Origin of the sequence: Saccharospirillum alexandrii, from assembly GCF_043641555.1 — a bacterium.
Taxonomy (GTDB): domain Bacteria; phylum Pseudomonadota; class Gammaproteobacteria; order Pseudomonadales; family Natronospirillaceae; genus Saccharospirillum; species Saccharospirillum alexandrii_A.
Genome location: NZ_JBHZRJ010000002.1, coordinates 606,046 through 663,448 on the forward strand (window position 1 = coordinate 606,046; position 57,403 = coordinate 663,448).

General features: G+C 56.1%; 54 protein-coding genes (2 of these 54 running past the window's edge). 23 read left to right on the top strand and 31 right to left on the bottom strand.

Features of this window, described 5'->3' with window-relative positions; all coding sequences use genetic code 11:
* The 9 genes from prfB to ffh all read right to left on the bottom strand — a co-directional run.
* A protein-coding gene (gene prfB / locus ACHUE7_RS08670; RefSeq protein WP_394169616.1) for a peptide chain release factor 2 occupies positions 1-501 on the bottom strand; the annotation gives its coding sequence in 2 pieces (ribosomal slippage) (positions 1-428 and positions 430-501; 1,095 coding nt in all); it reaches 595 nt to the left of the window's first position.
* Between the two features lie 447 nt (positions 502-948).
* On the bottom strand, positions 949-2,673 hold the full coding sequence (gene recJ / locus ACHUE7_RS08675; RefSeq protein ID WP_394169617.1) for a single-stranded-DNA-specific exonuclease RecJ: 1,725 nt from the start codon (positions 2,671-2,673) through the stop codon (positions 949-951).
* Between the two features lie 5 nt (positions 2,674-2,678).
* Positions 2,679-4,082 carry a threonine synthase gene (gene thrC / locus ACHUE7_RS08680; RefSeq protein ID WP_394169618.1) on the bottom strand — a complete coding sequence of 468 codons (1,404 nt, stop codon included), beginning with the start codon at positions 4,080-4,082 and terminating at the stop codon, positions 2,679-2,681.
* A gap of 323 nt (positions 4,083-4,405) precedes the next feature.
* On the bottom strand, positions 4,406-5,704 hold the full coding sequence (locus tag ACHUE7_RS08685) for a homoserine dehydrogenase (protein WP_394169619.1): 1,299 nt from the start codon (positions 5,702-5,704) through the stop codon (positions 4,406-4,408).
* A 257-nt stretch (positions 5,705-5,961) separates the two neighbouring features.
* Positions 5,962-6,327, bottom strand: coding sequence for a 50S ribosomal protein L19 (gene rplS / locus ACHUE7_RS08690; protein ID WP_348475580.1), 366 nt, complete (start codon positions 6,325-6,327; stop codon positions 5,962-5,964).
* A complete protein-coding gene (trmD, locus tag ACHUE7_RS08695) occupies positions 6,327-7,112 on the bottom strand; it encodes a tRNA (guanosine(37)-N1)-methyltransferase TrmD (protein ID WP_394169620.1) in 786 nt (261 codons plus the stop codon). Before trmD ends, rplS begins: the two co-directional genes overlap by 1 nt.
* A 29-nt stretch (positions 7,113-7,141) precedes the next feature.
* Entirely contained in the window at positions 7,142-7,678 is a 537-nt protein-coding gene (gene rimM / locus ACHUE7_RS08700; protein WP_127555078.1) for a ribosome maturation factor RimM, read from the bottom strand.
* A gap of 23 nt (positions 7,679-7,701) precedes the next feature.
* Positions 7,702-7,953, bottom strand: a complete 252-nt coding sequence (gene rpsP / locus ACHUE7_RS08705) for a 30S ribosomal protein S16 (RefSeq protein ID WP_394169621.1) — start codon at positions 7,951-7,953, stop codon at positions 7,702-7,704.
* 417 nt (positions 7,954-8,370) lie between these two features.
* Complete coding sequence (ffh, locus tag ACHUE7_RS08710) at positions 8,371-9,780, bottom strand: signal recognition particle protein (protein WP_394169887.1); 1,410 nt, start codon at positions 9,778-9,780, stop codon at positions 8,371-8,373.
* A gap of 175 nt (positions 9,781-9,955) precedes the next feature.
* Here ffh and ACHUE7_RS08715 point away from each other — a divergent pair, with 175 nt between their 5' ends.
* From ACHUE7_RS08715 to ACHUE7_RS08730, 4 genes are all read left to right on the top strand, one after another.
* Positions 9,956-10,750: a cytochrome C assembly family protein gene (locus tag ACHUE7_RS08715; protein ID WP_394169622.1), complete on the top strand. Its 795-nt coding sequence runs from the start codon at positions 9,956-9,958 to the stop codon at positions 10,748-10,750.
* A 126-nt stretch (positions 10,751-10,876) separates the two neighbouring features.
* Positions 10,877-12,121, top strand: a complete 1,245-nt coding sequence (locus tag ACHUE7_RS08720; protein WP_220432509.1) for an HlyC/CorC family transporter — start codon at positions 10,877-10,879, stop codon at positions 12,119-12,121.
* Between the two features lie 332 nt (positions 12,122-12,453).
* Positions 12,454-12,870 carry a DUF4864 domain-containing protein gene (locus ACHUE7_RS08725; protein ID WP_394169623.1) on the top strand — a complete coding sequence of 139 codons (417 nt, stop codon included), beginning with the start codon at positions 12,454-12,456 and terminating at the stop codon, positions 12,868-12,870.
* Between the two features lie 76 nt (positions 12,871-12,946).
* Positions 12,947-13,666: an RNA methyltransferase gene (locus ACHUE7_RS08730; protein WP_394169624.1), complete on the top strand. Its 720-nt coding sequence runs from the start codon at positions 12,947-12,949 to the stop codon at positions 13,664-13,666.
* A gap of 78 nt (positions 13,667-13,744) precedes the next feature.
* Here ACHUE7_RS08730 and hppD read toward each other — a convergent pair whose 3' ends face one another.
* From hppD to ACHUE7_RS08765, 7 genes are all read right to left on the bottom strand, one after another.
* Positions 13,745-14,833, bottom strand: coding sequence for a 4-hydroxyphenylpyruvate dioxygenase (gene hppD / locus ACHUE7_RS08735; protein WP_394169625.1), 1,089 nt, complete (start codon positions 14,831-14,833; stop codon positions 13,745-13,747).
* A 521-nt stretch (positions 14,834-15,354) separates the two neighbouring features.
* Positions 15,355-16,914, bottom strand: coding sequence for a transcriptional regulator TyrR (gene tyrR / locus ACHUE7_RS08740; RefSeq protein WP_394169626.1), 1,560 nt, complete (start codon positions 16,912-16,914; stop codon positions 15,355-15,357).
* Positions 16,915-17,052: 138 nt separating this feature from the next.
* Positions 17,053-17,394, bottom strand: a complete 342-nt coding sequence (locus tag ACHUE7_RS08745; protein WP_394169627.1) for a 4a-hydroxytetrahydrobiopterin dehydratase — start codon at positions 17,392-17,394, stop codon at positions 17,053-17,055.
* 139 nt (positions 17,395-17,533) lie between these two features.
* Positions 17,534-18,328, bottom strand: a complete 795-nt coding sequence (gene phhA / locus ACHUE7_RS08750; RefSeq protein ID WP_394169628.1) for a phenylalanine 4-monooxygenase — start codon at positions 18,326-18,328, stop codon at positions 17,534-17,536.
* 238 nt (positions 18,329-18,566) lie between these two features.
* Positions 18,567-19,619 carry an MJ1255/VC2487 family glycosyltransferase gene (locus ACHUE7_RS08755; RefSeq protein WP_394169629.1) on the bottom strand — a complete coding sequence of 351 codons (1,053 nt, stop codon included), beginning with the start codon at positions 19,617-19,619 and terminating at the stop codon, positions 18,567-18,569.
* A complete protein-coding gene (locus ACHUE7_RS08760) occupies positions 19,619-20,158 on the bottom strand; it encodes a phosphatase PAP2 family protein (protein WP_394169630.1) in 540 nt (179 codons plus the stop codon). The genes ACHUE7_RS08755 and ACHUE7_RS08760 overlap by 1 nt, the downstream gene beginning before the upstream one ends.
* 90 nt (positions 20,159-20,248) lie before the next feature.
* Positions 20,249-20,686, bottom strand: a complete 438-nt coding sequence (locus ACHUE7_RS08765; RefSeq protein WP_348475589.1) for an HIT family protein — start codon at positions 20,684-20,686, stop codon at positions 20,249-20,251.
* Between the two features lie 112 nt (positions 20,687-20,798).
* On the opposite strand from ACHUE7_RS08765, the gene ACHUE7_RS08770 reads away from it, so the two are divergent.
* From ACHUE7_RS08770 to ACHUE7_RS08795, 6 genes are all read left to right on the top strand, one after another.
* Positions 20,799-21,920: a GNAT family N-acetyltransferase gene (locus tag ACHUE7_RS08770; protein ID WP_394169631.1), complete on the top strand. Its 1,122-nt coding sequence runs from the start codon at positions 20,799-20,801 to the stop codon at positions 21,918-21,920.
* Positions 21,917-22,336, top strand: a complete 420-nt coding sequence (locus tag ACHUE7_RS08775; protein ID WP_394169632.1) for a VOC family protein — start codon at positions 21,917-21,919, stop codon at positions 22,334-22,336. The genes ACHUE7_RS08770 and ACHUE7_RS08775 overlap by 4 nt, the downstream gene beginning before the upstream one ends.
* A 548-nt stretch (positions 22,337-22,884) precedes the next feature.
* Positions 22,885-24,609 (top strand): proline--tRNA ligase, encoded by a 1,725-nt coding sequence (locus ACHUE7_RS08780; RefSeq protein ID WP_394169633.1) that lies wholly within the window; start codon positions 22,885-22,887, stop codon positions 24,607-24,609.
* A 123-nt stretch (positions 24,610-24,732) separates the two neighbouring features.
* On the top strand, positions 24,733-25,152 hold the full coding sequence (locus tag ACHUE7_RS08785) for a CBS domain-containing protein (RefSeq protein ID WP_394169634.1): 420 nt from the start codon (positions 24,733-24,735) through the stop codon (positions 25,150-25,152).
* Between the two features lie 360 nt (positions 25,153-25,512).
* Positions 25,513-28,566, top strand: a complete 3,054-nt coding sequence (ydiJ, locus tag ACHUE7_RS08790; protein ID WP_394169635.1) for a D-2-hydroxyglutarate dehydrogenase YdiJ — start codon at positions 25,513-25,515, stop codon at positions 28,564-28,566.
* 182 nt (positions 28,567-28,748) lie between these two features.
* Positions 28,749-30,101, top strand: coding sequence for a class II 3-deoxy-7-phosphoheptulonate synthase (locus tag ACHUE7_RS08795; RefSeq protein WP_394169636.1), 1,353 nt, complete (start codon positions 28,749-28,751; stop codon positions 30,099-30,101).
* A gap of 256 nt (positions 30,102-30,357) precedes the next feature.
* Here the strand turns inward: ACHUE7_RS08795 and ACHUE7_RS08800 are convergent, their stop codons facing one another.
* A complete protein-coding gene (locus ACHUE7_RS08800; protein ID WP_394169637.1) occupies positions 30,358-31,554 on the bottom strand; it encodes a D-alanyl-D-alanine carboxypeptidase family protein in 1,197 nt (398 codons plus the stop codon).
* A gap of 208 nt (positions 31,555-31,762) precedes the next feature.
* On the bottom strand, positions 31,763-32,200 hold the full coding sequence (locus tag ACHUE7_RS08805; protein ID WP_394169638.1) for a tellurite resistance TerB family protein: 438 nt from the start codon (positions 32,198-32,200) through the stop codon (positions 31,763-31,765).
* Between the two features lie 87 nt (positions 32,201-32,287).
* Here ACHUE7_RS08805 and ACHUE7_RS08810 point away from each other — a divergent pair, with 87 nt between their 5' ends.
* Positions 32,288-32,713: a DUF2721 domain-containing protein gene (locus tag ACHUE7_RS08810; RefSeq protein ID WP_127555058.1), complete on the top strand. Its 426-nt coding sequence runs from the start codon at positions 32,288-32,290 to the stop codon at positions 32,711-32,713.
* Here the strand turns inward: ACHUE7_RS08810 and dapE are convergent.
* Positions 32,676-33,821 (bottom strand): succinyl-diaminopimelate desuccinylase, encoded by a 1,146-nt coding sequence (gene dapE, locus ACHUE7_RS08815; RefSeq protein ID WP_394169639.1) that lies wholly within the window; start codon positions 33,819-33,821, stop codon positions 32,676-32,678. The genes ACHUE7_RS08810 and dapE overlap by 38 nt on opposite strands.
* Positions 33,822-33,961: 140 nt before the next feature.
* On the opposite strand from dapE, the gene ACHUE7_RS08820 reads away from it, so the two are divergent.
* Both ACHUE7_RS08820 and ACHUE7_RS08825 read left to right on the top strand, forming a co-directional pair.
* Complete coding sequence (locus tag ACHUE7_RS08820; RefSeq protein ID WP_394169640.1) at positions 33,962-34,225, top strand: hypothetical protein; 264 nt, start codon at positions 33,962-33,964, stop codon at positions 34,223-34,225.
* Entirely contained in the window at positions 34,203-34,601 is a 399-nt protein-coding gene (locus ACHUE7_RS08825) for a hypothetical protein (RefSeq protein ID WP_394169641.1), read from the top strand. Before ACHUE7_RS08820 ends, ACHUE7_RS08825 begins: the two co-directional genes overlap by 23 nt.
* 56 nt (positions 34,602-34,657) lie before the next feature.
* Here ACHUE7_RS08825 and ACHUE7_RS08830 read toward each other — a convergent pair whose 3' ends face one another.
* On the bottom strand, positions 34,658-35,119 hold the full coding sequence (locus tag ACHUE7_RS08830; protein ID WP_394169642.1) for a cold-shock protein: 462 nt from the start codon (positions 35,117-35,119) through the stop codon (positions 34,658-34,660).
* 273 nt (positions 35,120-35,392) lie between these two features.
* Between ACHUE7_RS08830 and ACHUE7_RS08835 the strand changes: the two genes are divergently transcribed.
* Both ACHUE7_RS08835 and plsB read left to right on the top strand, forming a co-directional pair.
* Entirely contained in the window at positions 35,393-35,599 is a 207-nt protein-coding gene (locus tag ACHUE7_RS08835; RefSeq protein ID WP_394169643.1) for a SlyX family protein, read from the top strand.
* Positions 35,600-35,684: 85 nt separating this feature from the next.
* The gene (plsB, locus tag ACHUE7_RS08840) at positions 35,685-38,153 is read left to right on the top strand and encodes a glycerol-3-phosphate 1-O-acyltransferase PlsB (RefSeq protein ID WP_394169644.1); all 2,469 of its coding nucleotides are present in this window, start codon (positions 35,685-35,687) and stop codon (positions 38,151-38,153) included.
* Here plsB and ACHUE7_RS08845 read toward each other — a convergent pair.
* The 4 genes from ACHUE7_RS08845 to ACHUE7_RS08860 all read right to left on the bottom strand — a co-directional run bounded on the left by ACHUE7_RS08845 (position 38,150) and on the right by ACHUE7_RS08860 (position 41,469).
* Positions 38,150-38,941: a class I SAM-dependent methyltransferase gene (locus ACHUE7_RS08845; RefSeq protein WP_394169645.1), complete on the bottom strand. Its 792-nt coding sequence runs from the start codon at positions 38,939-38,941 to the stop codon at positions 38,150-38,152. The genes plsB and ACHUE7_RS08845 overlap by 4 nt on opposite strands.
* 32 nt (positions 38,942-38,973) lie before the next feature.
* Entirely contained in the window at positions 38,974-39,783 is an 810-nt protein-coding gene (locus ACHUE7_RS08850; RefSeq protein ID WP_394169646.1) for an undecaprenyl-diphosphate phosphatase, read from the bottom strand.
* A 68-nt stretch (positions 39,784-39,851) separates the two neighbouring features.
* Positions 39,852-40,568 carry a tRNA (adenosine(37)-N6)-threonylcarbamoyltransferase complex dimerization subunit type 1 TsaB gene (gene tsaB / locus ACHUE7_RS08855; protein ID WP_394169647.1) on the bottom strand — a complete coding sequence of 239 codons (717 nt, stop codon included), beginning with the start codon at positions 40,566-40,568 and terminating at the stop codon, positions 39,852-39,854.
* 118 nt (positions 40,569-40,686) lie between these two features.
* Positions 40,687-41,469, bottom strand: a complete 783-nt coding sequence (locus ACHUE7_RS08860) for a hypothetical protein (RefSeq protein WP_394169648.1) — start codon at positions 41,467-41,469, stop codon at positions 40,687-40,689.
* Positions 41,470-42,204: 735 nt separating this feature from the next.
* Between ACHUE7_RS08860 and ACHUE7_RS08865 the strand changes: the two genes are divergently transcribed.
* Positions 42,205-42,534, top strand: coding sequence for a hypothetical protein (locus ACHUE7_RS08865; RefSeq protein WP_127555048.1), 330 nt, complete (start codon positions 42,205-42,207; stop codon positions 42,532-42,534).
* Here ACHUE7_RS08865 and ACHUE7_RS08870 read toward each other — a convergent pair.
* Complete coding sequence (locus ACHUE7_RS08870) at positions 42,528-43,163, bottom strand: hypothetical protein (RefSeq protein WP_394169649.1); 636 nt, start codon at positions 43,161-43,163, stop codon at positions 42,528-42,530. The two genes, ACHUE7_RS08865 and ACHUE7_RS08870, sit on opposite strands and share 7 nt — an antisense overlap.
* Before the next feature lie 350 nt (positions 43,164-43,513).
* Between ACHUE7_RS08870 and ACHUE7_RS08875 the strand changes: the two genes are divergently transcribed.
* Positions 43,514-44,500 carry a methyltransferase gene (locus tag ACHUE7_RS08875; RefSeq protein ID WP_394169650.1) on the top strand — a complete coding sequence of 329 codons (987 nt, stop codon included), beginning with the start codon at positions 43,514-43,516 and terminating at the stop codon, positions 44,498-44,500.
* Positions 44,501-44,512: 12 nt separating this feature from the next.
* Here ACHUE7_RS08875 and ACHUE7_RS08880 read toward each other — a convergent pair whose 3' ends face one another.
* The 5 genes from ACHUE7_RS08880 to ACHUE7_RS08900 form a co-directional block, all read right to left on the bottom strand.
* Positions 44,513-45,226 (bottom strand): winged helix-turn-helix domain-containing protein, encoded by a 714-nt coding sequence (locus ACHUE7_RS08880; protein WP_394169651.1) that lies wholly within the window; start codon positions 45,224-45,226, stop codon positions 44,513-44,515.
* Between the two features lie 176 nt (positions 45,227-45,402).
* Positions 45,403-46,032: a uracil phosphoribosyltransferase gene (upp, locus tag ACHUE7_RS08885; RefSeq protein WP_348475611.1), complete on the bottom strand. Its 630-nt coding sequence runs from the start codon at positions 46,030-46,032 to the stop codon at positions 45,403-45,405.
* A gap of 556 nt (positions 46,033-46,588) precedes the next feature.
* On the bottom strand, positions 46,589-50,218 hold the full coding sequence (locus tag ACHUE7_RS08890; protein ID WP_394169652.1) for an ATP-binding protein: 3,630 nt from the start codon (positions 50,216-50,218) through the stop codon (positions 46,589-46,591).
* 2 nt (positions 50,219-50,220) lie between these two features.
* The gene (locus tag ACHUE7_RS08895; protein ID WP_394169653.1) at positions 50,221-50,979 is read right to left on the bottom strand and encodes a DUF4194 domain-containing protein; all 759 of its coding nucleotides are present in this window, start codon (positions 50,977-50,979) and stop codon (positions 50,221-50,223) included.
* Positions 50,972-52,447 (bottom strand): Wadjet anti-phage system protein JetA family protein, encoded by a 1,476-nt coding sequence (locus tag ACHUE7_RS08900; RefSeq protein WP_394169654.1) that lies wholly within the window; start codon positions 52,445-52,447, stop codon positions 50,972-50,974. Before ACHUE7_RS08900 ends, ACHUE7_RS08895 begins: the two co-directional genes overlap by 8 nt.
* Positions 52,448-52,935: 488 nt before the next feature.
* Here ACHUE7_RS08900 and bcp point away from each other — a divergent pair, with 488 nt between their 5' ends.
* The 4 genes from bcp (at position 52,936) to ACHUE7_RS08920 (ending at position 55,509) form a co-directional block, all read left to right on the top strand.
* Positions 52,936-53,412, top strand: a complete 477-nt coding sequence (gene bcp, locus ACHUE7_RS08905; protein WP_394169655.1) for a thioredoxin-dependent thiol peroxidase — start codon at positions 52,936-52,938, stop codon at positions 53,410-53,412.
* Between the two features lie 85 nt (positions 53,413-53,497).
* On the top strand, positions 53,498-54,055 hold the full coding sequence (folE, locus tag ACHUE7_RS08910) for a GTP cyclohydrolase I FolE (protein ID WP_127555039.1): 558 nt from the start codon (positions 53,498-53,500) through the stop codon (positions 54,053-54,055).
* The gene (folX, locus tag ACHUE7_RS08915) at positions 54,052-54,432 is read left to right on the top strand and encodes a dihydroneopterin triphosphate 2'-epimerase (protein WP_127555038.1); all 381 of its coding nucleotides are present in this window, start codon (positions 54,052-54,054) and stop codon (positions 54,430-54,432) included. Before folE ends, folX begins: the two co-directional genes overlap by 4 nt.
* 108 nt (positions 54,433-54,540) lie before the next feature.
* Positions 54,541-55,509, top strand: a complete 969-nt coding sequence (locus ACHUE7_RS08920) for an asparaginase (protein ID WP_394169656.1) — start codon at positions 54,541-54,543, stop codon at positions 55,507-55,509.
* On the opposite strand, the gene ACHUE7_RS08925 is transcribed toward ACHUE7_RS08920, so the two are convergent.
* Positions 55,472-55,882, bottom strand: coding sequence for an SEL1-like repeat protein (locus ACHUE7_RS08925; protein WP_394169657.1), 411 nt, complete (start codon positions 55,880-55,882; stop codon positions 55,472-55,474). The two genes, ACHUE7_RS08920 and ACHUE7_RS08925, sit on opposite strands and share 38 nt — an antisense overlap.
* Before the next feature lie 106 nt (positions 55,883-55,988).
* Between ACHUE7_RS08925 and ACHUE7_RS08930 the strand changes: the two genes are divergently transcribed.
* Both ACHUE7_RS08930 and ACHUE7_RS08935 read left to right on the top strand, forming a co-directional pair.
* A complete protein-coding gene (locus ACHUE7_RS08930) occupies positions 55,989-56,387 on the top strand; it encodes a hypothetical protein (RefSeq protein ID WP_394169658.1) in 399 nt (132 codons plus the stop codon).
* Positions 56,384-57,403, top strand: the 5' portion of a protein-coding gene (locus ACHUE7_RS08935) for an ATP-dependent helicase C-terminal domain-containing protein (RefSeq protein ID WP_394169659.1). 1,353 nt of this gene lie beyond the right edge of the window; 1,020 of the gene's 2,373 nt are visible here — the first part of the coding sequence; it begins with the start codon at positions 56,384-56,386; its stop codon lies off the right edge, out of view. The genes ACHUE7_RS08930 and ACHUE7_RS08935 overlap by 4 nt, the downstream gene beginning before the upstream one ends.

The following is a 57,403-nucleotide window of genomic DNA, read 5'->3' on the forward strand; positions in this document are numbered from 1 at the left end:
GCTTCCATCAGTTCGGTTTTGAAGCCTTTCTCTTCGCCCCAGCGCAAGTACATACGCAGCAACATTTCAGCCCAGTCCTGGGCTTCGGTGCCGCCGGAACCGGCCTGAATATCAACATAGGCATTGGCCGGGTCCATTTCGCCGCTGAACATGCGGCGGAATTCAAGCTTGGCCAATTGGGCGTCGAGGTCGTCCAGGTCGGCGACAACCTCATTAACGGTACCTTCGTCCTCTTCTGCGGCGGCCATTTCCAGCAAGTCGCTCGCATCGCGGACACCGTCGATGAGGTTGGTCAGTGTTTTAACGATGGTTTCCAGGGAGCTGCGCTCCTGACCCAGTGCCTGCGCCCGTTCCGGGTCGTTCCAGACATTCGGTTCAGCCAGTTCCCGTTCAACTTCAGCCAGTTGTTCTATCTTCTGGTCGAAGTCAAAGATACCCCCTAAGCACGTCGGTGCGCGCTTTGAGGTCTTTTATCTGTTCTTTAATCGGATTAATTTCCACGTACCGCTCCTGTTCGTGTCTTGATAGTACAAACCCATGAAATTTAGCGGGGCGCGCATTTTAACGAAATTGATATGCCGGGGGTAGTGATATCCCAATAACCTTTTAAAAAACAATGCTTAAGTGGCTTTGGCCGATTTTGTGGCGCGGCTTTGGAGGCTGGGTTTGCTGTATTGCCTAGGGTTCGTGCTGGCCGCCAGGTAGGCTTGTGCGGGGTCGGCGTTAACCCGTCCATGGGGCCTAGACCGCAGGATATGAATCCCATCCATGGGATTCACACTATGGGCTCGCTGCGCTCATGCTAAAACGCTCCCGGCGTTTTAGTCCATGCTGCGGACTCCCCCGCACAAGCCTACCCGTCAACCACCACTTGCTAAGGTGGTAACGCCTGTCTCAGTGAATTCAATGTTGGAATACTGTCAGGTTTTAATGGCTGTTTATAACAGCCTATATCGTCTCAAGAGGTTTTATTGCATCAAATATTAGCTGCACGGTTTCCCGGCCCCTGAATCGATTACAGGATAATTGATAAATACCAGATAAAGCCCTGTTTTGCGTTGGCCAGACATCAATATCAATATTAAAAGCGATGGCCTCAATGCTTTGGCCTTCCTTATCCGACAAACTCAGTTTTAAATGCCGTTCACCGACGATTTTTTGCTGCTCAATCCAGAAATCACCCTGAAAAACCGGGGCCGGAAAGCCCTGTCCAAACGGACCGGCCTGTTCCAGAGCCAGGGCCGTACCCAAATCGCGTTCTTTGGCGCTGAGCTCGCCATCCGTCATAACCATTGGCTGCAGGGCTTCGGGCTCGCACAGTGCCTGAACCGCCTGTTCGAACCAGTGCTGCAATCGTCCCTCATTGCCCTCGGAAAGCGTCAGACCGGCAGCCATGGCGTGGCCGCCGAAGGTAATCAGCAGTTCAGGGTCTTGTTTGGCGATCCAATCGAGGGCGTCGCGCAGGTGAAAGCCGGGAATGGAGCGCGCCGAGCCTTTCAGGCGCCCGTTATCTGAACCGGCCAGTGCGATGACGGGTCGGTGGGTTTGTTCTTTGATGCGGGAAGCCAGAATACCGATCACCCCTTCATGCCAGTCGGCCTGGTATAGAACATGGCCGTTGCGGGGCGGTAAATCGCTGATCTGTTCCAGTGTTCGCTGAGCTTCGACTACCATGGAGCGTTCTATGGCACGACGCTCGCGGTTCAGATCTTCCAGTTGTGCCGCCAGCTGGCGTGCTTCTCCCGGGTTATCGGTCAGCAGGCAGCGGACGCCAATGGCCATATCATCGAGGCGGCCAGCTGCGTTGAGACGGGGACCGACAACAAAGCCAAAGTCGGACGCCTGAGCTCTTTGCCATTCTCGCCCGGCGACTTCAAACAGAGCCTGAATGCCAGGCCGGGATTGCCCGGCGCGAATGCGACCCAGGCCCTGGTTGACCAGGCGGCGGTTGTTGGCATCCAATGGCACGACATCGGCGACCGTTGCCAGGGCAACCAGATCCAGCCAATGGGCCAGGTTGGGCGGCTGCACAGACTGTTGCTCGAACCAGCCGCGGTCGCGCAGTTCAGCTCGCAACGCAATCATCAGATAAAACGCCACGGTACAGCCGCAGGCGGCTTTACTGGCAAATTCGCAGCCTGGCTGGTTGGGGTTAACAATGGCTTCGGCGGGTGGCAGGTCGGTGCCTGGTAAGTGGTGGTCCGTAATGAGGACGGCAACCCCAGCAGCCTGCGCTGCTGCGACACCATCCAGGCTGGCGATGCCGTTATCGACGGTGATGATCAGGTCCGGAGAGCGCGTCAGCGCCTGTTCTACAATGGCAGCCGAAAGGCCGTAACCGTATTCGAAACGATTGGGCAGCAGGTAATCTACCTGGGCACCCAGGGCTCGCAGTATCTGAACCACCAAGGCGGTGCTGGTAGCGCCGTCGACGTCGTAGTCGCCGATAACCAGAATGCGCTGATGGTGATCCAGCGCTTTGATTAACAGCTCAACCGCCGACTCAATGCCTTTCATCGTCTGCCACGGCAACAAATGTTGCAGGGACGTATCCAGTTCTAATGATAAGCGCACGCCGCGAGACCGGTAGATCCGGTCCAGCAGCGGTTGCTCAGCGACGGCGGCTCCGTCAGGAACGGGTCGGGTCTGGAGGTTGGGAAACGGAGCGGCCACGCCGCTCAGCTACCCTCGCCGAAGACGGCGTCGGCGACATAGGCCTGAACCCGGCCGAGCTCGTTGGGCAGTACGTCATACCGCTCCGGCCGGTCGAACAAGTCAGTCAGGTGGTGCGGTAATTCCGGAGATTGCAAACCAGCCTGTTTAACCGCGTCGGCAAATTTCACCGGATGGGCGGTGCCCAGGGTGATCATCGGGTCGATGGCACTGCGCCGGGTTTCCCGGGCGGCTTTTACGCCGATGGCGGTGTGCGGATCAAGCAGATAGCCGGTTTCTTCGAAGACCTGTTTGATGGTGCTCACTGTGACAGCATCGTCGACGCCGTAGCTGTCGAAGACTTCCCGGGCCTTGGCCAGACGGGCTTCGTCCAGGGTGACGGTCTCAGTGTTCATTTTGTTCATCAGGTCGGCCAACACAGCGCCATCCCGATCGTACAGGTCGAACAACAGGCGTTCGAAGTTACTCGATACCACGATGTCCATCGACGGCGAGAGGGTGTGGGCCAGCGGGTGTTTTTCGTAAACGTTGTTGCTCATCACCCGATGCAGAATATCGTTCTGGTTAGTGGCGACGATCAACTGGCTGATCGGCAGGCCCATCTTACGCGCCAGGTAACCGGCAAATATGTCGCCGAAGTTTCCGGTCGGAACCGAAAACGCCATTGAGCGGTCCGGCCCACCCAGGTTCAATGAGGCGTAAAAATAGTAAACGATCTGGGCCATAATCCGCGCCCAGTTGATCGAGTTCACCGCGACCAGGCGGCGCTCGCCGCGCAGAAAGGATTGATCACCAAAGCTGGCTTTCACCATGCTCTGGCAATCGTCAAAATTGCCTTCAACAGCCAGGTTGTAAATATTGTCGCCGGTAATGGTGGTCATCTGGCGGCGCTGCACGTCTGAGACGCGGTTGTGCGGATGCAGGATAAAAATATCGATGTTACTGCAGCGCTTGCAGCCTTCGATAGCTGCCGAGCCGGTATCGCCAGACGTTGCACCCATGATAACGACTTTCTCGCCGCGCTTTTCCAACACATGATCAAGCATGCGCCCGAGCAATTGCAGAGCGAAGTCCTTGAACGCCAGGGTCGGCCCCTGAAACAGCTCCAGCACGAATTCGTTGTGGTCCAGCTGGGTCAGCGGTGCAATGGCCTTGTGGCCAAATACGCTGTAGGTGTCTTTCAACATGGCCGCCAGTTCATCGTCGGCGATGGCGCCATCAACAAAGGGCTTGATGATGTGAAAGGCCAGCTCGTGATAAGGCAAGCCGCGCCACTGGCGAATCTCATCCAGCGAATACTCGGGCAAGACTTCCGGCACATAAAGGCCACCGTCTGAAGCCAGACCGGTTAACAAAACATCTTCAAAACCCAGGGTTGGGGCCTGGCCCCGCGTGCTGATGTATTTCACGAATCAAGTCTCGTTAGAAAGGGTTCGGCCGGGTACAGGCCCGACGGGTGTTCAACTCAAGTTTCACAGTTGGCAACCAATTGAGTGTCAGGTGCCGGGGGTACCTATCCGGGGTAGTCTGCAGCAGGGACTAAAATGCAAGGAGCATTTTAGCACGAGCGCAGCGAGCCCGAAGGGTGAATCCCATGGATGGGATTCATATCCTGCAGTCTAGGCCCCATGGATGGGTTTACGCAGACCCCGGATAGGTACCCCCGGTGCCTGACACGGACTCATGGCACCAATGGACAACCAAACTCCGAAACTTGGGCTATAAAACCAATTTAGCCATCCAACTGTTCAACACGAATGCGAACGATCGGCTTGGTGACTGACTCCAGTGCCTGCATGGCACTGATGGCATCGTCCATCCTATGTTCACGTACCGGGTGCGTCAGCAGAATAAGCGGCACGACGGCCGAGTCATCTTCCGGCTCTTTCTGGATGATGGCTTCGATGTTGATGCCCTTCTCGCTCATGATGCGCGCGATGTTGGCCATCTGGCCGATCTCGTCTTTCACGGTAATGCGCAAGTAATAAGCGGTGACGATCTCACTGACCGGCAATACCGGCATGTTCTCGGTTTCCGAGCTGTAACCCAGATGTGGAACGTTACCGGCATTGTCGATTTCACGGGCGATATCGACGATATCCGCAATGACGGAAGATGCCGTCGCCTCAGAACCGGCGCCAGGGCCATAGTACATGGTCGGGCCTACGGCATCGCCTTCCACCAACACAGCATTTAAAACGCCATTCACATTGGCCAGCAGACGCTTGGACGGCACCAGAGTTGGGTGCACTCGCAGTTCGACGCCTTCGTTGGTTTTGCGGGTGAAGCCCAGGTGCTTGATGCGGTACCCCAACTCTTCGGCGTATTTGACGTCCTCGCGGGTAATCTGGCTGATGCCTTCGGTGTAGACCTTGTCGAACTGGAGTGGAATACCGAACGCGATAGACGCAAGAATCGTCAATTTGTGTGCAGCATCGATGCCTTCCACATCGAAGGTCGGATCGGCTTCGGCATAGCCCAGTTCCTGAGCCTCCTGCAATACATCTGCAAAAGCACGGCCTTTTTCCTGCATTTCAGTCAGGATAAAGTTACCGGTGCCGTTGATGATGCCGGCCAACCACTTGATGTCGTTGGCGACCAGACCTTCGCGGATGCCCTTGATGATCGGGATACCGCCGGCGACGGCCGCTTCATAGGTGACTACCACGCCCTGGGCTTCGGCGGCCTTGAAAATCTCGTTGCCGTGGATCGCTATCATCGATTTGTTGGCGGTCACCACATGCTTGCCATGTTTGATGGCTTCGAGCACCAGTTCTTTGGCGACGTCGTTGCCGCCGATCAGTTCCACCAGGATATGAATATCCGGGTCCCGTGCAACATCGAAGATATCGCGCGATACCTTGACGCTGCCCAGGTGGCAGGCCGGGTTATCCCGACGGGCACCAACGTGGGTAATTCGCACAGGCTTTCCGGCACGGCGCGCAATGTCTTCCAGGTTGCGCTGCATGACGTTGAAAGTACCACTGCCTACGGTGCCAAGACCGCATAATCCCACATTGACTGATTTCAAAACTGACCTCATTAACTGACTGGAATCCAACATCGGCCGGGCATACGCCGACCGAACGGTAGGGAGTTCAAAACATACTGAGCGCGCCGCTGGGTGTCAACGCGAAACCCGCGCCAAAAGCGGACTTTGGCCCCAACGACCGTGATATTTTCGCAACAGGCTGTTTCACGCGCCCAGACGCCTCTGGAACGCCAATAAAAAAAGGCAGCCGAGGCTGCCTTTTCAAGATCGTCACAGAGCGATAATCGCTCAGCGTATTAACGCTTGTGATCGATTTTTTCCTTGATGCGTGCAGACTTACCTGAACGCTCACGCAAGTAGTACAGCTTGGCCTGACGCACGTCACCACGACGTTTGACTTCCACACTGTCTACAACCGGTGAGAAGGACTGGAAGGTCCGCTCAACACCAACGCCGCTGGAGATTTTACGAACCGTGAAAGCTGAGTTCAGGCCGCGGTTACGCTTGCCAATCACGACGCCTTCAAAGGCCTGCAAACGCTCACGCTCGCCTTCTTTAACTTTAACCTGAACAACCACGGTATCACCCGGGCCGAAAGCAGGGATTTCTTTGTTCATCTGTTCAGCTTCAAGTTGCTGAATAATCAAATTGCTATTGCTCATCAAATCGCTCCTGATCCATTGCGCGAGTTCTGCTCATTGAGATACTCGTCCAAAAGCGCCTGCTGTTCTGCGGTCATTTCCCGGTCAGCCAACAGGTCTGATCTACGTTGCCAAGTGCGCCCCAGTGCCTGCTTAAGCCGCCACCGACGAATGTTATCGTGGTGACCACTGAGCAGTACCTCCGGCACACTCATTCCATCCAGTACTTCAGGTCGTGTGTAATGTGGACAGTCCAGCAATCCATCGGCGAATGAATCTTCAACCGCTGATGCCTCATGCCCCAGTACGCCGGGAACCTGCCGGCCAATGGCATCGATAAACGCCATGGCGGCCAACTCGCCACCGCTGAGCACAAAGTCACCCAACGACCATTCTTCATCCACTTCGGTCTCGATCACACGTTCGTCGATGCCTTCATAACGGCCGCAAACGAATATCATGTGCCGATACCGCGCCAAGCTCTGTACGCCGGCCTGATCCAGTCGTCTGCCCTGAGGCGACAAATAGATCACCCTGGCCTGGTTGCCGCTGGCGGCTTTCGCTGCCTGAATTGCATCCCGCAGGGGTTGCACCTTCATCAGCATGCCAGGCCCGCCCCCGAAGGGTCGGTCGTCCACGGTACGGTGCTTGTCGTGGGTGTAATCGCGCGGATTCCAGAACCCGACGTCAATCAACCCTTGTTTGGCCGCCCGGCCGATCACGCCCTGATCCAAAAAGGATTCGAACATGTCCGGAAACAGACTCACCACACCGAACCATTGCTTGTGCTCAGGCTGAACAGCCATCTTGGCCCGCTCATCCTCTGACGGTATTGTCAAAACTCCGGATCCCAATCAACTCGAATCTGACCCGCTTCAAGGTCCACGTCTTTGATATAGATATCCGGTACGTACGGAATCAGGCGTTGCTGACGGTCGATACTGTCGGCACTGCCGCTGACCACCAACACATCGTTGCTGGCCCCCGCACTCATCATATGATCCACCTTACCCAGTACGACACCCTGCTCATTCACAACGCGCAAGCCTTCCAGTTGATACCAGTAGAACTCGTCGTCAGGTAGCGTCGGCAGTTGATCACTTGTTACCCCGATATCGGCACCGCAGTACTGCTTGGCCTGGTCACGGTCATCACACCCTTCAAAGTGTGCCACCATGCCCTTGCCGTGACTGCGCCCCTTATCAACGGTAATCGGTGTCCAGCGGCCGTTCATATTGAGCAACCAGTGACCGTAATCCAGAATCCGGTCCATCGGTTCGGTATAGGAGTAGATTTTCACCCAGCCCTGAATACCGTATACCGAGGAAACCCGGCCCAGTACGATCATTTCTTCCGGTTTTTCCGGCGTCATACATCAACCCTTGACTGGACGGATCAGCCTTGGGCTTTCCGGTACTCTTTAAGCAGCTGGGCGACACGGTCAGAAGTCTGCGCACCCTTGCTGGCCCAGTATTCGACGCGATCCAGAGAAACGCGCATGCGCTCTTCCTGACCACGGGCGACCGGGTTAAAGAAACCAACACGCTCGATAAAACGCCCGTCACGGGCATTACGGCTGTCGGCTACGGAAATATGATAAAACGGGCGCTTCTTAGAACCGCCACGTGAGAGTCTAATGACTACCATCGCGTCCTCCTGTCTGGGCAAGCTTTGAAATCACCTGCCGTTTTGGATCTTCAGAGGGGTTACCCCTGATCATGAACCGGCTTCAGCACGCTGAAACACGGGTTCATTAACCCAAAGTTATACCGAAAACCGGGCCCACCCCGGTTTTCAAGGCCGCGAAAGTATACGTATTGAGGGCTGTAAATCAAGTCGTAAGGGCTATGTCGGGCCCGGCTGCTCAAGTTTCGGAGTTCGGATTGGCTGGGTGGCATTGGCCCGCAGCGGGTACCGGGTGTACCTCTGTGGGGTCGGCGTAGATCCATCCATGGAGCCTAGACCGCAGCATCCATGCTGCGGACTCCCCCACAGAGGTACACCCGGCACCCGCTACTAGTCTATTGGGCGAACTCCGAAACTTGAACTAAATGAACGTCCCTATCAACCGAAGGGGCCGCGTCCGCCGCCACCCGGGAAACCGCCCGGTGGAAGGCCACCGCCGCCGCCCATCATGCCGCCCATACCGCGCATCATCTTGGACATGCCACCTTTCTTGCCGACTTTCTTCATCATTTTGGACATCTGCTTGTGCTGTTTCAGCAGACGATTGATGTCCTGAATCTGAGTGCCGGAGCCCATGGCGATGCGCCGCTTGCGCGAGCCGTTGATCTTGTCGGGGAAGTGGCGTTCGGCTGGGGTCATCGAATCGATAATGGCACCCATCTGCTTGAACTGCTTCTCGGCGCCCTGCATCTGGTTAGCCGCCTGCCCCATCTGACCCATGCCAGGCAGTTTGTCGACCATGCCCATCAGGCCGCCCATGCTGTCCATCTGGCGCAGCTGGTCGCGAAAATCGGCCAGATCAAAGCCTTTGCCTTTTTTCAGCTTGGCTGCCAGCTGTTCGGCCTTGCCTTTATCGACCTTACGCTCAACTTCTTCGATCAGCGATAGCACATCGCCCATGTCGAGAATGCGCGAAGCAACCCGATCGGGGTGAAAGGCTTCCAGGGCATCGGTCTTTTCGCCCATGCCCATGAATTTGATCGGCTTGCCGGTGATGTGCCGCACAGACAGCGCCGCACCACCCCGGGCATCACCGTCGGCTTTGGACAGCACTACCCCGGTCAGCGGCAGGGCCTCGTTGAAAGCCTTGGCGGTATTGGCCGCATCCTGACCGGTCATGGCGTCGACCACGAACAGGGTTTCAATCGGGTTGATGGCCTTATGCAGCGCCTGAATCTCGGCCATCATGGCTTCATCGATCGCCAGTCGACCCGCGGTATCCACAAGAACGACATCTATATATTGTTTACGCGCCGCTGCGATGGCTGCTTCAGCGATGGCCACCGGTTTCTGAGACGCATCACTCGGGAAAAACACGGCGCCGACTTCACCGGCCAGGGTTTCTAACTGTTTAATAGCGGCGGGACGGTAGACGTCGGCCGAAACCACCATGACCTTTTTCTTATCGCGCTCGATCAGGTAACGCGCCAGCTTGGCGACGGTGGTGGTTTTACCCGCCCCCTGCAGACCGGCCATTAGAATCACCGCCGGCGGCTGGGTGCTTAAATCCAGCGGTTCGCCCTGGGCGCCCATCACCTCGACCAGTTCAGACTGGACGACTTTCAGGAACTGCTGCCCCGGGTTCAGAGCGTTGCTGACTTCCTGACCGACGGCGCGATCACGCACCCGGTCTATGAAAGCTTTGACGACTGGCAAGGCGACATCGGCTTCCAGCAAGGCCATGCGCACTTCGCGCAACGTGGCCTTGATGTTGTCTTCCGTCAGTTTGGACTGACCGGAGATCTGTTTCAGCGTCTGGGACAGACGTTCGGACAGGCTTTTAAACATCATGACTTCCGTGCAAGTGAGAATCGGGGCAGTATAACAGTGCGACGCGCTGGTCTCTATGATGGCTTTTCGACCACCGCGAGCGTGCAGTCCGGTTGGGAATCGCTATCATTTATGCGACACTCAGCCACCCGACCCCGGTCGAACACCAAACCACCCGATTCAAGGAACCTGAATGCTGATCTGGCTTGCCGTCTTGGGATACATCTTCAGTGGCGCCATCGCCCTGCGTGGCCTTTACCGGGTGGAGCTGCCACCCCGGGCCTGGGTATTCTGGCCTGCCGCTGTGGCGGTTCTTGCTCATCTGTCGACTCTGGCCTCCGAAGTCATTGTGCTCGGTGCACTGCAAATCAGCCTGACCAACGCGGCCTCGGTTATCACGTTTTTCATTGTGACGGTTCTACTGATCAGTGGCTGGTCCAAACCGTTGCACAGCTTCTTTGCCTTTGTGCTACCGGCCGCTGCCCTGATCATGATCGTTGTTGCGGTAACGCCGCAGGAGTTTGCGCCCAGGCTTTATCAACCGGGCGTGGTGTTGCATGTCTTTCTGTCCATGCTGGCTTACAGCGTCATCACCATTGCCACCCTGATCGCCCTCTTGCTGGGCATTCAAAACCGCCAGTTACACGAGCACCACCTGAGTGGCCGGCTGAACCGGTTTCTACCGCCCTTGCAGACCATGGAACGCCTGCTGTTTGAATGGCTGATGATCGGTTTTATCCTGCTGACCGCAGCGATGATCTCGGGCGGGCTCTTTGTTGATAATCTGCTGACCCAGGATCTGGTGCATAAAACCGTGCTCACCTTTGTGGCCTGGCTGTTTTTTGCCGTGCTGCTGTTTGGTCATTTTTACCTAGGCTGGCGTGGTGCGCTGGCCAGCCGGCTGACGGTGTTTGGTTTCATCTTTCTGATGCTGGCCTTTTTCGGCTCCAAATTCGTGCTGGAATACCTGCTGCACCGCTATGGGTAGGGTTAAAATGTGCGCCAATTCCGGTTATTCCTTGACACTGAACCCCTCGCACCGCTAAAAAGCACACTTATTCGGTAATTTAGGTTCCCCACCTTGAACGATCTACCCATAGGCCTGCTGTTTCTTATGCTGGGCCTGCTGCTGCTATTCTCTGCTTTTTTTTCCAGTTCAGAGACCAGTATGCTGTCTCTGAACCGTTATCGCCTCAAACACCTTGCCAATGAAGGCCATCGCGGCGCCACCCAGGCCCGTCGACTTCTCGATACGCCCGACCGGCTGATCAGTGCCATACTGATCGGCAATAATCTGGTCAATATCGCGGCAGCTTCGCTGGCGACCCTCATTGCGATTCGACTGATGCCCGAACACCCGGACCTGGCTTTGGGCGTATCCACGGTCACGCTAACCCTTGTTGTACTGATCTTTTCCGAAGTCACCCCGAAAACCCTGGCCCAGCGCTACCCTGAAAAAATCGCCTTTCCAGCTTCCTATGTCTTGCGTCCGCTTCTTGTTTTTCTGAAGCCGGCCATTTGGCTGGTTAACCTGATTGTGAAGGCCATTTTCTGGCTGATGCGCGTTGGTCACTCGCATGCAGGCCAGGAAGCTTTGTCGGCAGAAGAATTAAAGACCATTGTGAACGAGTCTGGCGATAGCCTGCCAGCGCAGCGCCAGAACATGCTGCTGGGCATTCTGGAGCTCGAAAACGTCAGTGTGAACGACATCATGGTGCCCCGTAACGAGGTGTCGGGCATCGATATGGAAAACGACATCGACACCATTGCCGATCAGATCCGTCGTACCGAATACACCCGTTTCCCGCTCTACAAGGGCGATCTGGATAAAGTCATCGGCATTATGCACATTCGCGATGCTGCTGAATTCCTCTATGCCGATGAGCCGAGTAAGGTCATGCTGACCAAGGCGGCGAAAGACCCCTATTTCGTACCGGAAAACACCCCGCTGCACACCCAGCTGCTGAATTTCCAGGCGCAACAGTTGCGCATGGGCCTGGTCGTCGATGAATACGGCGATATTCAGGGCCTGGTAACGCTGGAAGACTTGCTCGAAGAGATTGTCGGTGAATTCACCACAGATTTTGCCAACAGCAGCAAGGAGATTCACCCTCAGCGGGATGGCTCCTACGTGATTGACGGCACCGCCAACATCCGGGAAATCAACCGTGCGCTGGGCTGGGAGCTGCCCATCGATGGCCCCAAAACCCTGAATGGCCTGATTCTCGAGCACATTGAAGACATCCCCGATGCCAACCTGAGCATCAAGATCGACCGTTACCTGATCGAAATCCTCCAGATCCGGGACAACGCGGTCATCGCCGCCAGAACCCGCGAGTTGCCTGCCAAGCGCAAGTAAATCTTTATTCGGTGGCTGGATGTCGTGCCGGCCACCGGGTATGCCTATACGGGTGGTGCGACACTCGCCCGGCGTGAACCCATCCCTGGGCCTAGACTCCGGGATATGAATCCCCTCCCTGGGATTCACCCTCCGGGTTCGCTGCGCTCATGCTAAAACGCTCCTGGCGTTTTAGTCCATGCCTCAGACTTCCCCAGATAGGCACACCCGGCAGCCAACACTCACAAGGTGGTTGCATTCAAACTATTTAAAATAAAGCTCTTCGTTTAAAACCAGCTATCCTTTCCCTGCGTATCCAGTTGTACAAATACTGATCAGAGGGGAAGTGTGTCATGAAACGCTGGCTTGGAATCGCAATCATGAGCCTGGGTCTGGCCACCGCCGCCCTAGCCGAAGACACCACCCCACCCGAAGAGTTTCAACCCCTAATCACCCAGCAACTGGGCGCGTTGCAAAATGGTGACGCTGATACGGCCTACGGCTTCGCTGATGCGGGCATCAAACGCCAGTTTGGTTCGCCCGATCGCTTCTACCGTATGGTCCAACAAGGCTATCGCCCACTGATCGACTTTACCGTTATGCGCTTTGAAGAGGCCCGGGATGGGGGTGACGCCTGGATTCAGCCGATCTGGCTGCGCGACCGAGAAGGCGACGAATACATGGCCTACTACGCCATGCGCCTGAACAGTGAAGACCAGTGGCGCATTGCGGGCGTGCAGCTTACACCTTATCAGTCCCAGGCATTTTAGGCGTTGAGAGCCTGACCCTCTCCACCCTTTTCAGGTAAACTGCGCCTCTTTTATTTTCAGGGGGCGCTTACCCGTCATGGCCTTAAACATTCGCATTATCCTGATCCAGACCTGGCATCCCGGCAACATTGGCGCGGTCGCGCGGGCCATGAAAAACATGGGCTTGTCCGATCTGGTGCTGGTGAATCCGGTCGATTTTCCGAGTGATGAAGCCTACAGCCGCGCAGGCCAGGCTACGGATGTTCTGGACAGTGCTCGCATCGTCCCCTCTTTGGCTGAGGCCATCCACGACTGCGTGCTGGTGGTAGGCACCAGCGCCCGTGATCGCAGCATACGACTGCCCGCCTACACAGCTGAGCAATGCGCCGAAGAAGCCGTTTCGTTGCAGCAACAGGCGCCGGTAGCCATTGTGTTTGGTCGTGAGCGAATGGGTCTGCATAACGATGATATTCAGCAATGCCACGCCCAGTTGAACATTGATGCCAACCCCGACTACCCGGTGCTCAACCTCAGCCAGGCGGTTCAGTTGGTGTGTTACGAAGTGTTCAAGGCAAGTCAGCGGCAAAACCAGTTGCAGCAAGTCGAAGAAGACTATCCATTAAACGAGGATCTGAACCGGTTTTACGATCACCTGGCACAAACCCTGGATGAGATTGGATTTACCAATAGCAAAGCGCCTGGCCAGGCATTAGACCATCTCAAGGCTTTGTATCGCCGGGCACGCCCTACGGCGAAAGAATTGAGGTTGTTACGCGGGGTGCTGAGCAAAGCTCAGGAAGCAGCGGATAAAAGCTGAACACACGAATCAACCTTTGTGTTCAGCTTTCTTATAGAATGCATATCGGGCCAGAACTCTGGCCCATCTGTCTTTTAATCAGTCGCCCTTGATCACACCACGGCGAATCTGATCTTCCTCGATTGATTCAAACAAGGCCTTGAAATTACCTTCGCCAAAGCCTTCATTACCTTTGCGCTGAATGATTTCAAAAAACACCGGGCCAATAACGGTATTGGTGAAAATCTGCAATAAAATACCGGAATCTTCCGGAGCGCCGTCGATGAGGATGCGCAAATCACGCAGCTGGTCGACAGGTTCCTTGTGGCCTTTTACGCGCTCATCAATCTTGTCGTAATAGGTATCCGGCGTTGACATGAATTTCATGCCGCGTTCGCGCATAGTTCGCACGGTCTCATAAATATCTGACGTCGCCAGTGCAATGTGTTGAATGCCTTCGCCTTTGTATTCGCGCAGGTACTCTTCGATCTGGGATTTGTCGTCGCTCGATTCGTTGATAGGAATACGAATCTTGCCACAGGGAGACGTCATGGCTTTGGATACCAGCCCCGTCAATTTACCTTCGATATCGAAGTAACGAATCTCACGGAAATTACCGATACGTTCATAGAAGCTGGCCCATACGCCCATGTTGCCGCGCTGAACGTTGTGCGTAAGGTGATCGACAAATTCAAGGCCAACGCTGTTCTCGGCCACTTTTTCTTCCCAGCCCGGATAAAACTCGAAATCGATGTCGTAAATCGACGAGCCGTCGTACCGGTCCACAAAATAGAGCGTGCTTTCGCCAATACCAAATACTCCCGGGATATTGAGTTCCATCGGGCCAATTTTACCGGTAAAGGGCTTGGCACCTGCTGCAACCGCATGATCCATCGCCTTGGCCGCATTTTTAACCCGCCAGGCCATGCCATTCACACTGGCACCGTGCTGATGCGCAAAATTTTCGGCGTGGGAATTGGGTTCTGCGTTCACGACAAAATTAATATCGCCCTGGCGGTAGAGCCAAACGTTTTTGTTCTTGTGCTTGGCCACTTCAGCAAAGCCCAAACCAAGAAACAGGTCTTTCAGATTCTGAATGCCCTGGGCATCGGGTGCGGTGTACTCGACAAATTCGAAGCCGTCGGTGGCCAGCGGGTTGGCGGTGCCTTGTACCTGCATATCGGTCATGGTGCGTATCTCCAGTTAAGACAAAATCTGTTTTTATTGTCAGCGCTGTTCAACTGTCGGAAACGAAGAAAGCGCGCGCTGTTTTAGGCTGGAGAAACTGTGAACCTACCCGGGGCAGAACGCCAGAGAGTGCCATCAGGTTAGTTGAAGTGCGGTGTCAGCCAATTCCGTAAAGTCTGGCGGACGTTTTTTACAGAGGCTAATAAGTCTATTTATATCAATAAGTTACAGAACAACGCTGCCTCTACTACCTATCTAAATGGACGCTTTCTGATACAGAGTGCGAACCAGAGTTCGCACGTTACGAGCGACGGATGCCGGTGGTACCTCTGCGGGGGAGTCCGAAACATGGACTAAAACGCCAGGAGCGTTTTAGCATGAGCGAAGCGAGCCCGAAGGGTGAATCCCATGGAGGGGATTCATATTATGCGGTCTAGGCCCCATGGACGGGTTTACGCCGACCCCGCGGAGGTACCACCGGTAGCCGACGCGGGCCATAACCACTCAGTTCAACAAAGCGCTTATCGCTTGGCGTGTTTGCCGATGCCGTATTCGCGCAGCTTGTTGGCAATGGCCGTGTGCGATACGCCGAGTTTTTTGCCCAGTTGCCGGCTGCTTGGGTAGGCCGGGTACAGCCGTCGCAACAGGTCGGATTCGAAGCGTTTCATGGCTTCGTCGAGGGAGCCATCGAAGTTTTCTTCGGCATAGCCCCAGCCGCTGGTAAAGCTGGGCAGTTGCAGATGCTCGGGCTCGAGTATGTCGCCTTCGGCCAGCGAGACTGCCCGCAACAGGGCGTTCTCCATCTGGCGGACATTACCGGGCCAGGGGTATTGTTGCAGCGCGTTCTGGCAGGCTCTCGATAACTTGATGCGTCGTCGCTGGGGTTCGGCAAACCGGGCAATAAAACGCTCAGCCATCGGTAGCACGTCTGACTTGCGATCCCGCAGCGGCGGAATGTGCAGTGTCAGTACATTCAGTCGATAGTAGAGGTCTTCGCGGAACTCCCCTTTATGACCCATGTTCAACAGGTCTTTCTGGGTTGAACAGATTATGCGCACGTCGGCCCGGTACTCTTTCTCGTCGCCCACCCGCCGGTAGGTGCCATCCTGCAACAGACGCAGAAACTTGCTTTGCAGCACCTTCGACATATCGCCGATTTCATCCAGGAACACGGTACCGCCTTCCGACAGCTCCAGAATCCCTTTTTTGGCCTGGGTAGCGCCTTCAAACGCACCTGCCGCATAGCCAAACAGCTCGCTCTCCGCGACGTTATCCGGCAGAGCCGCGCAGTTAAGCACCAGGAAGGGTTTGTCTTTACGCAGGCTGTGCTGATGACAGGACTTGGCCAGTAATTCCTTACCCGTGCCCGTCTCGCCGGTAATCAGCAACGGTGCATCCAGCCCTGACATGCGTTTGGCCTGGCGGATCACGCGCTTCATCGACTGGCTTTCAGCGATCAGCATTTCGAACTCACCAGTTTGCTGGTGATAGGCCGTCATCTGCCGACCCAGACGCTCTGGAGATTTAAAGGTAATCACACCGCCTGCAAACAGCGTTTCACCACTTTCGGGGCCTTCACCCGGCAGCCAAATTGGGTAAATGTCGGCCAGAAACGTTCGGCCTTTTAACTGCATGTGGGTCGACTCGGTGGCGGGTTTTTTGCCACCCAGCCATTTGTTGAAATTAAAGCCCTTAACCCAGTTCTTGAGCAGCTTGTTGACCACATCGGCATCGGGCAGTTGCAGAATATCCAGCGCCGCCTCGTTGGCGATCACCACATAGCCCTTGCTGTCGATTGAAATCACCGGCTCTGGCAACGTCTTCAACAGGGTTCGCAGTTCCTGCTGCTCCCGTTCGGTAGGCATATAGGGGATCATCGAGACGTCGTGAATGCCGGGAATCAGGCGAATCTCAGGCATCAGGTGCTGAAACTCGTCGAACTCAACGGTGGGGAAATTCAGGTAGATCTCACCGCTGGGGTCAATCTCGATACCGCGCAAATCGATCTGGTGATTCACCAGAATATCCAGCACCTCGGCACAGATACCAAGACGTTCTTCGCATTCAATTTTCAGCCGCATGCTGCTCTCCGTTATCTACCGTCTGTACGGTGATCTTGCCGGAGGCCTAAGCTGCCGCAGAAGCGACCTATTGTCAACTGTTCTTTACAGCCTAGTTAACTCACGAGCCGGGGCGCTGACAGCACCCCGCCGTGGCTTTCACTGCCCTTTTACCAGAGCATCGGTTTTGGCCGCACAAATAAAATCATTGCGATGCAGGCCTTTGATTTTATGTGTCCACCAGGTCACCGTGGCTTTACCCCATTCGGTAACTATTTCCGGGTGATGCCCTTCCGACTCGGCCAACTCACCAACCTGATTGGTAAAATCCAGAGCGGCGCGGAAGGTTTTAAACTTGAAACTGCGTTGCAACTGCAACATGCCGTCACGGGTGATCGGCTGCCAGTCAGGAATGTCTTTAATCAATTCCGCCAATTCATCGTCTGAAACCTGGGGCGCTCCGGCCTGGCAGGCCTCACAGTGTTCTGCTGCGAGAGTCATGCTGTCTCCTTAGTTAACTCAAGTTTCGGAGTTTGGGTCACCTGAGAGGCCTTGGCCCGCAGCGGATGCCGGGTAGGTCCCTGGGCGAACCTCGAAACTTGAATTTGTTAATTCATTTAGGTCATAGACCGATACCGGTTCACACCGCCTGCTTTTGCTCAAACCGTGGGGCAAACAAGCCCAGTCGCTTCGCCTCCTGAACGGCCCCCATAATATCCATGCGGGCAATGTCGTAGAGCTGATCTACCGACTCCAGACAGTAGTAAACCGGCTGCATGATGTCGATGCGATAAGGCGTACGCAGTACCGAGACCAGGTCAAACGGCAACCTCTCGGGCACCTCGCTGTTAAAGGCATAATCGGTTTCGCCCGGAGACGACAGGATGCCGCCACCGTAAATGGCCCGGTTATCACCCGATTGCAGCAACCCGAATTCGACGGTAAACCAGTACATTCTGGCCAGGAAGACGCGGTCTTCTTTAGAGGCGTTCAGGCCCAGTTCGCCGTACAGCTGGGTAAAGTCGGCAAAGGCCTGATGCGTCAGCATGGGGCAGTGGCCGAATATCTCGTGAAAGATGTCCGGTTCCTGCAGGTAATCGAGTTCACGCTCCGAGCGAATAAAGGTCGCCACCGGGAACTGGCGGCTGGCCAGTAACCGGAAAAATTCGGAGAAATCGATTAGAGCCGGTACCGGGGCTGTCTTCCAGCCGGTGGCTTTGGTCAACACCGCATCAATTTCGGCCAGTTGCGGTATCCGGTCTTCGGGCAGGTTCAGGTGCTCCAGGCCATCCAGATACTCTTGGCAGGCCTTACCGGGAATGGCCTTGTTCTGACGACGGACCAGCCGTTGCCATATATCGTGCTCAGCTGCTTGCCAGGCCACATGCCCCTGAGCATCGGGCTCATGCGCCACATAGCGGCTTGCCTTTGCCATTGTATTCACCCTTATCTTTTTTGTGTTCGGGATCGGAAACCATGCTGGCCTGTTGGTCCAGTCATCATTTCAACGACAATGATTGAGGCCTCTGTTGTACCTCTGAACCCGTCGGGGCAACAATGGGGGCGCTGCTGGTCGCGGCCTGGAATTTTGTCAACACTGGTGGACGAACAGCCCGCAGAGCCAGCAATGGCAAGGGGCTGTCAGGAGAGAGTGGCGATGGGCCTGGCGGGCGTCAGGCCGCCTGAATGGACTGAGGGGCGCTGAATTGGACATCCTGCCAAAGCTCGGCAACCAGGTCGGCCACCGATCGGGTTGGATACTGCTGCAACCAGTCAACAATGGCCTCGGCCACGTTCGGGTAATTCACCAGTTGCCGCTCTCCGGTGGCCAGAAAATAGGCAATAGTCTCGGCGCTCAATTCCGGCATCACCTGTCCGAGACCCAGTTGCTCGAGTGCAGCAGCGTTGGACGATTGCTCCATTTGGCCGTGCAGGGGTTTAACCAGAATCCGTTTACCCAGGGCAAGCGCCTCGCTGGTCAACTCAAAACCCGCGTTGCATACCACTGAGCCACACTGGTGCAAAGACACTTTGAATCCGTCGCGGCTGAACCCCCTAACCGTTACATTGCCGTACTGCCCGGGAGTGAGATCACCACAGTGCATAACAAAACGGGTCCGCTTCAGTGGCGCCAGCAAGTTGATGATGTTGCGGCTGTTTTCAAACGGCAGATAGATCAGCACAGAATCGAGATCACCGGGCTCCGGCTGTTTTACCGGTTCGATGATGGGTGGCAGTATCTCATTGTCAAAATGATGCCAGTGTACGCCCAGCCCCAGCGTAACCGGCGCAAACCAGCGCATGATCGCCTCAGACACCACAGAGTGCCCTGCCTTGGGAATATCATGCGCAAAGGCATACTGATGCCCAATGCCAATACAAGGCACGCCTCGACGACGCGCCGCCCAGGCGACCACCGGTTCAAAATCGGTCAGCACCAGATCGTACTGCTCGGGAGACAGGGTTCGAATATCGCGCCACAAGTCGCTCATGGAGGCGTCGTTCATGGTGCGACGCATGTCAATTTTACCGTTGTGAACCTGGAAGGTCAGACCACGAAAACAATGAAAGTTGCCAAAGCCTTCCATATCAAACAGCTTTTCGCGCTCCCGGCCGGAAAAGACCCAGTCGACCTCAATACCGCGAGATGCCATTGCCTCGGCCATGACCCGAGCACGGGTAATGTGCCCATTACCGGTTCCCTGAACACCGTATAAAACCTTCATCACAGCCACCCCTGCGTTGCGAACAAACCAAGCATGCCATAACCGACCAGACTGCCCAGGCACGCGCCGACCAGGGTATCTGTGGGGAAATGCACGCCGAGAAAAATACGAGAACCGGCGACGCCTGCGGACCAGAGCAGCAGAAAGGGCAGCAAGGCGGGTAGCTGACTGGCCACCACAAACGTAAACAGGAAAGCGCCGGAAGTATGGCCGGATGGAAAACTGAACTTGTCGGAAGGAATGATAAAACTGGTGAATTCGTCCAGAGCCTGTTGCGGACGATTGCGCCGGCAGGTGTTCTTCAGCACCCAGTAGATGCTGCGCTCCAGACCAAAGGCCCAGAACGCCAGCGTCGCCAGGGCAAGGCCTGAATCGCGTTGCACCAGGGCGTAGAAAGCAAAGAACAACAGGTACATCCAGCCATCGGCCGTTCTGGACACCGCCCGGCTCAGCGCCGTCATTTGCTCGCGTCGACGCCTTGCCATGCACCAGTTAAACGTCTGGATGTCGAGATGCTGAATCGTCTGCAACCATTTCATAATAAACCTCCATCGTTCAGAGCCTTATTATTCAGCTTCAGATGTCAGCTATCTGACAATTGCGTGAACCTTCAATGACACTGGGCGGTATCAGGCCGGCGGCAACTCGGCAGGCTTGAACGTGGAGGTTTCAAATGCGGCTTGCAATTGCTCTACCCGGTGACGCAATGCATGCCGGCTGTAGGCTTTGGGCGGCACAGCGCCCCAAACGGGATTCGGCCAGGCGGCGTCGTCCTGCTTGCGCATCACATGGTGAATGTGCAATTGCGGAACGACATTCCCCAGCGCTGCGATGTTCATTTTATCGCCGTTGTAGGTAGCCATCAGGCGCTCGGCCACAAACGAGCTTTCCCAGATCAACTGTTCCTGATCGTCGACATCCAACTGGTAGATCTCGCTGATGCCCTCACGCTGAGGCACCAGAATCAGCCAGGGGTAATTGGCATCTTTCATCAGCAGAATGCGGCTGACCATCAGCGAGCCTACTTCCACACAATCATTTTGCAGTCGATAATCCAGTTCAAACATGATGTCCTCCTTCGACCGGTCATTCTACCTTAAGCGGCCCGGGCATTGCGATGTCGGCTTGGAACCTGTCTGGCTGTCCCTATAATAACCGCACGTTTTTTGGAAACCGATTATGCCAACCGTTACCTGGCACGCCCACTGGGCCGCTGCAAGCGGCGCTCAGCACAACCCATTCCTGCGGTCTTCGTTTCTATCGACACTTGAGCAAACTGGCGTTTGCAGTGAAAACTCGGGTTGGCAGCCGGAACATCTGAGCCTCAATGAAGGCGACCAGACCCTTTGGATGCCGATGTACGCTAAAACGCACTCCTGGGGCGAGTACGTTTTTGACTGGTCCTGGGCGCATGCCTATGAGCAGCACGGCCTGCCCTACTACCCAAAGCTGGTGGCGGCAATTCCCTATACCCCCTCTCAGGGACCGCGCGCTACCCAACCATTGACTGCAAGCCAGGTGACTACGCTGGCGGGCGCGATTGAAGACAGGGTTCGGGACCAGGCTTACAGCGGTGCCCATCTGCTGTTTCCGGATACTGAAACGGCCCGGCTCTGGCGTCAAACCGGCTGGGCAGAACGCTGTGATGTCCAGTTTCACTGGAAAAACCGGAATTACCGGGATTTCGACGACTTTCTTGACCGGTTCAGCTCACGTAAACGCAAGAATACCCGCAAGGAACGCCGCTCCATTGCCGACCAGGGCCTCAGTTTGCGTTGCTTTGAAGGCACCGACATCAGCCTGGACACACTGCATCGCTTTTATGTGTTTTACCACGCCACCTATCTGAAACGGGGCCGTCAGGGCTACCTGAACCGGGCGTTTTTTGAGCAATTGCTGGCCCGCCAACCTGAAACCCTGGTGCTTTTCATGGCCTACGAGGGTGAGGAAGCCGTGGCCGGTGCCCTCTGCTTTCGCGACAATACCTCGCTCTATGGTCGTTACTGGGGGTGCCTGGCCGAATACAACAACCTGCACTTTGAAACCTGCTACTACCAGGGCATCGACTACTGCATCCGCAACGGCCTGCAGCGTTTCGACCCGGGCACCCAGGGCGAGCACAAGGTTGCGCGAGGTTTCGAGCCGACTCTGACCCACTCTTTCCACTGGCTGGCACATCCGGACTTCAGAGACGCAGTGCAACGCTTTTGTGACGAAGAAGCAGAGATGGTGGCACACTACCGCCAGCAAATGATGGAAGCCCTGCCCTTTAAAGCCACCGCGGATGGAGAATCGCCATGAAGTATCTGCACACCATGATTCGCGTCACCGACCTCGACGCCTCACTGCATTTCTACTGTGACCTGCTCGGTCTGCAGGAGGTTCGCCGCAAAGACGTACCCGCCGGCAAGTTCACCCTGGTGTTTCTCGCCACCGAACCCGGCGAGCCGGAAGTCGAACTGACCTATAACTGGGAGTCGGATGAAGTGCTCGGCGGCGGCCGGAACTTTGGCCACCTGGCCTACCGCGTCGACGACATCTACGCCCTGTGCCAACACCTGCAGGACAACGGCGTCGCCATTCTGCGCCCACCCCGCGACGGCCACATGGCCTTCGTGCGCAGCCCGGACAACATCTCGATAGAGCTGCTACAAGAAGGCGACGCCCTACCCAGCCAGGAACCCTGGGCATCAATGCCCAACCAGGGCGAGTGGTAGCTGAGGGCTTAGAGCCAAGAGTCCGTGTCAGGCACCGGGTATACCTATCTGGGGTCGGCATGAACCCATCCATGGGGCCTAGACTTCGGGATGTGAATCCCATCCCTGAGATTCACCCTCCGGGCTCGCGTTGCTCGTGCTAAAACGCTCCTGGCGTTTTAGTCCATGCCTCAGACTTCCCCAGTTAGGTATACCCGGCACCTGACACTCATTTGGTTGCCAATTCCGAAACTTGGGCTCGCAATGGCTGGCCTAAAGAGAACCCAAGTTTCGGGGTTCGCCTGGGAGACTAGCGGCGGATGCCGGGTATGCTCCTGTGGGGTAGTCCGCAGCAGGGATGCTACGGCCTAGGCCCGAGACGTCGGACCGCCATTGATGGATCTACGCCGACCCCACAGGGGCATACCCGGTAACCGTCGCGGGCCATCACCTCTCAGGAGGCACGAACTCCGAAACTTGAGCTTGTAACTGCAACTGCACCACTACACCTTCAGGCGTATTGTCCCTACAATACGCCGCCAACACTCATTGCAACCCAGAGATCTCCAATGCGCGCAAGCAAGTACCTGATCGCCACCGTCAAGGAAACCCCGGCCGATGCCGTTGTTGTCAGCCACAAATTAATGCTGCGGGCCGGCATGATCCGCAAGCTGGCCTCGGGCCTGTATACCTGGTTGCCGACCGGATTGCGCGTGCTGCGTAAGGTTGAGCGCATCGTACGCGAGGAAATGGACCGTTCGGGAGCTCAGGAAGTGCTGATGCCTTCCATCCAGCCGGCTGAACTGTGGCAGGAAAGTGGTCGTTTCGACGCAATGGACGGGCTGATGCTGCGCATGAAAGATCGCCATGAGCGGGACTTTGTATTCGGCCCGACCCACGAAGAGGTCATCACCGACATCGCGCGCAATGAACTGACCAGCTACAAGCAATTGCCGGTCAATTTCTATCAGATTCAGACCAAGTTCCGTGATGAATTCCGGCCCCGCTTTGGCGTGATGCGCGCTCGCGAGTTCATCATGAAGGACGCCTACTCCTTTCACATCGAGCCGGAATCACTGCAGGCCGAATACGACAACATGTACGCCACCTACTGCCGGGTGTTTGACCGCCTTGGCCTCGACTACCGCCCGGTACTCGCCGACTCTGGCGCCATGGGCGGCGCGGCCTCGCACGAATTTCAGGTGCTGGCTGACTCCGGTGAAGACTACATCGCTTTTTCCGACAGCAGCGACTTTGCCGCCAACATTGAAATGGCCGAAGCGCTGATGCCGTCGGAACCGAGAGGCGAAGCAACAGAAGAATTACGCAAGGTTGATACACCGGATACCAAGACCATTGAACACCTGGTCACACGATTCAATCTGCCCATTGAGAAGACCATCAAAACATTGATCGTCGAAGCGGAAGACGACATTGAAGGGGGTCTGATCGCTTTAATCGTTCGTGGTGATCATGAGTTGAACGAGATCAAGGCCGAGAAGCAGCCCGGCGTCAAAGCGCCACTGACCATGGCCACTGAAGAGGCCATTCGCGCTGCCATAGGCGCCGGCCCGGGGTCACTGGGCCCGGTTGGCTTGCCAATTCCGTTGATCATCGACCGGTCCGTCAGCGTCATGTCGGATTTTGGTGCCGGTGCGAATGAAGACGACAAACACTGGTTCGGCGTCAACTGGGAGCGAGACGTCGCCCTGCCAACCGTTGCCGACTTGCGCAGCGTGGTGGAAGGTGATCCGAGCCCGGACGGCAAAGGCACCCTGCTGATCAAAAAGGGCATCGAAGTCGGCCACATTTTTCAGCTGGGCAACAAATACGCCAAGGCGCTGAATGCCACCGTGCTCGACCAGAACGGCAAGAGTCAGATCATGAACATGGGCTGCTACGGCATCGGCGTCAGCCGCATCGTCGCCGCCGCCATTGAACAAAACCACGATGAAAATGGCATTATCTGGCCCAATGCCCTGGCACCGTTCCAGGTCGGTATTGTGCCGCTCAATGCACACAAAACACCTGAGGTGATGGAAGTCGCCGAGCAACTCTATGCCGACCTGCAAGCGGCCGGCATCGAGGTATTACTGGATGACCGCGACAAGAAAACCAGCCCGGGCGTCAAGTTCGCCGATATGGAGCTGATCGGTATCCCGCACCGTCTGGTCGTTAGCGACCGCGGCCTGGCCGATGGCGAACTGGAATACAAGGCACGCGGCGCCGAAGACAAAGTGGTTCTTAAAAAAGACGACGCCATCGCTCATATTCTGAGCAGCCTGGGGCGCTGAGTTTTACAGACTCAGCACCGCCTACTAAGCTAACAACAGGGTGGCGCCCAGCGTCACCTTAACTCTGAAGCGCAACCGCACCGGCGGTTGCCCTTCACGTTAGCCTGGAAGGAGAAGCCCACCATGAAACAGGAATCCCTCACCGTTGCTGACTGCATGAGTCCGGCCCGAGTCACGATTCCGGCAACTGCAAACGTCACCGAAGCTGTGCAAATCCTGTTAAAGCACAAGATGCTCGGCTCTGCCGTTGTCGATGATCAGCACCATCTGGTTGGCTATATTTCCGAGCAGGATTGCCTCAAGCACCTGATCACCGACAGCTATTACCGCGAAAACACCACCCTGGTCTCAGACATCATGCGACACGATGTACTGACCATGTCGGGCGACATGAGCGTGATCGACCTGGCCCAGATCATGACCCAGGACAAACCCAAAAAATATCCGGTCACCGATCACCGCAAACTTATCGGTGAAATCACCCGTACTGATGTGCTCGCCGCCCTGCTGCGGCTTCGGGCCTGGCACAAAGAAACGGCCTAGAGGAGCCGCTGGCCCAGAAACTCAAGAATCAGAGTTCGCTGCAATGACAAGCGACGGGGGCTGGGGGTGCCTCTGTGGGGTAGTCCTCAGTATGGATCGGTCCGACGCCTCGGCTGCGGCCTAGGCCCGAAACGTCGGACCGCCATGGACGGATTTACGCCGACCCCACAGAGGCACCCCCGGTATCCGTTGCGGACCAATGCCTCAAAGGCAAGCCGAACTCTGATACTTGAGTTTCAGACCCGTGCTTCCCTAGCAACGTTAACCACCCTCAATTTACACCCTGGCGTCAACGGACCTCGAATTTGGCGGGTATTTCGTTAGAATACTCCCCGTCGTTGTCGCCAAGTGTCCCAGTTCATGATTCCACGCCTGAAAGATGTATCACCGGTCCAGAGCCATTATCTTGCTTTTATCGATGCCCTGCGCAAAACCGGGTTTGAGGGTGAACTGAATCCGGATTACGCCAACCGCACCGTTCTGGCGACCGATAACTCCATTTATCAGGTGTTGCCTCAGGCCGTGATCTACCCGCGCCATCGCGAAGATTTACAGCGGCTGACCCGACTGATCAGCCAGCCCGACTGGCACAGCATTGTCATCAGCCCACGCGGCGGCGGTACCGGCACCAATGGCCAATCTCTGACCGACGGCATTGTGGTCGACCTCTCCCGGCACATGAACCGGATTCTGGAAATCAACGCGGAAGAAGGCTGGGTGCGGGTCGAGGGTGGCGCGGTTAAAGACCAGTTGAATGCCGCGCTGAAGCCCCACGGCCTGTTTTTCGCACCGGAGCTGTCAACCAGTAACCGGGCCACCATTGGCGGCATGATCAATACCGATGCCAGTGGCCAGGGCTCGGTCATGTATGGCAAAACCCGGGATCACGTGCTGAATCTGAGCACTGTATTACTGGATGGCACTCTGCTGGAAACCGGGGCCCTGGACGAAACCCGTCTCGCTGAAGCCAAGGCACAGCCAGGCCTGACCGGACGAGTCCACCAGACGGTCGACGATATCCATCAGCGTCGCCAGCAAGACATCGAAGCTCGCTTTCCAAAACTGAACCGGTGTTTGACCGGCTACGACCTGGCCCATATTCGTGATGATCAGGGCCAATTCAACCTGAACAACATTCTGTGCGGCTCGGAAGGTACTCTCGGCTTTATTGTCGAGGCACGGCTGAATGTACTCAGCATTCCCAAAGTGTCTGCACTGGTTAACGTGCGATATGACAGCTTTGAAACCTCCCTGCGCGATGCACAGACACTGATGCAGGCTCGGCCGACCTCGATCGAGACGGTCGACAGCCGAGTGCTGGAACTGGCCAAGGGCGATATCGTCTGGAACACCGTGGCCGAGTACTTCCCATCGGCCGAGGGCGAGATCGTCAATGGCATCAACCTGGTCGAGTTTACGGCCGACGACGATGCCACCCTGGAGGCTGGCGTAAAACGCCTGACTGACTCCCTCGATGCGTTGCAGGGGCAACCCGGCAAGTGCAATGGCTACTCGGTGGCTTGGGGTAACAAGGCGGTCAATCAAATCTGGGGCATGCGCAAGAAATCGGTTGGGTTGCTGGGCAATGCCCAGGGCGAGGCAAGGCCTGTACCTTTTGTGGAAGATACGGCAGTACCTCCCGAAAACCTGGCCGACTTCATCATGGCGTTCCGCAAGGTCCTCGACGACGAAGGCCTGACCTACGGCATGTTCGGCCATGTTGATGCCGGTGTCTTGCACGTACGGCCAGCGCTGGACATGAAAGACCCGGAGCAAGTCAAAACGGTGCGCCGGGTGACGGATGCTGTCGTTGAGCTGGTTCAACAATACGGCGGCCTGCTCTGGGGTGAGCATGGCAAGGGCGTGCGATCCGAGTTTGCACCGGCCTTCTTTGGCGATCTGTACCCGGAATTGCAGGCGATCAAACGCGCCTTCGACCCGCACAACCAGCTCAACCCTGGAAAAATTGCCACGACAGCACCTGAACTCAAGTTGCTGGCGATCGATGCGGTGACACTGCGCGGCGACTACGACCGCACCATCCCGGTAGAAAGCTGGTCTTATCAATCCGAAGCCATGTACTGCAACGGTAACGGTGCCTGCTACAACTACGACCCGAACGACGCCATGTGCCCCTCCTGGAAAGGCACCCGCGAGCGCAAGCATTCACCCAAGGGGCGCGCCTCCCTGGTACGCGAGTGGACTCGCCTGCTCGGCGAGCAGGGGCAGAACACCCAGAGCCTGGCGGCGGCCGAAGCCCGTCGCATGCCACTGCTGCACTGGATTCCGCGCGCCTGGAATACCTGGCGCCGGGAACGGGGCGATTACGACTTCAGTAACGAAGTCTACGAGTCAATGTCGGGCTGTCTGGCCTGTAAATCCTGCACCGGCCAGTGCCCGATCAAAGTCGATGTGCCGGAGTTCCGCGCCAAGTTTTTACATCTGTATTACGGGCGCTATCTGCGCCCACTCAAGGATTACTTCATTGGCACCCTGGAATTTGTCATTCCCTGGCTGGCAAAGCGCCCCTTCAAATGGGTCTACAATGGCCTATTGGCGGCAAAACCGGTGCAATGGTTTCTGGAGCATGTCGCCGGCATGGTCGACAGCCCGCGCATACACCGCCATCAACTGGGCAGCCTGATGCACAAGCTGGGCATTGACTGGGCCGAGGCAGACATTCTTCAGGGCTTGCCGGCGGCTGAACGCGAGCGGTCTGTGGTCATCGTACAGGATGCCTTCTCCAGCTTTTTCGATACCGATACCGTGGCCGATATTCTGCGCTGCCTGCAGCAACTGGGTTTCAGAGTCTGGGTTTTGCCCTACAGAGCCAACGGCAAACCCCTGCACGTTCATGGCTTCCTGAAAACCTTCACCTGGGTTGCCAAACGGCGCCAGAGAGATTTTGCAGAGCTGGAAAAAAGCGGTATTCCACTGGTCGGTATCGACCCGTCAATGACCCTCGCTTACCGGTCGGAATACAAAAAGTACCTGGAGGGTGACGTAACGCCCGTGCTGTTGTTGCAGGAATTTTTGGGTCAACGGCTGTCACAGCTGGAATCACTGCAAAGCAGGTTTAAGCCGGGAACGGTCAAATTACTTGGCCACTGCACCGAAAAAACCAATGCTGCCGCCAGTATGAAAGACTGGCAATCGGTTTTTTCTGCCCTGGGGCTAACGCTCGAACATGAAGCGGTGGGTTGCTGCGGCATGGCCGGTACCTATGGCCACGAAACCCGCAACAAAGGCACGTCAGCCACCATTTATGATCTTTCCTGGCGCCCCTTGCTGGAAAATCAGCCAGCCGAGCAGTGGGTCGCTACCGGTTATTCATGCAGAAGCCAGGCGCAACGTCAGCAAGGTGTTACGCTAAAACATCCGCTGCAGTATCTGGCCGATCGATTTACCGGCTAACGGTCTCCCCTGACGGGGGTGACCGTTTCCAGAATCACCTGCGCGCAAACCAGCATTGCCGAATCATCAATAGCAATCGTGAATCGATCGCATAGAATGCAATGGCGTGAAATCTGCAACCGTCAGGTTACGCTGAAACACCACCCGCGAATACAACCCGGAACTGAACCAAAGGACACCTCATGACATCCTGGAGCCCTGAATCCTGGCGCCAAAAAACCATTCGCCAACTCCCCACCTACCCGGACCAGGAGGCACTGAACGCCGTTGAATCCGAACTCGCCCACCAGCCCCCGCTGGTGTTTGCCGGCGAAGCCCGTGCGCTTAAAAAGCAACTGGCACGCGTCGCCAATGGTGATGCCTTTTTATTGCAAGGCGGTGATTGCGCGGAAAGCTTCAAGGAATTCAATTCCAACCAGATTCGCGACACCTTCAAAGTGCTGCTGCAGATGGCGGTTGTGCTGACCTTTGGCGGACAAAGCCCGGTGGTCAAAATCGGCCGCATGGCGGGCCAGTTTGCCAAACCACGCTCGGCCGACGATGAAACCATCGGTGGTGTCACCCTGCCCTCCTACCGCGGCGACATCATCAACGGCATCGATTTTGACGAAGCCAGCCGCGTGCCCGACCCGGCGAGAATGCTGAAGGCCTACCACCAGTCTTCCTCAACCCTGAACCTGCTGCGCGCCTTCGCTCAGGGTGGGCTGGCCGACCTGCATCAGGTACACCAGTGGAACCTGAGTTTCGTCGACAAAAGCCCCCAGGGCGAACGCTACCAGCATCTGGCCGACATGATCGACGACACCCTGGCGTTCATGAGCGCCTGTGGGATCTCTCCGGACAACACGCCGCAGATCCGCGAGACCCAGTTTTTCACGTCTCACGAAGCGCTGCTGCTGCCCTACGAACAGGCCCTGACCCGTCAGGACAGCCTGACCGGCGACTGGTACGATTGCTCAGCGCACATGCTCTGGATCGGCGACCGCACGCGTCAGCTCGACAGCGCCCACGTCGAATTCTGCCGTGGCATTCACAACCCGCTCGGGTTGAAGGCAGGCCCCAGTACCGACCCGGAAGACCTGATCCGACTGATCGATATTCTCAACCCAAACAACGAACCAGGCCGATTGAACCTGATCGTGCGCATGGGCGCCGACAAAATCGCCGACCATTTCCCGGCCCTGTTGCAGCGAGTAAAAGCGGAAGGTCGAAACGTGGTCTGGAGCAGCGACCCGATGCACGGCAACACCATTAAAACCGGCAACGGCTACAAAACACGCGCCGTTGATTCGATTCTCTCGGAAGTAAAAGACTTCTTCCAGATTCACCGGGCCGAAGGCACACACGCCGGCGGGGTTCACTTTGAAATGACCGGCCGCAACGTAACCGAGTGCATTGGCGGTGCTTTCGAGATCACCGAACACGACCTGGCAGAACGCTACCACAGCCACTGCGACCCCAGGCTGAATGCCGACCAGGCACTGGAACTGTCGTTTCTGATTGCTGATGCGGTGAAGCAGGCGAGAAAGGGATAAAACCTGTAGTTTCGGGTTTAAGCGGAAGAAGTTGCAACCCAAAACTGAGTGTCATCTGCCGGGTAGGTCTATCCGGGGTAGTCTGAGGCATGGATGCCGAAGCCTAGGCCCGAGACGTCGGACCGCCATGGATAGGTTTACGCCGACCCCGGATAGACCTACCCGGTGGATGACACGGGCTGCCGACTCAAGATTGTCCGTGCCTGAAGTATAAAAAAAGCGGGCTCAGCCCGCTTTTTTTAACATGTCTTGTATCTCAAACAACCCGAATATGCCACGGCTCATAACGCACGCCGTATTCATTGTCAGTGGTGTAGCGGATCTTGACGAAACCCAGATCCTGAAGTCTTTTGAATTCGTCAGTCTGAGCAAAATCGGCGGTAAAGTTGCTCAAACCGCCGTTAACCCGGCCCACGTCGAAATCGCCAATGGCATGGTAGGAATGGCCCGGGGGTGCCAGAGAGCGAGAGGCACGCGACAAATTCCCCTCCGCCTGCACCGCTTTGGCCATAAACAGGTGATATTGCTTGACCACACCGCGCACGCCGCTGGTCAACAACAGCGTATCCCCTACTTTCTCACGAACTTTATCGTAGAAGGCTTCCGAGTCGCCGCGCAGCAAATAGTGCCCGCTGCCGGGAATCTTGGAAATGTCATTTTCTGCGTAACTGTGTGTCAGGTCAGAGATCACCCGCTCGCCAAAAAACCCCAGGCGTGAGACATCGTCGTAGAAAAGTTTTTCCAGGTAATCGAGTTCTGCCGTCGGAAAATCGCCGATGCGTGGCTGATAACGGGCATAACGCAGCATGTCATCGAACGACAACACGTTGAAATGGCCATGACCGACATAGGACTGAACCCGGTTTAAACGCTCAAGAGCCGATACCAGAGTCGTATACTCAGTGTCTGTCATCAACACGTCATCGGAAAAGTCGTATTCGAAATGCTCGACTTTCTGGCGCACTCGTTCTGCTTCGTCTTCCACTTCAGCAACGTATACCGGGGCTTCCACCGCTGCAGCGGTTTCATCCAACACCGGGCCTTCTGGCTGCGCGGGTGTCATGGTGGCGAAGTCGGGTGTCAGGGTGTTTGAAATGGCCGGCTGTGGTGACACTGCCGCTACTGCCTCGGACGAGGCAGGCACTGTCAGGCCGGTAGCCTCATTGGGTGTTTCATAACGTGGACCCATCGATTGCATGGCCCTGGCCGGCTGGGCATAGCTGAGCCCTTCACGATCAGGCGCCGCCGCAAAGGGCGTCGCACTGTGTGACACCGCTTCATCAACCAGGGGAGCCCCTTTCAAGGCTTGTTCTACCGCAGCTTTTGCCTGCTCGGCCTCGGTCGGACCCCAAACCTTGGACGAACGCCGTATCATGTCAACGGAGGCATAGCCTGTTCCAACTAACACTGCCGATGCAGACAGCGTCTGGTACAGGAATTGTCTTCGATTCACGCATGTACTCCAGAAAATGATGTATCAGGCACATTAACCATGCTTGATGGCGGCCGGAGCGCTCTAATCTTTAGTATGAGACACCGGTCACAGCGCAGTATCGGCTGCCTTTACGCTATTTGCAACGCACCGCTACCTATTGAAGTAATAAATTAAATACTTGATTCGAAACAGGGGCCAAGGTGTCAATAATTTGTCTGATGTGGGGTCAATCTACCTCCATAGCCAGGTGCTTTGCCCTGATAAAGTGGCTGTGGTGCAAATACAGAAGGTCAGACAGACGCCGGATCATGTGATCTTCATGCTTGTCGATCACTCCATCGGCCAGGGCCGTGCGCCATAGATCGACCATCAGATCCATTTTTTCATCGACGCTCAGCTGCTCATTCAGTAACTTGGTAAACTGATACAGATCGTGACTGTCTGCGTGGGTTTGCCGGGCACGGGTAACCAGAGCCTGAATGTCCTCGCGCGGTTCTCCGGTGCGATCCATCAACCGTTCAACAATGGCCGCCTGTTCACGGGTGTCCGGGTCGTGATCGGACATCATGATCTCGACCATAAGCACGGTAATGGCTTCTTCCACGGTCAATTCGGGAATAGGCTCTTCGGGAGTATCAAACCAGGCCATGATTTTGGATAACATAGCGACCTCTTCGTCTTTATTCACGTTTCTGACCGGTGGCCTCCGGGCATCGCATTGGAAATGCTAACACTGGAGTCTAGCAAGCAGATGAATCTGACCACACCGGCTTTACTGTTTCCGGCCATTTCCCTGTTGTTATTGGCTTACACCAATCGTTTTCTGGTCATTGCCCAGCTTATTCGATCCCTCTACAAGCAAAATGCGGAACACCCGGACCGGGATTTGCGCGAACAAATCCTGCATCTGAAAGTCCGGATCATCGCCATTCGGCGCATGCAGGTACTGGGCATCATTGCGTTCATCTTTTGTGTACTGTCGATGCTGTTGCTGTTTTTGCAGCTACCTGGCCCCGGCACCGTGCTGTTTGCAGCCTCACTGGTATTGCTGGTGGCTTCACTGGGTTTCAGCCTGTACGAGGTACAGATCAGTGGCCAGGCACTGCAACTGCAGCTTAAAGGTCTGCAGGACCCTGCTGCTACGACGCAGCCGGGTCCGTCAGCAAATTCTCCATAATCGCCAGATACAAGTCTGTCAGGGTATCCAGATCGGCAATGGATACGCACTCGTTCACCTTATGGATGGTCGCGTTGACCGGGCCAAGCTCCACAACCTGGGCGCCGGTCGGGGCAATAAATCGCCCGTCCGACGTGCCACCGGCGGTCGATAACTCGGTGGCAAACCCCTGCACCTGTTCAACGGCAGCGGTTGCGGCTTGAACCAAAGCACCGCGGTCGGTGAGAAACGGATGCCCTTTAACTTCAAACCGCAAATCATAGTCGAACCCCTGCTGATCGAGCAGTGCCCGGGTACGTTGCTGCAATTGTTCGACCGAGACTTCAGTACTGAACCGGAAACTGAACATGATCTCGGCATCACCCGGAATCACGTTGGTGGCACCTGTGCCGGATTTGATGTTGGAAATCTGAAAGCTGGTCGCCGGGAAATAGTCATTGCCCTGGTCCCAGACTTCGGTGCTCAGCGCGGCAATCGCTGGTGCCGCCAAATGCACCGGGTTCTTGGCCAGGTGCGGGTAAGCCACGTGCCCCTGAACACCCTTTACCGTCAAATACCCGAGCATGGAACCACGCCGGCCGTTTTTGATGGTATCGCCCACTACAGCAGTACTGGATGGCTCACCAACCACCGCCCAGTCAATCTGCTCTCCCCGTTCGGTCAGGGTTTCGACAACCCGGACGGTGCCGTTATAGGCATCGCCCTCTTCATCCGAGGTGATCAGAAACGCCAGCCGCCCCTGATGCGCCGGGTGACGTGCCGCAAACCGCTCGGCGGCGACGACCATAGCAGCCAGACTGCCTTTCATGTCGGCTGCACCACGACCGTACAGCATGCCCTCATGTTCCGTCGGTTCAAACGGCGGAAATGTCCATTTAGAGGCCTCGCCAGTCGGTACAACATCGGTGTGGCCTGCAAACACCAGCAACGGCTGGCCATCACCATGAACCGACCACAGGTTATCGACGTCTTCGAACCGCATTGACTCGTTCGTGAACCCAACGGCCGCCAGTCGCTCGGCCATTAAAGTCTGACACCCCTTGTCGTCGGGGGTTACCGAGGCGCTTGAAATCAGTTCTTTTGCCAGAGTCAGCGTTGCAGAGGACATAGACGACCTTTTTACGAATAGAATGATGGCGCGTATGATACGGGTAAATGACCCGGGCGTTAACCGGCCCGTTCAACCCTGGAGTACCGCACTCAGCAATGACCGCTCCACCTTCCCGGCGAACCCGATGGTATCATTGGTTGAAAGCCCGAACGCCCGAGCCTGAGGTCGCGTTGAAACGCTTTACCACGGGTGGCTTTGTGTTTTGTGCTGGCCTTATGGTGATATTGCTGGCGGACGCCATGCTCACGCCCACTCTGCAGCAGGAACTGACAACGTTGCTGGGCCTGTTGCTAATGGGGCTGGGTTCCTTTTTCGCGCTGATGGGTTATCTGGCCATCAGCCTGTTACCCATACTGCTGTTCTTACTGGAGCCTTCGCATGACCGAAGCGACCGACATTGAAATATACATTGCCAGCACCTCCGCCGACGCTCTGAAAAGCTGGCTTGCAGAACAACTGGACGAGGTAGAACCTGCCAAACGCCAGCCGGGAATGCCCAAAAATGCCGTAGCGATGACCGGCTACTGGCACGGCCAGTCATTTTCTATTCTCGTGCTCGAACGAGTGGTTGGTCGGTTCACCAGCCTGTGGTTGAACAGCAGTGACCTTCCCTGGTCTGACGACGCGGCCTGTGCCCGCGCCGCCAGTGAACAGTTCAATCAGGAAACCCGCATTGCTGCCGGCGGCTGGACTGAATCTGACGATCCCGATGCCTGGGTGCAAATCATGCCGGATGGCACAGAAACCGCCATCAACTGGAAAACCGGCCAGGTATAAAACAGGCACAAAAAAGGCGGGTTAAACCCGCCTTTTTTGTGCTTGAATGCCGCGATTTATCGTTGCCGAACCACAGTGACATCTTCAGCCTGCAAGCCTTTTGTACTCTCGACCACGCCAAATTTCACGCGCTGGCCTTCCTGCAGTGAACGATGGCCTCTTCCGCGAATGGACCTGAAATGCACAAAGACATCTTCCTGGTTATCCCGGGTAATAAACCCAAACCCCTTGCTGACATTAAACCACTTGACGATGCCTTCTTCGCGATCATCTTTTTCGGCTTGTCCCAACAGCGGCTGAGCCATATATTGCGCCAGAACGGCCAGCACGCACACCACAATCAACACCGCTGCAAACGCCGACCATTCTGCCCCACTGACCTGGCTGTTAGTCAGTTCGGCCAGAGTCATGTCGCTACCGACACCAGACAGAACCAGGGCGGCGGCCAGAATCACCGGTGCCGGAAGGGCTACCAGCAGCGCCACGCCGGCACGAATCAAAAATATTCTTGCGTTCATAATTACCACTCAACTGTTCGAATTGTTGTCATTTTTACGCTCAATCCCTGGATACGCTGTTATTATAAGTAGACTGTTGCTGTAAGTAGATTACTTCTATCAACACCTGGCACCAAACGGATGGCAATGGCTACCCAGGCAGATTCCACTGCAAAACCGCCGTGACTGAGCTTCCTGCTCGATACCCCGGGGGCAAAAATGCCCGCGATCTGTCACCGCAAAGCCCGTCATAATGCCAAAAATCACGCCAAAAACCAGCCCCGGACCACGATTATGAACCAGCAAGACCGCCTGACAGACCTGGAAATACGTTTAACCCACCAGGACGACACTATCGACCAGTTGAATCAGGTCATCGCCGATCAGCAACAACAACTGTCCCGCCTCGAGCTCGCCCTGCAACGCCTGGCTGCGGAACATCAGGATCTCAAAGACGGCCTGTCACCCGATATTGTCGACCAGCCACCGCCACATTACTGAGTGCCGGTTAACCGGGCGGTTCTGCGTTTTTGCCTGGGTTGAGGTAAACTAGCGCCACTACATTCTGGCAGGCAGGTGCCCCTCTATGCGTTCGTTGCTCGATATGATCAGTCGCTGTGTTCAAAGCGTCTTGTTTTTATGGGTCAGAACCGACAACAAACCCGCCAGGGTGGACTTGAATGCCCTCACCCAGGCCACGCCGGTGGTTTATGTGCTGGAACAACAGTCCACTGCCGATGCAATGGTGCTCGACCATCAGTGCCGTAAGCTGGGGTTACCCGATCTGTCGCGACGCCTAAAATTACCGGGCCTTGAAGGCAGCCGACCATTAATCAGCATTCATGCGCGGCGCTCTGTACTGAGGCGTCATCGCAGCGGTGTCGCACCGCTCATTCAGCCCATGCTGAATTACCTGACTGAAAACCCCGACGAAGATATTCTGCTGGTGCCGGTTGCCCTGTTCTGGGGCCGCGGCGCACGCAAAAGCAATAACCTTCTCAAGGTGCTGTTCAGCTCGAACTGGAATCTGGCTGGCCGCCTTAAAAAGTTGTTTACGGTGCTGATTAATGGCCGCAACACCTATTTTGAAATTAACGAACCGGTGTCATTACGCCAACTGGTTAACGACGAACCGGATACCGATATTGCCAGCCGCAAGGTCGCCCGGGTGTTACGCGTGCATTTTCGCCGCGTCCGCACGGCGGTCATCGGGCCAGACCTGTCTCACAAGCGCGTACTGGTTAGCCACCTGCTGCATACAGCGCCGGTTCGCAAAGCGATTGAAAACCATGCTGCAGCCAAGGGCATCAGCCGTGAAAAAGCCGAACGTCTGGCTCAGAAGCACGCCAATACCATCGCGGCTGATGTTTCCTACAACGTTATCCGTTTTCTCGATGTCATTCTGACCTGGCTGTGGAATAAAATTTTCAACGGCGTACAGGTCAATGGCCTTGAACCGGTAAAGAAGCTGGCTGAAGACCATGAGATCGTCTACGTGCCCTGTCACCGAAGCCATCTCGACTATCTGTTGTTGAGTTATACCCTCTATTATCAGGGCTTGAACGTGCCTCACATCGCGGCCGGCGAAAACCTGAACATGCCGGTTGTTGGCGCTTTGCTGCGTCGTGGCGGGGCCTTCTTTATTCGTCGTAAATTCGGTGGCGACAAACTCTATACGGCCGTTTTCAACGAATACATGCACTCGGTGTTCTCCCGGGGCTATCCGGTAGAGTATTTTGTGGAAGGTGGCCGTTCACGCACCGGCCGGATGCGCACTCCAGCGACGGGAACACTGGCAATGACAGTACGCAGCCATCTGCGGGATCACAACAGGCCCATCGTTTTTATTCCGATATACATCGGCTACGAAAAAGTGTTTGAATCTCGTTCCTATCTCGGCGAATTGCAGGGTCAGGAAAAGAAAAAAGAGAATCTGTTCGATCTGGTCAAATCAGTACGTCGTCTGAAAAATTACGGACAGGTTTTCCTGAACATAGGTGAGCCACTGCACTTAAACACCCTGCTGTCTACGCTTCAACCCGGCTGGGATCAACACAGCTACGGACCAGACGACCGACCCAGCTGGATGGTGCCTTTTGTCGACGAACTGTCACGCACCGTGGTCACCCGCATCAATTCAGCCGCCGCACTGAACCCGATCAACCTGGTCGCCCTGACACTGCTGGCCACGCCCCGACAAGCCATGGATGGAGAATTGTTACAGCAACAATTAACGTTGTTAACGGAACTGCAACAACACCTGCCTTACGATACCCACATCACCTTGCCAGAAGGCGATGCCAAACAGTGGGTCGACTATACCGAGCAAATGGGCATGTTGCGGCGTATCCCCCAGAAGCTGGGTGACCTTTTTGGTCTGGACAGTCAGAACGCGGTACTGATGTCCTATTATCGCAACAACGTCCAGCACCTCTACGCCATTCCGGCACTGGTCGCTGCATTGCTCGGGCAGGGCCAGGGCATCAGCCTCGACAAGCTCAGAGAGCGAGTCGGCCTGATTTACCCCTATTTGCAAAGCGAACTCTTTCTCGCTCCCAGCGTTGAGGAAGCCCAGCATCAGGTGCCAGTCTGGATCGACTTCTTTCACCAGGCCGGCCTGATACATTGCCAGGAAGATCGCTGGTTTGCCTCTCTGATGGGCACCGCCAGCCGGCTGAAACTCGAACTGCTGGCAGCCATAATGGTGCCGACACTGGAACGTTACCTGCTGACGTTGGCCGTACTGATTCGCGCCGGTTCGGGCGAGGCAACCAGCACCGAAGTGGAAAATCAATCGCAACAGATGGCACAGCGTCTGTCAGTGCTCAATGGCTTGAATGCCCCTGAGTTTTTTGACAAGGCCCTGTTCAAGAATTTCCTGCAGACCCTGAAAGCCCGGCAGGCAATCACGGTCAATGATCAGCATTGTCTGGAATTCGATGACCGCATCCTGAACATTGTACTGGCCTCTGACAGCGTGGTGCCTGCCCAGGTGTTGTACTCAATCATGCAGGTGACCGGGCTGCGCGAAGGCGACGAGGAACGCAGCACTTAAGTCGCCGGGTCGTGGCCTTGCGTAATGGACCTGAGCGGATAGATGTCGAAGCGGCTGCTTTTACCGGCGAGCACCATTCCGGGCGCATTTCCGGCCAGGGGAGGCGCAATCCGTGGGCGTTTCACCACCACCCGACGCTGTGCACAGGCCAACGCCGGTGCCAGCAAGGCATCCGCATCTTCATCGGCACCCACCAGTGAATGAAACAGCGCCATGTCTTTTTTTACCGCCGCTTTGCTGCGGCGCTCGGGAAACATAGGGTCCAGATACACGACATCGGGAGATACCCTGTTCGTATGGCCATCCAGCGTGCCTGAAAGCAGGCTCATTCGTTCAAACACGGGGTCGCCGCTGCTGCGAGCCCGCTCCAGACCGTCACTCAATAACAACCGTACGACGGGGTGTCGCTCCAGCATAATAACGGTCGCGCCCAGGCTGGCGAGCACAAAGGCATCCCGACCAAGGCCCGCCGTGGCATCCAGAACCAGCAGGTCTTTGCGCTGATGCAACCCGACAGCCCGGGCGATGGCCTGAGACCGCCCCCCTCCGTACTGTTGGCGATGACGCGCTGCGCCACTGACAAAATCGACACTGACAGGATGCTGCTTTGGTGTTTCACCGCTGGCCAAGCCCAGTGCACCTTCAACAACGGTCAAATAAAGTCCGGTTGGTCGCGCCGTCACCTTTCGGCACAAGACGGCAAGTTGGGGTTCCGTCTGCGGGACCGCCAGCTTACCGGACTCACCCGCTTCGATGTAAAAGTCTATCCAGTGCGTGGGTTCGGTCATAGGTTATTGGCTGTACCGCTGCAGGTGTCGAATCACAGTGAAAAATAGATAAAAAACAATACGCCGCCCAGCACAAAGCGATATAGCACAAACGGGAAAAAGCCAATTTGCTCAATCCACTTCAGAAAAAGCGCAATGCAGGCATAGGCACTGACAAAGGAGAGCACTGTTCCTACGAACAGTTGGTTCCAGTACACCAGATCCGGTTGTTGAATCAGACTGATAGTTTTCAACACGCCGGCCGCAAAGATCAACGGTATGGACAACAAAAAGCTGAACCGGGCCGCGTCTTTCTTGCCATAACCGAGCGCCATTGCGGCGGTCATGGTAATGCCGCTGCGCGAGGTTCCCGGAATCAGTGCAATGGCCTGCGCCAAACCAATCAACACCGTATGTTTCCAGTTTAACTGGCCGAGGGTTCGCGTTTCTGCCACGCCAACATCCGACCACCACAAGGCTGCACCGAACAGACTGGTGGTGATGGCGATCACCAGAATACTGCGCAAGTGAGTCTCGATTTGATCCTGAAACAGATAGCCAAATATCACCGCAGGAATGGTTGCCAGAATAATCCACCAGGCCAGCGTCCGTTCGCTGGCATCGTGCGGACGACGCGCCAGATGCAAGCTCCAGTGCAACAGCATGCGGCCTACATCGACACGAAAATACCAAAGCACCGCCAGCAGGGAGCCGACATGTACAGCAACATCGAAAGCCAATCCCTGATCGGGCCAGCCCAGTAACTGCGACGGCAATATCAGGTGAGCTGAGCTGGAAATGGGTAGAAATTCGGTGATTCCCTGAATCAGAGCCAGAACAATGATTTGCAGCTCAGACAGCATGTACGCATCCCTAATGTGTTAAAGACCGCCTCGAGCACCGAAGACGGTCAAATTGTGAATAAAACCGGTTACTCACCGACTTTGGGTTTGTTATCCCAGGTTACCTTGTCACGCAAATACACCGGCAGAGCATGCTCGGGGGCAACGCTCACAGTGGGGTCACGTTGCAGCAACGCCAAAGCCAGTTCAGCGCCCCAGATCGCTCTGGGCAACGTCAGGGTTGAAGGTTGCAGCGCCAGACAGGCACTCCAGGTATCACTGAAGCCGTAGTCAGTTTGCCAGCCATTCCCTGCCAATCGGGTGAACGCCATGGATTCAGTATCGGGTGGCGACGGTAACTGATAAGGCGTAATCAGCAATTCTTCACCCTGCAATACGGGAAGCCCCTGCTCGACCTGGTACCGGGCAACATACAGTTCGCGCATGCGCGCATCCAGCGCAACCCAGAGTTGTCTGACATCGGGATCGGCGTGACTTGCTTCCATTGCGAGTGTCTGCAGCGTACTAACCGGAATGACACCGCAATCGGCACCCAGTGCGATACCCTGAGCAATGCCGGCCGCTATGCGAATGCCGGTAAACGAACCAGGCCCACGCCCATATACAACTGCGTCCAGGCTGGTTCGCGCCCATCCCGACTCGGCAATCAACTGGTCGAGTAAGGGCAGTATTTGGCGTGCATGTTGTCTTGGCAGGCTCTGATGACACTGAAAGACGGTGTCACCGTCTTTCAAAGCCAGTGAGCAAAAATCACCCGTGGTGTCGATGGCCAGAAGTCGTGTCATAGGATCGAACCCTGAAAAGCCGGGAGTTTAGCACAGCGCAGACCTTCCTCAGAATACAAAAAAGCCACCTTTCGGTGGCTTTTCGCGACATTTTAATCGGTCAGAAAGGAGGGGCTACTCAGCTTGCTGCTGCCGCCTTCGCTTTTGGCGGACGACCCGGGCCCGGCCGACGGCCACGCTTCTTCGGGCCCGGCTTTTGCTTCGCGGCTTCTTTCTTGGCAAGTGACTTGACCTTTGCCTTGATTTTGCGTGCCGCTGCCTTGCTCTTGGCTTCTTCTTTGGCGCGGAAAACCTTCAATTTTTTGGCATCCTTACGGACCCGTGCCTGACGCCACTTGGATTCAAATTTGGCGATTTCTTTCGCCAGATCTTCTTCCTGCTTGGCAGCCAGACTCATTTCGAATTCAGCCGCTTTCAGTTCAACCTTGGCTTTCAGCTCTTCAGCCTGGGCTTCGATTTCAGCAACTTTATGATCGAATTTGGCCGCTTTTACGGTCTGCTTCAATTTGGCAACGGCTTCTTTGGCTGCCTTTTCCTGGGCTGTGGCTGTATCCAGCGCACGCTTAGCGGCAGCAGACTTAACGGTTGCAACCTTGGTTTTAGCGGTGGCCTTTTTGGCTACAGCTGCATCCAGTTTCGCTTGCGCTTTCACCAGATCGGCTTCGGCTTTATCGAGTTTCTTGGCGGCTGACACAACGGCCGTATTTACTGCAGAGGCAGTAACCGTTGCTGCCGCACGAGGACGACCCGGCGCTTTCTTGGCCGCTGCTTTCTTGGCAGGTGCTTTTTTAGCAGTGGTTTTCTTGGCAGGTGTCTTACGTGCTACTGATTTTTTGGCAGTGCGTTTTGCACCGGGCTTTGGGCCACGCTTGGCGGCAGTTTTCTTTTTGGCAACAGCCATGGGTATCTCCTTCTCATTTATTACTTTGGCATCTGGAATGAAAACTCATTCCAAAAGAGCAATTCAATAACGCTAATTTAGTCAGATGCCCTTAAAGATGCAAACTATAATTTAACAAAAAGTGATATTAAGAACATTTTTTGCCGCATAATTTCGTAAAACTGCGAAAAACCATTTTAATCAGTCTTAATTTCATCGCCTGCTAATTCGAGAGCCGGTCCAATTTCACCTTTATGGATTGTCAGACTGAAGTATAAATTGAATAACTGACCGCATTATCCGATAAACGTGAAGGTGTTATTCACGGATAAAAACCTAATCGAAACGCCGAAATTTATCGCATTGTCTTCCTTATAATTTGATTTACGCCAACGCCCAGCTTTCCAAGACCCGTCTATTTTCAGCTGATCGCAAACTGCCCTGCGAGAAGATGCCCGGGAGGCCATTCGAAGCTCAGGCCAATCAAAAAAAATAATCAGGCCATCGCTTTTGACATTACTTACTCCCGATAACGGCTCTATAACCCCGCCACAGACTCGAATTTTTCATCATTCCCGGTTAGTTACAAAGATACACAAAGAGTCTGATCAGAACGATCAAGGCCTGCCCTGTGAGCATTCACTCACCCTGAGTTATCGACATCTTGTACACACCCTCTCCCCAGGGTTATGCATTGCCCGATGGTCAGTACCGGCGTAGCTTGACGGACCGTTGAGTTGAAACAGGAGGCTGTCAATGACTGGTTACCATGCCGCGACAGAAGCGCCGGCGCCATCCCTCGTTTTTCTGCGCAGGCATCAGGTCGCCGATATGATCGTCAGCCTGGCTTTTAACGAGTGCGCGCAGCGCCGCATGCCGGAAATGAAAGGCCTGTTGATGGATGCACTGCATGAATTGCCACCGGAATGCTTTATCGCGGATGACTGGTCAGACATTTTGGTTCAGGTCATCCAGGCCTTACTGGCCGAAGAACCTACACTGAATGCGCTATTGATGCCGACGGCATTAAAGGCGGCTATATTTCAGTTGAATCAGCGACTGTGTAAGGCCCATCCGGGTCACTGAACCGGAAATGCGTCCAGTTCATTCAATATCCAGCCCTGCTCCACCGGATCCCATACCAGTTCAGCCGATCCCGGTATGGGCGTTTCTGTACTCGCTTTTATACGGTTAAGGCGTGCGTCGTTATCAAATACCGGAGCCCATACCCACTCGGCGAGGTTATCCACTTGCCAGGTAAAACTGATCCGCGCCTGAGTATCGCCACCGGGTTGCGGGTCGAGCGTTATTTCACCCAGGCGAAGTAGCTCGGACTCGCCATATCGAATGGTCGGCTGCAACACCCCGGCTACCGGTAAATATTGCACGCCTGCCGTATTGCGCGTTACCCACCCCTGAGTGGTTAATTCCCGCTGTTCAGCGACAACGGCTTCACGCTGCAATAAGCCCTCGGCAACCAGAACATCCAGCTGCTGTCGCAACCCTTGTGGGTCGGTATCTAGAATCACATACGGCAGATCGGGCACACTGACGGTCAGTGCCTGCCGGTTCAGGACCGGCTGAATCAACTCGGATGCGAGCAGACGCAATTGTTGGCTGGCGTGGCCGACGGTACCGTAGCCGTGGCCAATAACGGGCATCACACCCAATGCCAGCAAAAAGGCAATGCCCGCTAATTTGCTCAGTTTGACCATGTATCCACCCTGTTATGACACAACCGGCAATGGTGCGCCCTGCGAAATATGTCGGTTGGTAGTTAAAAAGCTTAAGTTTAGAACGCATTAATTCTATATAAAGCCAGCGAAACCTGATGCAGTCACTATACTTCTAATACTGTTGGTAGCAGCAGTATGGTGACTACTCCTATGTGGGCCCAGCCCCATGTTTATACGGACATCTTCCCCGGTGTCCGTTTTTTTACGCCTACCTTGTGCGACCAACATAGCAATCTCCGCGCCCTTCACCAATCAAACCGACCGTCAATGAGCCTGTCCCTGGCTATCACTAGTTTGCTAAACTCTGCGTTTTTAAGGACCGATCACTTATGCAACCAAGCTGGCAACTGCTTGAACGTCACCAGACTCACTTCTCAGCGCTCAACATTCTCTGGCTGGATGCGCCTGAAGGCAACGGACTGATCAAAACGACCGATCAGGCAGTTTGTCTGGACCGCAGTGTGTTCAACACACCCGGGTTGAATACCTTGGCGGCCGACGATGACTGGCCGGCACAGACAAATGGGATTGTTCTGTTCTATCCCAAAGCCAAGGAACGCCTGGCCTGGTGGCTGCACCGGATCGTCAGTTTCGTGCAGCAGCATCCTCATTGTCAGGTCTGGGTGGTCGGTGAGAACAAGGGTGGCATAAAAAGCCTGCCCAAGCGCGTACTCGACTGGGCGGAAACCGAAAAATGGGACAGCGCCCGGCATTGCGTGCTGCATCAATTGCACATCGCACCCGAGGCCACCTTGCCAGAGGCGCCTAACTGGACTGAATTTGACTATCAGGGCCAGCTGTTGCAAGCCGCTCCCGGGGTATTCAGCCAAAACCGCCTCGACAAAGGCACCGACTTATTGCTGAGTGTTCTGCCCGTCATGAAGGGCCACTGTCTGGATTTTGGCTGTGGCAGCGGTGTCATTGCCCAGGCGTTGCTGGGACGCTCTGAGCATGTCACCGTCACGGCCCTGGATATCGACTGGCTGGCGGTTCGTTCTACCGAGCAAAACCTGGCCAGGGTGGCGACCGACGATCGCTACCGGGTGGTTTGGTCGGATGGGCTGGCACAACTGGATCGCACCCGCTTCAACGCCATCATCACCAACCCACCCTTCCATACCGGCATTCGCACGCACTACGAAGCCAGTGAAGCGTTATTCAGGGCCAGTGCCGACTGGCTGGTATCCGGTGGTACCCTCTGGTGGGTTGCCAACGAGTTTCTGGATTACCAGTCGTGCTTGCCAGCGACGGTAGGAATGGTTGAAGAGATGGCCCACGGGCGCGGGTTCAAGGTGTACCGGGCGAAACGCAAGTAGCCTGGCGCCGGGTCAGTGCTTGAACACCTCCCCCACAAACAAATAGCCTTTGCTACGCACTGTTTTGATGCGACGGGGGTGTTCCGGATCATCCCCGACTTTGGGGCGAATGCGCGATACGCGCACGTCTACCGACCGGTCCTGACCGTCGTATTCAATGCCACGCAAGCGGTTGAATATTTCTTCACGCGTTAGAATCTGCCCCGCGTGACTGGACAGCAGCCACAGCAAGTCGAACTCGGCACTGGTCAGGTCGATGGTGGAGCTGCCCAGCCAGGCTTCACGCATGGTGTTGTCGATGATCAGGTCGCCGAACTGAAGTCGCTCGGTCTTGGCGGGTATCTCGGCTGCACGGGCACGATCCGAGCGCCGCATCAGGGCCTGGCAACGCGCCAGAATAAGCCGATGTGAGGCCGACTTTAACAGGTAATCATCGGCACCCAGGTCAAGCCCCAGTACCTGATCGAGTTCATCCGCCGTGTCGTTTAACAGGATAATGCCGCCTTTGAACTCCTTGCGGCTCAGCTTGCACACAGTGAGGCCGCTATCCCCATGCAAATCGACTTCGATCAGCACCACACTGGGCTGCTCGTCCCGTATACGGCGCAAGGCGACAGATGAATCGGATTCCACATCAACATCGTATTCATTGCTCGCAAGGTAATCCCTCAGCTTGCGCGCATAGTCGAGATTGTCGTCAACAATTAACAAACGCTGTTTTTGCATGATTTTAGCCCGGTATCCCACAGCACTGACTCCGTCAGGCTGATATTAGGTGCCAGCCTCGTCCGGTGCCTTCAACTGCCTCCGGCGAGGACTCGGCCTGTCACTCCCCCTACTTTAGACTCTATTTCCAGTTTTGCAGCAAATTAAATGGTCATCACTGGTTTGGCAAGCCGTTCTCAGCGCGTCCCGAATATCTTGTCACCCGCGTCGCCCAAGCCAGGAATAATATAGCCCTGATCGTTCAGGCGGTCATCTACCGAGGCCACATAGAGATCGATATCCGGATGAACCTTCAACACGGCCTCGATACCTTCCGGGGCGGCGACCAGGAACAGGCCCATAATCCGCTTGCACCCTTTGGCTTTCAATAATTCAATCGTGGCAATCAGAGTGCCCCCGGTTGCTAGCATGGGGTCAACAATCAATGCTGTCCGGTCTTCGACATCTTCGATGACCTTATCGAAATACGGCACCGGTTCCAGCGTTTCTTCATCCCGGTATAACCCGACAACACTGACCTTGGCATTGGGAATAAGCTGCATTACGCCATCGAGCATGCCAAGCCCGGCCCGCAAAATGGGCACCACGGTAATCTTTTTACCCTTAATCCGCTGCACCTTCAGGGGCGCCCCGGTCCAGCTTTCGATTTCGACGGTTTCGGTTTCAAGCTCCCGCCCCGCTTCATAGGTCAGCAAATTGCCAACCTCACCAGCCAGTTCCCGGAAATGCTTGGTACTGATGCCCGCTTCGCGCATCAAACCCAGTTTATGCTGAATCAGTGGGTGTGTAATTTCATGTATTGCCATTTATATTTCCTTAGCCGCCTATTGCTGCAACCCGTTAAACCGCTGAACTGTATAGTAGTCAAACTTCGGAGTTCAAATTGGCTGCATAGCCTTGAACCCGCGCCGGATAGCAGGGCTGCTCCTGCGGGGGCGCTGTGAATACGTCCATGTAAGCTTAACTTCGGCATCCATGCCTCAGATACCCCCGCAGAAGCAGCCCTGCCACCCGTCGCTAGTCTATTGCAAACCTCGAAACTCAAGTAAGCAGTATGGCAGATCCAACCGATTGGGCGCCGTAGTTTGTTGCCTCAGGTTTCGGCTCCCACAGGGCGAGCGACGGATGCCGGTGATGCCTTTGCGGGGAAGCCCGCAGCAGGGACTAAAACGCCAGGAGCGTTTTAGCATGAGCGCAGCGAGCCCGAAGGGTGAATCCCATGGATGGGATTCATATCCTGCGGTCTAGGCCCGAGACGTCGGACCGCCATGGACAGATTCGCGCCGACCCCGCAAAGGCATCACCGGTGTCCGTCGCGGGCGATAGCCACTTGGGAAACCTTAACTCCGAAACTTGCCTTATTTATTCAATATCTGCCATGAAATCCAGTTCGGCCTGTTGCCGAATCACCTTGCGGTGGTTCGCCCAGAGTGTCCGGATTTTATCCTGATTGCATTTTTGCCGGTCGACCAGAACGCGGGTGTTCAATTGCCCGACCCGATTGCCCTGGGCCAGCGGTACCTTGGAGAATACAAACTGATTGGAAATCATGTCCATAAAGGGGCCGGATTTACTGGTCGGCATGATGAACAATAATTGCAATCCGAGTGATTCTGTCAGGTAGCGGATGACCTCTTTGGACCGGGTTTCATCCATTTTGGAGAAGGCTTCATCCACCAGTACCATGCGCAGGTGCGAATCACCTTCGTTAAAGCGGAAGGCCGAGGTGATCGCCGCCGAACGTATAATATAGGCCGGGGTTTCCAGCTGACCGCCCGAGCCGGTGCCATACTGGCTCAGCGCGATCGGTTGCTTGCCTTCTGGCTGCTTATAGATTTCGTAATTGCGGTAATTACGGTAATCGGATATTCGCTCCAGCTCGCGCAGGGCCCGTTGCTCATCGTCATCGAGCAACATCTCCATCAACTGGTCGCGGACCTGGGCTGAACGAGTGCTCAATTCGGTATCGAACAGGGTTTGTCCTTCGCCGAGCGACGGGCTTTTGATTACTTCATCGAAGAAATGCCAGTACTCCCGGTATTCCGGCACCCAGTCCCAATCGAACCAGTAACGTTCGCGGTCGGCGCCAAACCGGTGGTGTTCAAGCTCGGCGTTCAGATCTTCCAGTACCCGCTTACCATCATTGATCGATTGATAAATGGCGTGGCACAAGTTGGTGACAAAGGCATTGTTGAAGCTGTCTTTGAGCGCACCCAGGTTGTCGACTTTTTCGACCAGAATGTTGTTCTTCAGGCGGTTATGCACCTGATCGACCTGGCGGCGAAGCGACACGATGCCCTTGAAGAAATCGGCGCTGTGCAATTCGCTGTAGTTCAGGTCCAGTGCGATGGCATCCTGTGGCTGACAATCCTGGTTGTGATCCTTAAGCAACTGTTCCAATTCGTGTGCGCGGGCATTGAGCTCACTTTCCAGCGATTTGCGCAGGTTTTCCTGGGTATCGGCATCGGCGGTCTCGGCCGCTGCATCGGCTTCTTCGAGCCGTGCTTCGACATCGAATTCAGGCCACACACTGACCAGATCGCGCAGGTAATTTTCCTTGCGCTCGCTGTGCAATTCCGTGGTTTCCTGCTGATCACTGAGGGCCTTGCACTGGCGCGACAGGGTCTCGATGCGCTCGCCCAAACTGCCCTTGCGTTCGATCAATTCACGAATGCGCGCATCCAGTGCTTTCAGCTGTTCACTGACTTCTCGGTATTCGTCCTCCAGGCCCTGGGCGTCGCTCAGATCCAGTGAGGCCAGCGCCTGCTCGGCCATGCGCAAGGCGCGCTGGGCTTCGAGCATGTCACGCATTAAATCGGCATGGTTCAGATGCGCCAGTTGGTTCACCGCCTGGTAGAGCGCGCTGACTTCCTGCACCTGGGTTTGCCAGTCGTTGGCCTGCTGAGCCAGGGTCATCAGTTCGTCTTTCTTGGCGGCCATAGCGCGCTCGCGCGCACCCTGCCCGAACACCAGGTCCGAGACAGGCATGTCACAGCGGTACATCGCGTAGGCGCCGCTGCCGAGGCCCTGATGCGTCACCCCGCGACGGGTCTTTTTCAACGCCTCGGCGTCTTCGCATTGCTCAACCAGGCCGTAGCTTGCGGTTAAGTAGGCGCGCGCTACGGAATGATCGAATTCCATCAGGTGCACCACCGAATTGGCGGGCAAGGTGACCCGCTCGGCATCCTGACGGGCCTTGCTGCCCTGAATGACCCGGGCGCGGTTATCCTTGGGCAGGTTGCGCACAATTTGAATGGCGTCCGCCTCGTATTTGGCTTCTACCAGAATCGCGAAACGGGCACCGCCAATATAACCTTCCAGTGCCGACTGCCATTTCGGGTCGCGAATCTCAACGTGGTCGCACAGCACACGCGGGTCGGCCTGGGGCAGTTCCCGGCGAATCGCTTCCAGCGCGGTGCGCACGTGATAGGGGTAGTTCAGTTGCTGGCCTTCGAGGCTATCGATGTCCTGCTGCTTGCGGCTGATCGACTGGCGGATCTGGGCGAGTTTCTGTTCCCGCCGGTCCTGCACGCGCTGTAACTGATCGCGCAGACTGACACCCGTACTCGACCAGCCATCGCTAAACCAGGCTTCACGCCACTGGTTCATCAGGCTTTGCTGGGCAATGACATCGTCCAGATGCTGCTCCAGCGGCGACAAGTCAATCCAGTCGCGGTTCATCAGACTGCGAAAGTCGACGGGGCTGTCCGACTGTTGCATCACCGACTTGCTCAGTTGCCCGAGTTGTTTGCCAGCCAGCTCCGGAAGCTCGGTCGCCAGGCTGGTTTTCAACAGGCTTTGCTGTATCTGGGCGCTGGCTTTCAGGCTGCGTTGCAGAGCGTCGTCTTGCTTCAACAAGGGGGTTGCCAGTTGCGTCAGGGTTTTCTTGCACTGCTCGGCCTGGGTTTCAAACTTGTCTTTGTCCTGCAGCGCGCCCACGCCCCGACGCTGCGCTTCCAGCGACACCAGCTGCTCGTGTGACTGGTCCCGGCGCTGCTCGGCAACATCCAGATCAGACTGCACGGTATCGCGTTGCTGCAACAGGTTTTGCTGTTCCTGCTTGGCGGTCAGGTAGCGTTTCTGGTCATTCACAAAACGGGATTTAGCAGCGATGTAATCGGCCAGGTTGTAGTCGAGCCACTGGTCGATGTAGCGGTCACTGTGGGCCCGCGACGTGGTCAGGCGGTCGATGGTATTTTTCAGTCGGTTGGCTTCGGCTTCCATGCCGCTGATGGTTTTCATCAGGTCGGACACAGTGCGAATGGCTTCTCCCAAATCCTTCTGTTCTAGAATTTCCTGGGCTACAAAGGCGTTGATGCCTTTCACTGGTTTGTAGGCCATAAACCGGGAGAAAGCGCGTGCGGCGTTCATCGCTTCGCGTTCACTGACGGCATCGTTACGGCCGCGAATGGCAGCGTAAAAACGGCGCAGATATTGTTTTTTAGTGTCGTACTTTTCTATCGATACGGTCTGGGCTTTTAAGCGGCCAACCAGGGCATCCAGCTTAACCACGCTGCGGCCCGTATCGCCTTCGATGACGAAATCTGACTGGCTCAATTGCTCGCCCGGAGCAATCATATAGCTGATGTCGCCCAGCCGGGCGATCGGCTGACTGCCGGCTTTGTCGAGAAAGGCACTGGCACCGATAATGGCGGTAAAAGGCTCGGCCGGCTCACCCTCTGTGGGGTGAAACACGGCGGCCAGGTAGCCGACGGCACCATCCGGACGCGCGTAGGAGCCGTCATCACAACCCAGCACATAAGAGGCCAGCGTGCGTACCTGTTTGCCGCGGCCGCGCTGCGTCGCCTCGTCTTGCCCCGGGTTGAAATGAAACAGTGTATCGTGCGCGGCGGTCATGATGGTTTGCAGCGCATCGGCGGCGGTGGTTTTGCCGGAACCGTTACCACCACTGAGCAGGTTGATAGGCCCGAAATCGAATTCCAGCAGCGGAATATTGCCCCAGTTTACGTAGATGAATTTTTTTAAAAACATGGTCAGTCCTGTGCAAAAACAGAGGCAGTGGGGTCAGTTACGGTAATGCGATCCGGGTGTTGATCGTTTTCATCTCCGTCGTTTATTTCCGGGTTATTGTCGGCCGCCACCGATGGTTCGGCTGTGTCGGGCAATTCTGTTCCTTCGAGCAAAGCGCCGAGCACGTCATCGGAGACGTAGCTCATGATCATGGGGCGAATGCGCACCCAGAAGTCGCCGCTGTCTAAGGCATCGTCCTGGCTCAGTTGAATCAATCGTAACTGGCGCAGACGCTTGAACAGGTGTTTGCGCTCGGTGACGTTGTCGGGCAGTGACCGCTTCAGCAGATTGCGCAAGGAGATGGTGATGTTTTCCAGCGAGGCCAGCACGCAGCCATTGTCGTCGACCTGGCCTTCACGCAGGGCGCGGTCGTAGAGGCTGCGCAATACCAACACCAGCGCCACTTCCTGTTGATTAAGGCGCACCCGGAACCCCTGGTTGAAGGGCCCTTCGCCGCTATCGTCCAATCCAGGCACTTCGGCGCCGGGTGGGAACAGACGCACGAAGTTGAAGCGGCGATCGTGCTGAATTTGAACCCCGATCAGTTCCAGGTAATCCTGCACCTGCCCTTCCAGACGCAAATAGCGATCGTACAGCTGCTGTTCAATCTGGCTTTCATCCCGACAAATCACCCCATAATCGAGCAACCGAATCAGCAGTTCGCTGTATTCCTGACGACTGAAACCAGCGGTTTCGAGCCGGTGATCGAGATCATCAAACATGGTCTGACTCCTGTTCGGGAACATCGCTCGCGCGCTGGGGCTCGAGCCGGATGCTGAAGTTATCCTGGGATTCAAAGTATTCCGAGGCGACCGAATCACCGGTCCACTCGACGATAAAGCGATAATCGGACGCCAGTGAGCTGGCCGCGCCGACTTCAATGGCGTGCGCCAGGGCCAGCAAATCGTCGGCAGTCTCGACCGGTAGATCGGCAGTGGAGACGGTTTCGCCCCGGCTGAGCTGGTTGATCAGATAGTTGCGAACCCGGTTGTCGTTGATCAGGAAGGCCTGGTCCAGCACCTGCTGTACATAGAGCTCCTTGCGCGCTTCGGTGTCGAAGTCGTCCTGGTTGTCTTCGGTCACGTCCATGGCGAAGTGACGACGGGTTCGGGCGGCGTGCATGCGCACACTCACCGGGTCAATAAAGCCAACCCGGGTGACCGACATAGCGGCACCCGCGCGGGCCAGGCCGGCATCCCGGTCGGCGGCATCCAGCTGGCTCAGGCGCTGGCACACCTTGACCACATCGTTATGTTGCTGGCTGGCCAGGTAGCTGATCTGGCGAATGATGATGTCGGCCCGTTTGGTGAACCCCTGCAGAGCGCGGCGCAGGGCCGGCACCATGATGTCGCTGGCGGCTTTGAGCCGGCTTTCGATGTTGTCGAGCACAGACCAGAGCAGGCTCTGCCCCTCCTGAATCTGGTCGGGCAGCAATTCGCGCAAACGGCGCTCGGCGCGAGCTTTGAAGCTGCGATCCTGAGCGCGAATTTTGCGAATGCAAGTGGCGATGTCGTCGCGGTATTTTTCAACGTTATCGGCGCTGAGCCGTATGGACAGGTCCGGCTGAAAGCGTTTTTCCATGAAGTCGAAGAAGTCCTGACTGACGCGCTGGATCATGACCTGGCTTTCCATTTCCCGCACCAGTGCCCGCTTTCGCTCGTCAAGTTCGGCGATAATATCGGTAAAATCGCTGATAATTCGCTCGGAATACTCCCAGGCGTCGAGCACGTCATACACTTCACCGCGCTCCAGGAAGGCCTGCAAGGCGTTACGGACGTTACGGGTGTTGCGGTGGCGGGTGCGAATCTGGTCCAGATCCCCGGCGACAAACGGCTCGGTAAACTGGCGGCCGCGCCGGCTGAAGTTGAAGGTGCTCTGCAGGGTGGCTTCGTCGACCTGTTTTTCCAGCCAGCCATGCTCGACCAGGGTGTTCAGCGACCAGACGGCCTGATCCCGACTGGTGCGAAACCGCCCTTCCCGGTCACCATCGTCGGTGGCCATCTCCGGCGCCCGCACCAGTGCTCCCTGAAAGGTGTCGACCACATCATCCCGCGACAGGGCATGGCCATAGTCGGCACTGGAGCTGCTGTAGAGTCGCCGGTACAGCTCGGTCAGACATTCAACCAGCTGAGCCCGGTATTTACCGGTCATCGGTCGGAAAAACTGATTGCGTTCATTCTCGAAAAACATAAGAAAATCAATGCGTTGAAGGTGGCCTCACCGGGGCAGTGAGGATACCTTAAATCGGGCGGTTTCGACAGTCACAAACAGGCCCTGGCACCGGAGAAACCGGCCACCGGTTGAACCCCCATACAGCGGCCCTATTATTGACCTTAGGTTTCGTAGTCTATGCTGGCACGCACCCGCACCAACCACCGGGTTCGACTATCCGGGGTCGGGCGGGATGCCGCCCACTCAACCCATCCCTGGGGCCTAGACCGCAGGATATGAATCCCCTCCATGGGATTCACCCTCCGGGCTCGCTGCGGTCATGCTAAAACGCTCCTGGCGTTTTAGTCCCTGCTGCGGACTTCCCCGGATAGTCGAACCCGGTGGCCGGTGCTCGCTAAGCGGTTCACTCTGACATTACGAATTTAGAATCCATAAACTCTGGAAGTCGCGTATTGATTTCCATCTTTTACACTGTTAACCAGTATCCAACTGAAGGAATCGTTTCTATGAGCACTCTCAACCTCCCCAAGACCGGCGCTCCCGCCCCGGAATTCACCACCCTCAACCAAAACGAAGAAACCGTGTCACTCAAGGATTTTCGCGGCAAGAAGGTGATTCTGTATTTTTACCCCAAAGCGATGACCCCCGGCTGCACCACCCAGGCCTGCGGCCTGCGCGATAGCAAGGCAGAGCTGGAAAAACGCAACGCCATCGCCCTGGGCATCAGCCCGGATGCGCCCAAGCGACTGGTCAAATTTATTGAGAAGGAATCCCTGAATTTCGATCTGCTCAGCGATGAAGACCACAGCATTGCCGACAAATTCGGTGTCTGGGGCCTGAAGAAATTCATGGGCCGCGAATTTGATGGCATACACCGCATCACCTTTATCATTGATGAAGAGGGCAACCTGGCCCACGTGATGGAGAAAGTTAAGACCAAGAGCCATCACGATGATGTACTGGCTGTTCTCGACAGCCTTTGAGTCTGGCACCTCGATAACGCACTTCAATCATCCAAGGCCAGCAGACTGTCGTATACTGGCAGTCTGTATTTACTAGAGCGGTTACATGACTGACACCCTACCCAAGCTATACCAAACCCTGATCAACGATCTCGGGGAAGACCCATCCCGCGATGGCCTGCTCGACACGCCGGAACGGGCGGCGAAAGCCATTCGATTTCTGACGGCTGGCTACTCTCTGGATCTCGACACTGTTACCAATGGCGCGGTTTTCACCGCGGATACCGATGAAATGGTCCTGGTGCAGGATATCGAATTCTATTCGCTGTGCGAGCACCATATGCTGCCCTTTTTTGGCAAGGCGCACATTGCTTACATTCCGCAGGGCAAGGTGCTGGGGTTAAGCAAGTTTGCGCGCATTACCGACATGTTTGCGCGCCGGTTGCAGATTCAGGAGCAACTGACCAAGCAGATCGCCAATGCCGTGCTCGAAGTAACCGGTGCGGCCGGTGTCGGTGTGGTTCTGGAAGCGCAGCATCTGTGCATGATGATGCGCGGCGTCGAGAAACAGCAGTCGAAAACCACCACATCGGTGATGCTGGGCAGCTTTCGCAAGTCGCAAAATACACGCAATGAATTTCTTACCTTGCTGGGACGTCGATGATGATTCACGAAAACACTGAAGCCTGTATCCGCATCAAGGATCTGCGCCTGCGCACCTATGTGGGCATTAAAGAAGAAGAAATCAAAAACAAGCAGGACATCCTGCTCAACATCACCATTCGCTTCGACGCCAGCGATGCCATTCACTCGACCGAGATCGAAGACACGTTGAACTACCGGGTGATTACCAAGCAAATCATTGCCTTTGTTGAAGACAACCAGTTCCTGTTGCTCGAGCGCATGACTCACGAAGTCCTGGCGCTGATCATGGAGCACAAGGAAGTCCGCTTCGCTGAGGTGGAAATCGACAAGCCTCACGCCCTGCGGTTTGCCGAGTCGGTATCAATCTCACTTTCCGCCACCCGCCAGGCACAGTAGCCGCCAGGGGGCTGCATTGCATTTGCAAGCCTCTCTGATCAATGGTTTGATAGCGCGTTTTTTTGAGGCAGCACCCCTCACTATCCACTGATCAGAGGCTTGGCAGGCATGGCGCATTACCTAATCATCAACACCGGTGGCACCATCGGTATGGCAGGGACTCCCTCAGGCCTGGCGCCTCAGGCGGGGTTACTGAAATCCACACTGCTCAGTGATGATCGTCTGGCTGCCTGGCAAGAGCACAGCCTGAGCTGGCAGGAATGGCAACCGCTGATCGACTCATCGGACATCCGCCCAGGCCACTGGTATGAGTTGCGCGATCAGATCATCAGTGCAGATTGCGACGGCGTGCTGATTATTCACGGTACCGATACCCTGGCCTACAGTGCCGCCGCGCTGAGTTTTCTGCTGGCCGGATCGGGTAAAACGGTGGTCATTACCGGTGCCATGCGCCCCCTGATACAAGCAAACAGCGATGGTTTTGACAACCTGACCCTGGCGCTCGATGTTCTGACCCGGCAACAGCCCGAAGTGTTTGTCGCATTCAACGGCCGCTGCCTGCCCGCCAGCCGGGTAAGCAAGGTTGATACCGCCGCAGACAGCGCCTTTATGACGCCCAACTGGTCCGACAGTCTCTGGTCTCAACCACCCGGCACCAACAGTTTGGATCTTAACCGGCCCTGGCGTCCCTCGGCGCTGGGCGTTCAAACCCTGTTTCCGGGTATGCCGATGGATGGCCTGATGAGCATGGTCGACCGGAACTACCGCGCCCTGGTGCTGAATACTTACGGCAGCGGCAATGTGATGACCGATTCGGCGCTCGAGCGCATTCTGGAAAAAGCCAGCGATCAGTCCATACCCGTGTTCGTGCGCAGCCAGTGTCTGTTCGGAGAGGTGCACCTGGGCCAGTATGCTGCCAGCAGCCTGCTCAGCAAGGTGGGGGCGGTCGCCTGCGGCAGCATGCCGCTGGAAGCGGTGCTGGCCAAATTGCAGATTCTCTGCTCCCAGTACAACAGTGCCAGCGATGTGGTCGAAGGATTTACTCAGCCCTGGGCGCGGGAGTGGCAGTCTCTGTAAGGTGATCCAGCGCGAGGGGGTGACCGCCCTCGGCAGCCAGTCTCAAATAATGGTCTGCCCGGCTGGCGTCGGCGGCGAAGCCAGGCACATTGCCATCGCGATAACACTGGTGCATTTGCCAGGCGGCTTTGGGCCGGTCGACACTGGCAACGCGGCTTAAATACCGTGCCCCGCTAGCCCTGTGGCCAATATCCGACCCCCGGTGCAGCAGCAGAAAGCCATAAAGCTCCTGAGCGTCGGCCAGGTCCCGGTCGGCGTAATGGCGGAAGCCGCGCATCAGCCGGTCGTGAACCCAGCGGTAACGGGTTAGCCAGCGCTGATGAAAAACCTGTTTCAGGCACCAGAAACCCAGCTGATCACGTCTCATGCTCATTGCTTCCCTCTTGAATGTACCCGGTTAAATGGGGTCGCGCGCAGCGGGTTCAATTGGCCGGCGGCTGCGATATACTGCCCACCCTCACCTTTTCTACGGAGCCTCTATGTCTCTTGGCACCTGGACACCCGATAATACCGCACCCCAACCCCCGACCCGCGACACCCTGATTCAGGCTGCAACGCTTGGGCAGGCTGATGCCGATTTTTTCCCGGCGCAGGCCCCCGATGCCCTGAACGAGCTACACGAGTGGATGAAACAACCCCAATCGCAGTGGCAGCCCGAGCTGGAGCCACTGGAAACCGAAACCCTGATTGCCTTGGTCCGATTTTTTACCCTGGCCGAGCAACACTGGGCTGGCTGGGAGGCGGGTGACAAAAACCCGGCTATCTGGATCTGCAAAACCCTGAAACCCCGGGGGGCCTTCCCCGACGTCGAGCTGACTCGCTGGGTCAAGGCTCACACCGATAACCGTTTTCTGCCCTATGGTAACCCGCTGGCATGAAGCCGGCTCTGCCTGTTGATACCATTCGCGAAGACGTTGTGTCGAACTGGCAAACAGGCGGCTGTCTGGTGCAGTCGCCTCCTGGCTCGGGCAAAACGACCCGCTTGCCATTGTGGCTGCTTGAGGAGACCGGCCAGGAAATCCTGTTACTGCTGCCCCGTCGACTGCCCGTCAAACTGGCCGCGTATCAATTGGCTCGCCAACTGGATGAACCGATTGGCCAGACGGTAGGGATCAGCCTGCGTGATGAGACCCGGCGCGGCGCCTCTACCCGCCTGACGGTTACCACCTATGGCGCTTTCCTGCGCCGCCTCACCCGGGACCCTGAACTGACCGGCGTCAGCACGGTCATTCTGGATGAATTCCATGAACGGCAGCTCGATCAGGATACCTGCCTGACTCTGCTGCACAGCTGCAGAGCGTTGTTCCGGCCCGACCTGAAACTGCTGGTCATGTCGGCTACGCTGGCCATGGATACCCTGCATCAGCGGCTCGCCCTGCCGAAAGTTGAATCGGACGGGCAATTGCACCCGCTGACCTTGCATTACCGGCCCGTTCGGACGAAAGACTGGCTGGGCGAGTTGCTGGGGGTCATCAATGAAGCCCGCCGCCAGTGTAACGACCACATTCTGGTGTTTCTGCCCGGGCTGCGCGACATTGAAAGCGTCAAACAGCGATTGCCGACCGATTGTCTCAGCTGCATTGTCCACAGCCAGGTGAACAACGACGATCTGATCGATCAGCTTCGTTCCAGTAATGCCACCGTGATTCTCAGCACCAACCTGGCGGAAAGCAGCGTAACCCTGCCCGGTGTGCGCTGCGTAGTTGACCTGGGTCGTGAACGCTATGCCCGGGTCGACCCGCACACCGACCTGACGGAGCTGGTCACCCGGCGCATCAGCAAATCCAGTGCAGATCAGCGTGCCGGTCGTGCCGCCCGCGAGGGGCCCGGCCTGTGTTTCCGACTCTGGTCGGAGACCGAACACAATGCCCTGGCGCCCGATCAGCCCGCCGAA

Bases quoted from the DNA above. Each gene is read 5' to 3' on its own strand.
- rplS (WP_348475580.1), bottom strand. From the start codon at position 6,327: ATGAGCAATAGCAATTTGATTATTCAGCAACTTGAAGCTGAACAGATG.
- trmD (WP_394169620.1), bottom strand. From the start codon at position 7,112: ATGGCTGTTCAGCCTGAGCACAAGCAATGGTTCGGTGTGGTGAGTCTG.
- rimM (WP_127555078.1), bottom strand. From the start codon at position 7,678: ATGACGCCGGAAAAACCGGAAGAAATGATCGTACTGGGCCGGGTTTCC.
- rpsP (WP_394169621.1), bottom strand. From the start codon at position 7,953: ATGGTAGTCATTAGACTCTCACGTGGCGGTTCTAAGAAGCGCCCGTTT.
- ffh (WP_394169887.1), bottom strand. From the start codon at position 9,780: ATGTTTAAAAGCCTGTCCGAACGTCTGTCCCAGACGCTGAAACAGATC.
- ACHUE7_RS08715 (WP_394169622.1), top strand. From the start codon at position 9,956: ATGCTGATCTGGCTTGCCGTCTTGGGATACATCTTCAGTGGCGCCATC.
- ACHUE7_RS08720 (WP_220432509.1), top strand. From the start codon at position 10,877: ATGCTGGGCCTGCTGCTGCTATTCTCTGCTTTTTTTTCCAGTTCAGAG.
- ACHUE7_RS08725 (WP_394169623.1), top strand. From the start codon at position 12,454: ATGAAACGCTGGCTTGGAATCGCAATCATGAGCCTGGGTCTGGCCACC.
- ACHUE7_RS08730 (WP_394169624.1), top strand. From the start codon at position 12,947: ATGGCCTTAAACATTCGCATTATCCTGATCCAGACCTGGCATCCCGGC.
- hppD (WP_394169625.1), bottom strand. From the start codon at position 14,833: ATGACCGATATGCAGGTACAAGGCACCGCCAACCCGCTGGCCACCGAC.
- tyrR (WP_394169626.1), bottom strand. From the start codon at position 16,914: ATGCGGCTGAAAATTGAATGCGAAGAACGTCTTGGTATCTGTGCCGAG.
- ACHUE7_RS08745 (WP_394169627.1), bottom strand. From the start codon at position 17,394: ATGACTCTCGCAGCAGAACACTGTGAGGCCTGCCAGGCCGGAGCGCCC.
- phhA (WP_394169628.1), bottom strand. From the start codon at position 18,328: ATGGCAAAGGCAAGCCGCTATGTGGCGCATGAGCCCGATGCTCAGGGG.
- ACHUE7_RS08755 (WP_394169629.1), bottom strand. From the start codon at position 19,619: ATGAAGGTTTTATACGGTGTTCAGGGAACCGGTAATGGGCACATTACC.
- ACHUE7_RS08760 (WP_394169630.1), bottom strand. From the start codon at position 20,158: ATGAAATGGTTGCAGACGATTCAGCATCTCGACATCCAGACGTTTAAC.
- ACHUE7_RS08765 (WP_348475589.1), bottom strand. From the start codon at position 20,686: ATGTTTGAACTGGATTATCGACTGCAAAATGATTGTGTGGAAGTAGGC.
- ACHUE7_RS08770 (WP_394169631.1), top strand. From the start codon at position 20,799: ATGCCAACCGTTACCTGGCACGCCCACTGGGCCGCTGCAAGCGGCGCT.
- ACHUE7_RS08775 (WP_394169632.1), top strand. From the start codon at position 21,917: ATGAAGTATCTGCACACCATGATTCGCGTCACCGACCTCGACGCCTCA.
- ACHUE7_RS08780 (WP_394169633.1), top strand. From the start codon at position 22,885: ATGCGCGCAAGCAAGTACCTGATCGCCACCGTCAAGGAAACCCCGGCC.
- ACHUE7_RS08785 (WP_394169634.1), top strand. From the start codon at position 24,733: ATGAAACAGGAATCCCTCACCGTTGCTGACTGCATGAGTCCGGCCCGA.
- ydiJ (WP_394169635.1), top strand. From the start codon at position 25,513: ATGATTCCACGCCTGAAAGATGTATCACCGGTCCAGAGCCATTATCTT.
- ACHUE7_RS08795 (WP_394169636.1), top strand. From the start codon at position 28,749: ATGACATCCTGGAGCCCTGAATCCTGGCGCCAAAAAACCATTCGCCAA.
- ACHUE7_RS08805 (WP_394169638.1), bottom strand. From the start codon at position 32,200: ATGTTATCCAAAATCATGGCCTGGTTTGATACTCCCGAAGAGCCTATT.
- ACHUE7_RS08810 (WP_127555058.1), top strand. From the start codon at position 32,288: ATGAATCTGACCACACCGGCTTTACTGTTTCCGGCCATTTCCCTGTTG.
- dapE (WP_394169639.1), bottom strand. From the start codon at position 33,821: ATGTCCTCTGCAACGCTGACTCTGGCAAAAGAACTGATTTCAAGCGCC.
- ACHUE7_RS08825 (WP_394169641.1), top strand. From the start codon at position 34,203: ATGACCGAAGCGACCGACATTGAAATATACATTGCCAGCACCTCCGCC.
- ACHUE7_RS08830 (WP_394169642.1), bottom strand. From the start codon at position 35,119: ATGAACGCAAGAATATTTTTGATTCGTGCCGGCGTGGCGCTGCTGGTA.
- ACHUE7_RS08835 (WP_394169643.1), top strand. From the start codon at position 35,393: ATGAACCAGCAAGACCGCCTGACAGACCTGGAAATACGTTTAACCCAC.
- plsB (WP_394169644.1), top strand. From the start codon at position 35,685: ATGCGTTCGTTGCTCGATATGATCAGTCGCTGTGTTCAAAGCGTCTTG.
- ACHUE7_RS08845 (WP_394169645.1), bottom strand. From the start codon at position 38,941: ATGACCGAACCCACGCACTGGATAGACTTTTACATCGAAGCGGGTGAG.
- ACHUE7_RS08850 (WP_394169646.1), bottom strand. From the start codon at position 39,783: ATGCTGTCTGAGCTGCAAATCATTGTTCTGGCTCTGATTCAGGGAATC.
- tsaB (WP_394169647.1), bottom strand. From the start codon at position 40,568: ATGACACGACTTCTGGCCATCGACACCACGGGTGATTTTTGCTCACTG.
- ACHUE7_RS08860 (WP_394169648.1), bottom strand. From the start codon at position 41,469: ATGGCTGTTGCCAAAAAGAAAACTGCCGCCAAGCGTGGCCCAAAGCCC.
- ACHUE7_RS08865 (WP_127555048.1), top strand. From the start codon at position 42,205: ATGACTGGTTACCATGCCGCGACAGAAGCGCCGGCGCCATCCCTCGTT.
- ACHUE7_RS08870 (WP_394169649.1), bottom strand. From the start codon at position 43,163: ATGGTCAAACTGAGCAAATTAGCGGGCATTGCCTTTTTGCTGGCATTG.
- ACHUE7_RS08875 (WP_394169650.1), top strand. From the start codon at position 43,514: ATGCAACCAAGCTGGCAACTGCTTGAACGTCACCAGACTCACTTCTCA.
- ACHUE7_RS08880 (WP_394169651.1), bottom strand. From the start codon at position 45,226: ATGCAAAAACAGCGTTTGTTAATTGTTGACGACAATCTCGACTATGCG.
- upp (WP_348475611.1), bottom strand. From the start codon at position 46,032: ATGGCAATACATGAAATTACACACCCACTGATTCAGCATAAACTGGGT.
- ACHUE7_RS08890 (WP_394169652.1), bottom strand. From the start codon at position 50,218: ATGTTTTTAAAAAAATTCATCTACGTAAACTGGGGCAATATTCCGCTG.
- ACHUE7_RS08895 (WP_394169653.1), bottom strand. From the start codon at position 50,979: ATGTTTGATGATCTCGATCACCGGCTCGAAACCGCTGGTTTCAGTCGT.
- ACHUE7_RS08900 (WP_394169654.1), bottom strand. From the start codon at position 52,447: ATGTTTTTCGAGAATGAACGCAATCAGTTTTTCCGACCGATGACCGGT.
- bcp (WP_394169655.1), top strand. From the start codon at position 52,936: ATGAGCACTCTCAACCTCCCCAAGACCGGCGCTCCCGCCCCGGAATTC.
- folE (WP_127555039.1), top strand. From the start codon at position 53,498: ATGACTGACACCCTACCCAAGCTATACCAAACCCTGATCAACGATCTC.
- folX (WP_127555038.1), top strand. From the start codon at position 54,052: ATGATGATTCACGAAAACACTGAAGCCTGTATCCGCATCAAGGATCTG.
- ACHUE7_RS08920 (WP_394169656.1), top strand. From the start codon at position 54,541: ATGGCGCATTACCTAATCATCAACACCGGTGGCACCATCGGTATGGCA.
- ACHUE7_RS08925 (WP_394169657.1), bottom strand. From the start codon at position 55,882: ATGAGCATGAGACGTGATCAGCTGGGTTTCTGGTGCCTGAAACAGGTT.
- ACHUE7_RS08930 (WP_394169658.1), top strand. From the start codon at position 55,989: ATGTCTCTTGGCACCTGGACACCCGATAATACCGCACCCCAACCCCCG.